The 55855-nt window shown below is 67.0% G+C and carries 51 protein-coding genes and 3 tRNA genes (2 of these 54 running past the window's edge); 34 read left to right on the top strand and 20 right to left on the bottom strand.

From position 1 onward, the window contains the following. The 8 genes from ACTAQI_RS18930 to ACTAQI_RS18965 all read left to right on the top strand — a co-directional run. Nucleotides 1-534 carry the 3' portion of a glycosyltransferase gene (locus tag ACTAQI_RS18930; protein ID WP_457947933.1) on the top strand. Its footprint begins 501 nt before the window's first position, so the window shows 534 of its 1035 coding nt (coding positions 502-1035); its start codon lies off the left edge, out of view; its stop codon occupies nt 532-534. Further along, nucleotides 531-1796 carry a glycosyltransferase gene (locus ACTAQI_RS18935; RefSeq protein ID WP_457947934.1) on the top strand — a complete coding sequence of 422 codons (1266 nt, stop codon included), beginning with the start codon at nt 531-533 and terminating at the stop codon, nt 1794-1796. Before ACTAQI_RS18930 ends, ACTAQI_RS18935 begins: the two co-directional genes overlap by 4 nt. Then, a complete protein-coding gene (locus ACTAQI_RS18940) occupies nt 1793-2518 on the top strand; it encodes a D-sedoheptulose-7-phosphate isomerase (protein WP_457947936.1) in 726 nt (241 codons plus the stop codon). The genes ACTAQI_RS18935 and ACTAQI_RS18940 overlap by 4 nt, the downstream gene beginning before the upstream one ends. Continuing rightward, nucleotides 2515-3912, top strand: a complete 1398-nt coding sequence (locus tag ACTAQI_RS18945) for a PfkB family carbohydrate kinase (RefSeq protein ID WP_457947938.1) — start codon at nt 2515-2517, stop codon at nt 3910-3912. The genes ACTAQI_RS18940 and ACTAQI_RS18945 overlap by 4 nt, the downstream gene beginning before the upstream one ends. Before the next feature lie 44 nt (nt 3913-3956). Next, complete coding sequence (locus tag ACTAQI_RS18950) at nt 3957-4673, top strand: SDR family oxidoreductase (RefSeq protein WP_457947940.1); 717 nt, start codon at nt 3957-3959, stop codon at nt 4671-4673. A gap of 109 nt (nt 4674-4782) precedes the next feature. After that, a complete protein-coding gene (locus ACTAQI_RS18955; RefSeq protein WP_457947942.1) occupies nt 4783-6234 on the top strand; it encodes an aldehyde dehydrogenase family protein in 1452 nt (483 codons plus the stop codon). Next, nucleotides 6231-7763, top strand: a complete 1533-nt coding sequence (gene rfaE2 / locus ACTAQI_RS18960) for a D-glycero-beta-D-manno-heptose 1-phosphate adenylyltransferase (RefSeq protein WP_457947943.1) — start codon at nt 6231-6233, stop codon at nt 7761-7763. The genes ACTAQI_RS18955 and rfaE2 overlap by 4 nt, the downstream gene beginning before the upstream one ends. A 32-nt stretch (nt 7764-7795) precedes the next feature. After that, a complete protein-coding gene (locus ACTAQI_RS18965; protein WP_457947944.1) occupies nt 7796-8728 on the top strand; it encodes a spermidine synthase in 933 nt (310 codons plus the stop codon). Between the two features lie 49 nt (nt 8729-8777). Here ACTAQI_RS18965 and ACTAQI_RS18970 read toward each other — a convergent pair whose 3' ends face one another. After that, a complete protein-coding gene (locus ACTAQI_RS18970; RefSeq protein ID WP_457947945.1) occupies nt 8778-9674 on the bottom strand; it encodes a LysR family transcriptional regulator in 897 nt (298 codons plus the stop codon). Nucleotides 9675-9801: 127 nt separating this feature from the next. Between ACTAQI_RS18970 and ACTAQI_RS18975 the strand changes: the two genes are divergently transcribed. Together ACTAQI_RS18975 and ACTAQI_RS18980 are read left to right on the top strand one after the other, a co-directional pair. Beyond that, the gene (locus ACTAQI_RS18975) at nt 9802-11181 is read left to right on the top strand and encodes an MFS transporter (protein ID WP_457947947.1); all 1380 of its coding nucleotides are present in this window, start codon (nt 9802-9804) and stop codon (nt 11179-11181) included. A gap of 58 nt (nt 11182-11239) precedes the next feature. Continuing rightward, the gene (locus tag ACTAQI_RS18980; protein ID WP_457947949.1) at nt 11240-11989 is read left to right on the top strand and encodes a 3-hydroxybutyrate dehydrogenase; all 750 of its coding nucleotides are present in this window, start codon (nt 11240-11242) and stop codon (nt 11987-11989) included. A gap of 6 nt (nt 11990-11995) precedes the next feature. On the opposite strand, the gene ACTAQI_RS18985 is transcribed toward ACTAQI_RS18980, so the two are convergent. After that, the gene (locus tag ACTAQI_RS18985; RefSeq protein ID WP_457947951.1) at nt 11996-12259 is read right to left on the bottom strand and encodes a hypothetical protein; all 264 of its coding nucleotides are present in this window, start codon (nt 12257-12259) and stop codon (nt 11996-11998) included. Nucleotides 12260-12426: 167 nt separating this feature from the next. Beyond that, nucleotides 12427-12801, bottom strand: coding sequence for a winged helix-turn-helix transcriptional regulator (locus ACTAQI_RS18990; RefSeq protein ID WP_457947953.1), 375 nt, complete (start codon nt 12799-12801; stop codon nt 12427-12429). A 120-nt stretch (nt 12802-12921) separates the two neighbouring features. On the opposite strand from ACTAQI_RS18990, the gene ACTAQI_RS18995 reads away from it, so the two are divergent. Next, nucleotides 12922-13785: an SDR family oxidoreductase gene (locus tag ACTAQI_RS18995; RefSeq protein ID WP_457947955.1), complete on the top strand. Its 864-nt coding sequence runs from the start codon at nt 12922-12924 to the stop codon at nt 13783-13785. A 122-nt stretch (nt 13786-13907) separates the two neighbouring features. Here the strand turns inward: ACTAQI_RS18995 and ACTAQI_RS19000 are convergent, their stop codons facing one another. The 3 genes from ACTAQI_RS19000 to ACTAQI_RS19010 form a co-directional block, all read right to left on the bottom strand. Further along, a complete protein-coding gene (locus ACTAQI_RS19000; protein ID WP_457947956.1) occupies nt 13908-14984 on the bottom strand; it encodes an ABC transporter substrate-binding protein in 1077 nt (358 codons plus the stop codon). 65 nt (nt 14985-15049) lie between these two features. Further along, the gene (locus ACTAQI_RS19005; protein ID WP_457947957.1) at nt 15050-15916 is read right to left on the bottom strand and encodes an ABC transporter permease; all 867 of its coding nucleotides are present in this window, start codon (nt 15914-15916) and stop codon (nt 15050-15052) included. Next, nucleotides 15913-16752, bottom strand: a complete 840-nt coding sequence (locus tag ACTAQI_RS19010; RefSeq protein ID WP_457947958.1) for an ABC transporter ATP-binding protein — start codon at nt 16750-16752, stop codon at nt 15913-15915. Before ACTAQI_RS19010 ends, ACTAQI_RS19005 begins: the two co-directional genes overlap by 4 nt. Before the next feature lie 231 nt (nt 16753-16983). Here ACTAQI_RS19010 and ACTAQI_RS19015 point away from each other — a divergent pair, with 231 nt between their 5' ends. The 3 genes from ACTAQI_RS19015 (at nt 16984) to ACTAQI_RS19025 (ending at nt 20156) form a co-directional block, all read left to right on the top strand. Continuing rightward, entirely contained in the window at nt 16984-17757 is a 774-nt protein-coding gene (locus tag ACTAQI_RS19015; RefSeq protein WP_457947960.1) for an IclR family transcriptional regulator, read from the top strand. Between the two features lie 141 nt (nt 17758-17898). Next, complete coding sequence (locus ACTAQI_RS19020; protein WP_457947961.1) at nt 17899-19227, top strand: CaiB/BaiF CoA transferase family protein; 1329 nt, start codon at nt 17899-17901, stop codon at nt 19225-19227. Continuing rightward, complete coding sequence (locus tag ACTAQI_RS19025; protein ID WP_457947963.1) at nt 19227-20156, top strand: hydroxymethylglutaryl-CoA lyase; 930 nt, start codon at nt 19227-19229, stop codon at nt 20154-20156. The genes ACTAQI_RS19020 and ACTAQI_RS19025 overlap by 1 nt, the downstream gene beginning before the upstream one ends. A gap of 55 nt (nt 20157-20211) precedes the next feature. Here ACTAQI_RS19025 and ACTAQI_RS19030 read toward each other — a convergent pair whose 3' ends face one another. Then, on the bottom strand, nt 20212-21723 hold the full coding sequence (locus tag ACTAQI_RS19030; protein ID WP_457947964.1) for an amino acid permease: 1512 nt from the start codon (nt 21721-21723) through the stop codon (nt 20212-20214). Between the two features lie 241 nt (nt 21724-21964). Between ACTAQI_RS19030 and ACTAQI_RS19035 the strand changes: the two genes are divergently transcribed. The 5 genes from ACTAQI_RS19035 to ACTAQI_RS19055 all read left to right on the top strand — a co-directional run bounded on the left by ACTAQI_RS19035 (nt 21965) and on the right by ACTAQI_RS19055 (nt 27892). Next, on the top strand, nt 21965-22936 hold the full coding sequence (locus ACTAQI_RS19035; RefSeq protein ID WP_457947966.1) for an NAD(P)-dependent alcohol dehydrogenase: 972 nt from the start codon (nt 21965-21967) through the stop codon (nt 22934-22936). A 160-nt stretch (nt 22937-23096) separates the two neighbouring features. Further along, the gene (locus ACTAQI_RS19040; RefSeq protein ID WP_457947968.1) at nt 23097-23939 is read left to right on the top strand and encodes an IclR family transcriptional regulator; all 843 of its coding nucleotides are present in this window, start codon (nt 23097-23099) and stop codon (nt 23937-23939) included. Nucleotides 23940-24079: 140 nt separating this feature from the next. Beyond that, nucleotides 24080-25789: a urocanate hydratase gene (hutU, locus tag ACTAQI_RS19045; protein WP_457947969.1), complete on the top strand. Its 1710-nt coding sequence runs from the start codon at nt 24080-24082 to the stop codon at nt 25787-25789. A 102-nt stretch (nt 25790-25891) separates the two neighbouring features. Continuing rightward, on the top strand, nt 25892-27484 hold the full coding sequence (hutH, locus tag ACTAQI_RS19050) for a histidine ammonia-lyase (protein WP_457947970.1): 1593 nt from the start codon (nt 25892-25894) through the stop codon (nt 27482-27484). Between the two features lie 162 nt (nt 27485-27646). Continuing rightward, entirely contained in the window at nt 27647-27892 is a 246-nt protein-coding gene (locus ACTAQI_RS19055) for a hypothetical protein (RefSeq protein WP_457947971.1), read from the top strand. A gap of 90 nt (nt 27893-27982) precedes the next feature. On the opposite strand, the gene ACTAQI_RS19060 is transcribed toward ACTAQI_RS19055, so the two are convergent. Continuing rightward, nucleotides 27983-28243 carry a hypothetical protein gene (locus ACTAQI_RS19060; RefSeq protein ID WP_457947972.1) on the bottom strand — a complete coding sequence of 87 codons (261 nt, stop codon included), beginning with the start codon at nt 28241-28243 and terminating at the stop codon, nt 27983-27985. A 205-nt stretch (nt 28244-28448) separates the two neighbouring features. Here ACTAQI_RS19060 and ACTAQI_RS19065 point away from each other — a divergent pair, with 205 nt between their 5' ends. Beyond that, nucleotides 28449-29339: a fumarylacetoacetate hydrolase family protein gene (locus tag ACTAQI_RS19065; protein ID WP_457947974.1), complete on the top strand. Its 891-nt coding sequence runs from the start codon at nt 28449-28451 to the stop codon at nt 29337-29339. On the opposite strand, the gene ACTAQI_RS19070 is transcribed toward ACTAQI_RS19065, so the two are convergent. Genes ACTAQI_RS19070 through ACTAQI_RS19085 form a run of 4 tightly spaced genes read right to left on the bottom strand, consistent with a single transcriptional unit; the run spans nt 29336 to nt 32834 of the window. Further along, nucleotides 29336-29728 (bottom strand): universal stress protein, encoded by a 393-nt coding sequence (locus ACTAQI_RS19070; protein WP_457947975.1) that lies wholly within the window; start codon nt 29726-29728, stop codon nt 29336-29338. The genes ACTAQI_RS19065 and ACTAQI_RS19070 overlap by 4 nt on opposite strands. A gap of 56 nt (nt 29729-29784) precedes the next feature. Continuing rightward, nucleotides 29785-31323 carry a tripartite tricarboxylate transporter permease gene (locus tag ACTAQI_RS19075; protein ID WP_457947977.1) on the bottom strand — a complete coding sequence of 513 codons (1539 nt, stop codon included), beginning with the start codon at nt 31321-31323 and terminating at the stop codon, nt 29785-29787. Continuing rightward, entirely contained in the window at nt 31324-31827 is a 504-nt protein-coding gene (locus tag ACTAQI_RS19080; protein WP_457947979.1) for a tripartite tricarboxylate transporter TctB family protein, read from the bottom strand. It abuts the gene before it with no gap. Continuing rightward, nucleotides 31824-32834 carry a Bug family tripartite tricarboxylate transporter substrate binding protein gene (locus ACTAQI_RS19085; RefSeq protein ID WP_457947981.1) on the bottom strand — a complete coding sequence of 337 codons (1011 nt, stop codon included), beginning with the start codon at nt 32832-32834 and terminating at the stop codon, nt 31824-31826. The genes ACTAQI_RS19080 and ACTAQI_RS19085 overlap by 4 nt, the downstream gene beginning before the upstream one ends. A gap of 309 nt (nt 32835-33143) precedes the next feature. On the opposite strand from ACTAQI_RS19085, the gene ACTAQI_RS19090 reads away from it, so the two are divergent. Both ACTAQI_RS19090 and ACTAQI_RS19095 read left to right on the top strand, forming a co-directional pair. Then, nucleotides 33144-34724, top strand: coding sequence for a sensor histidine kinase (locus ACTAQI_RS19090; protein ID WP_457951110.1), 1581 nt, complete (start codon nt 33144-33146; stop codon nt 34722-34724). Continuing rightward, nucleotides 34721-35386: a response regulator gene (locus tag ACTAQI_RS19095; RefSeq protein ID WP_457947983.1), complete on the top strand. Its 666-nt coding sequence runs from the start codon at nt 34721-34723 to the stop codon at nt 35384-35386. Before ACTAQI_RS19090 ends, ACTAQI_RS19095 begins: the two co-directional genes overlap by 4 nt. Before the next feature lie 41 nt (nt 35387-35427). Here the strand turns inward: ACTAQI_RS19095 and hutG are convergent, their stop codons facing one another. Further along, on the bottom strand, nt 35428-36408 hold the full coding sequence (gene hutG, locus ACTAQI_RS19100) for a formimidoylglutamase (protein ID WP_457947985.1): 981 nt from the start codon (nt 36406-36408) through the stop codon (nt 35428-35430). A 197-nt stretch (nt 36409-36605) separates the two neighbouring features. On the opposite strand from hutG, the gene ACTAQI_RS19105 reads away from it, so the two are divergent. Beyond that, complete coding sequence (locus ACTAQI_RS19105; RefSeq protein ID WP_457947986.1) at nt 36606-37910, top strand: cation:proton antiporter; 1305 nt, start codon at nt 36606-36608, stop codon at nt 37908-37910. An 82-nt stretch (nt 37911-37992) separates the two neighbouring features. Here the strand turns inward: ACTAQI_RS19105 and ACTAQI_RS19110 are convergent, their stop codons facing one another. Then, nucleotides 37993-39432, bottom strand: a complete 1440-nt coding sequence (locus ACTAQI_RS19110; protein ID WP_457947987.1) for an NCS2 family permease — start codon at nt 39430-39432, stop codon at nt 37993-37995. A 111-nt stretch (nt 39433-39543) separates the two neighbouring features. Between ACTAQI_RS19110 and ACTAQI_RS19115 the strand changes: the two genes are divergently transcribed. Further along, on the top strand, nt 39544-40179 hold the full coding sequence (locus ACTAQI_RS19115; RefSeq protein ID WP_457947988.1) for a copper resistance CopC family protein: 636 nt from the start codon (nt 39544-39546) through the stop codon (nt 40177-40179). A gap of 54 nt (nt 40180-40233) precedes the next feature. Here the strand turns inward: ACTAQI_RS19115 and ACTAQI_RS19120 are convergent, their stop codons facing one another. Further along, nucleotides 40234-40872: an NAD(P)-binding protein gene (locus ACTAQI_RS19120; protein WP_457951111.1), complete on the bottom strand. Its 639-nt coding sequence runs from the start codon at nt 40870-40872 to the stop codon at nt 40234-40236. 425 nt (nt 40873-41297) lie between these two features. Here ACTAQI_RS19120 and ACTAQI_RS19125 point away from each other — a divergent pair, with 425 nt between their 5' ends. The 5 genes from ACTAQI_RS19125 to ACTAQI_RS19145 are packed head-to-tail and all read left to right on the top strand — an operon-like array spanning nt 41298 to nt 48357. Further along, the gene (locus ACTAQI_RS19125; RefSeq protein ID WP_457947989.1) at nt 41298-42338 is read left to right on the top strand and encodes a universal stress protein; all 1041 of its coding nucleotides are present in this window, start codon (nt 41298-41300) and stop codon (nt 42336-42338) included. A 36-nt stretch (nt 42339-42374) separates the two neighbouring features. Further along, nucleotides 42375-45212, top strand: a complete 2838-nt coding sequence (locus ACTAQI_RS19130) for a PEP/pyruvate-binding domain-containing protein (RefSeq protein WP_457947990.1) — start codon at nt 42375-42377, stop codon at nt 45210-45212. 9 nt (nt 45213-45221) lie between these two features. Then, the gene (locus tag ACTAQI_RS19135; protein ID WP_457947991.1) at nt 45222-46406 is read left to right on the top strand and encodes a LolA family protein; all 1185 of its coding nucleotides are present in this window, start codon (nt 45222-45224) and stop codon (nt 46404-46406) included. Between the two features lie 45 nt (nt 46407-46451). Further along, entirely contained in the window at nt 46452-47483 is a 1032-nt protein-coding gene (locus ACTAQI_RS19140; RefSeq protein WP_457947992.1) for an ABC transporter ATP-binding protein, read from the top strand. Then, nucleotides 47473-48357, top strand: coding sequence for an ABC transporter permease (locus ACTAQI_RS19145; RefSeq protein ID WP_457947993.1), 885 nt, complete (start codon nt 47473-47475; stop codon nt 48355-48357). The genes ACTAQI_RS19140 and ACTAQI_RS19145 overlap by 11 nt, the downstream gene beginning before the upstream one ends. A gap of 44 nt (nt 48358-48401) precedes the next feature. On the opposite strand, the gene ACTAQI_RS19150 is transcribed toward ACTAQI_RS19145, so the two are convergent. From ACTAQI_RS19150 to ACTAQI_RS19165, 4 genes are all read right to left on the bottom strand, one after another. Next, nucleotides 48402-49931, bottom strand: coding sequence for a C40 family peptidase (locus ACTAQI_RS19150; RefSeq protein ID WP_457947994.1), 1530 nt, complete (start codon nt 49929-49931; stop codon nt 48402-48404). 184 nt (nt 49932-50115) lie between these two features. Further along, a complete protein-coding gene (locus ACTAQI_RS19155; RefSeq protein ID WP_457947995.1) occupies nt 50116-51036 on the bottom strand; it encodes a cation diffusion facilitator family transporter in 921 nt (306 codons plus the stop codon). Between the two features lie 10 nt (nt 51037-51046). Next, nucleotides 51047-51475, bottom strand: a complete 429-nt coding sequence (locus ACTAQI_RS19160; protein WP_457947996.1) for a metallopeptidase family protein — start codon at nt 51473-51475, stop codon at nt 51047-51049. A 9-nt stretch (nt 51476-51484) separates the two neighbouring features. Beyond that, nucleotides 51485-52465: a DMT family transporter gene (locus ACTAQI_RS19165; protein WP_457947997.1), complete on the bottom strand. Its 981-nt coding sequence runs from the start codon at nt 52463-52465 to the stop codon at nt 51485-51487. Between the two features lie 78 nt (nt 52466-52543). Between ACTAQI_RS19165 and ACTAQI_RS19170 the strand changes: the two genes are divergently transcribed. Continuing rightward, nucleotides 52544-53227, top strand: coding sequence for a DsbA family protein (locus tag ACTAQI_RS19170; protein WP_457947998.1), 684 nt, complete (start codon nt 52544-52546; stop codon nt 53225-53227). 43 nt (nt 53228-53270) lie between these two features. Here ACTAQI_RS19170 and ACTAQI_RS19175 read toward each other — a convergent pair whose 3' ends face one another. Then, entirely contained in the window at nt 53271-54287 is a 1017-nt protein-coding gene (locus ACTAQI_RS19175; protein WP_457947999.1) for a PHP domain-containing protein, read from the bottom strand. Between the two features lie 164 nt (nt 54288-54451). Between ACTAQI_RS19175 and ACTAQI_RS19180 the strand changes: the two genes are divergently transcribed. The 4 genes from ACTAQI_RS19180 to ACTAQI_RS19195 all read left to right on the top strand — a co-directional run. Next, nucleotides 54452-54524: transfer RNA gene (locus ACTAQI_RS19180), tRNA-Glu, on the top strand. Nucleotides 54525-54614: 90 nt separating this feature from the next. Then, nucleotides 54615-54688: transfer RNA gene (locus tag ACTAQI_RS19185), tRNA-Asp, on the top strand. 48 nt (nt 54689-54736) lie between these two features. Beyond that, nucleotides 54737-54812, top strand: a tRNA-Phe gene (locus tag ACTAQI_RS19190). A 538-nt stretch (nt 54813-55350) separates the two neighbouring features. Further along, nucleotides 55351-55855, top strand: the 5' portion of a protein-coding gene (locus ACTAQI_RS19195; RefSeq protein WP_457948000.1) for a glycoside hydrolase family 68 protein. The gene runs 1085 nt beyond the window's last position; the window shows 505 of its 1590 coding nt (coding positions 1-505); it begins with the start codon at nt 55351-55353; its stop codon lies beyond the right edge, outside the window.

The raw sequence follows: 55855 nt of genomic DNA on the forward strand, positions 1-55855 counted from the left end.
ACGGGAACCGACCTCCTGCCCGCTTTCGCCTCCGTGGCGCCGCTGCATGTTTTCGGCATGAAGACGGACGGCCTCGCAGCAGCCACTGGCATCGAGGATTCGCGGCTGACGTCCCGCGGCGACCTGAAAACGCGGGAGCTGCACCGGGAGCTTGCCCGCTGCCGGGTCTACGTCCACCCAATGCGATGGACCTCACTGGGGCTGTCCCTTCTGGAGGCCATGCACCTGGGGATGCCCGTGGTGGTGCTTGCTGCCACGGAGGCCCCCCGGGCGGTGCCGCCGGAGGCCGGCGCTGTTTCCGCCGATGTGGATGAACTGCTCCGCTGTGCTGAACGGCTGGTTGCCAATCCGGATGAGGCCCGACGGCGGGGACTGGCCGCCCGGGAGGCGGCGCTGGAGCGTTACGGCCTGGGTAAGTTCCAGGACCACTGGGATGAGCTCCTGGCGGACCTGCGGAACCGCCCCCGGCATTCCGTCAACGAACGGCCGGACGAGCGGATCCTCGTTCCGGCGCGGGAGAGGAAGACCCCATGAAGATCGCCATGATTTCCGAACACGCCAGTCCGCTGGCGGCCCTGGGTGGGGTGGACGCCGGCGGCCAGAACGTTCACGTTGCGGCCCTGTCCGAGGCCCTGGCCAAGCGGGGCCACCACGTCACCGTCTATACCCGCAGGGACGCAACGGAGCTCCCGGAACGGGTCCGGGTGGGACGCCGCCTCGAGGTGGTCCACGTGGACGCAGGCCCGGCCCGGCACGTGCCCAAGGACGAGCTGCTGCCCTACATGGGCGAACTCGCGGACGGCGTGGCCAGGGACTGGGGGCAGCGGCCGCCGGACGTGGTGCACGGCCACTTCTGGATGTCCGGCCTGGCGGCATTGGACGCTGCCAGGCGGCCGGATGCCGGATACCGGGTGCCGATGCTGCAGACGTTCCACGCGCTGGGTACCGTCAAGCGGAGGCATCAGGGTGCCGGGGACACCAGCCCGGAGGAGCGCCGCTGGCTGGAACCGGGCGTGGGGCGCTCTGCGGACCGGATCATTGCCACGTGTTCCGATGAAGTCTTCGAGCTCAAGGCCATGGGCATTGCCACCGGAAAGATTTCGATTGCGCCCTGCGGCGTGGACCTCAGCTTCTTTTCGCCTGAGGGTCCGGTGGCCGCGAGGAAGCGCCGCTACCGCATCCTGTCCGTGGGCCGCCTGGTGCCGCGCAAGGGCGTTGACCTGGTGATCCGTGCGCTCCCTTACCTCAAGGCGGCGGGTTTTGACGACGTCGAACTCCTGATCGTGGGTGGTGCAGGCGACTCGACCGTCATGCATGCCGACCCGGAAATCCGCCGCCTGCTGGACCTTGCCGCCGAACTCGGAGTGTCCGAACAGGTAACGCTGCAGGGCCAGGTGTCCCGGGCTGAAATGCCAGGCATCTTCCGCAGCGCCGACGCCGTGGTGTGTGCACCCTGGTATGAGCCCTTCGGCATCGTGCCGCTCGAGGCCATGGCCTGCGGCGTTCCCGTGGTGGCGGCAGCGGTGGGCGGGCTCCGGGACACGGTGGTGGACCACACCACCGGCCTGCACGTCCCGCCGCGGGACCCGGAGGCCATTGCCTCGGCCCTGTCGCTGCTGCTGGAAAACCCGGCCCTCAGGACAAAACTCGGCCAGGCCGGAGAGCGGCGCGCCCGCACCCGGTACTCCTGGGACCGGGTGGCGGCGGAAACCGAAAAGGCTTACCAACTGGCCATGGCCGGTGCCCGGGCCGGCGCCCAGGCTGGCGCTGTACCGATGGAAGGAGCCGCACTGTGACTGCCGAATCATCCCTGCGCGAATCATCCCTGCGCGAAACTGACCTGCGCACCCTGACCGCAGCGCCGGCGTTGCCCGCGGTGCTCCCGGGCGCCACGTTCGTGGATCCGGCCAGTGCCGACGCCGTCCGCGAGCATCTGGACAACGTCATTCCGGCGCTGGATTCCTTGCGCAGCCAGTCCGGCAGGCTCGCCGCCTGGGGTGTTGAGTTGGCCCAGCGGCTGCTCCGCGGCCAGCGGCTCCTGGCTGCAGGAAACGGTGGCTCGGCAGCGGAGGCACAGCACCTGACGGCCGAACTCGTGGGCCGCTTCGACAGCGAGCGGGTCCCTTTCTCGGCGATCTCCCTGCACGCCGAGTCGTCCGCCGTCACCGCGATTGCCAATGACTACGGCTACGACGACGTCTTTGCCCGGCAGGTGCGCGCGCACGGCCGCTCCGGCGACGTGCTGGTACTGCTGTCCACCAGCGGCAAGAGCCCCAACCTGCTGCGGGCCGCGGAAGTTGCCTCCCGGCTCAACGTGACCACCTGGGCTCTCACCGGGTGCGGGCCCAATCCGCTGGCAGAGGCCTGCGATGAGGCCGTCATGATCGACGCCCTGAACGCCAACGCCCAGGAAGGGCACCTGATCGCCCTGCACGCCGTCTGCCGCGCCTTCGACCTGGAGGTTGCCCGGCACACTCCGTCCCTTGTCCCCGGGCTGCCGAAAGGGGGCAGGCCATGAGGATCGTGGTCGTAGGAGACGTGATGCTCGACGTCGACCTCTCGGGTGAAGCGACCCGGCTCAGCCCCGACGCCCCCGTGCCGGTGGTGGACATTTCAGGTGTCCGCCGGCGTGCCGGCGGCGCGGGCCTGGTGGCGCGCATGCTGGCCCAGGACGGCTGGCCCGTCACCCTGGTGACGGTCCTGGGGGATGACGACGCCGGGAGCCAGTTGCGTACGCACCTCGCCGGGGTGCGGCTCGTGGCGGGGACCAGCGGCTACCCCTCGCCGGTCAAGACCCGGGTCCGGGCGGGTTCCCACCCGGTGGTCCGCTTTGACCAGGGCTGCGAAAAGACGCCGGTCCCGGACGTCAGCCCGGCCATGCTGCGCGCCGTGGAAAAAGCCGGCGTGGTCATCGTTGCCGATTACGGCAGGGGACTGGCAGCCAACCCCCAACTGCGCGAGCTGCTGGGCCGGCTCGCGGGTGACGTTCCCATCGTGTGGGACCCGCACCCATCAGGTGCGGAGCCGGTGCCCGGCGTGGCCGTGGTGACACCGAACATTTCCGAAGCAACCAAAGCGGTGCAGGCTGCCGTGGGGAACGTCCCCGCATCCGCGGAGAATATTGCCCAGATCCTGCTGGAGCGTTGGCGCAGCCAGGCCGTCCTGGTGACCAAGGGTGAGGAGGGGGCTGTCCTGCTCCGGCAGGGAGATGCCTCTTCCCATGCCGTTCCCGCGCCACGGGTGGAAGCCGGCGACCCCTGCGGGGCCGGAGACCGCCTGGCAGCCAGCCTGGCAGTGCACCTCCTGGCCGGCCGCAACCTTCCGGAGGCGGCGGCCTTGGCAGTGCATGACGCCGCTGATTTCCTGGCCGCCGGCGGGGTTTCGGCGCTGCCTGATACGGCCGGGAAAGATCCTGCCCCCGGAAACCCCGGGGCTGCCCCCACACGGGGCCGGCGGACTACCGAACCGCTGCTGCTGGCCCGTTCCGTGCGGGAAAGCGGCGGAAAGGTGGTGGCAACCGGTGGCTGCTTCGACCTGATCCACGCCGGCCACATTCGTTCCCTCGCCGCCGCCAGGGAACTGGGGGACTGCCTCATCGTGTGCCTGAACTCCGACGACTCGGTGCGGCGTCTCAAGGGCCCGCAGCGTCCCATTATCGGCCAGCACGACAGGGCGGAACTGCTCCTTGCCATGGAATGCGTGGACGCGGTGATGGTCTTCGACGAGGACACCCCCGAAGCCGCGCTGGACCGGCTCCGCCCCGATATCTGGGTCAAGGGCGGCGACTACAAGGGAGCCCGCCTGCCCGAGACGGAGCTGGTGGAAAGCTGGGGCGGCCGCTGCCTCACCGTCCCGTTCCACCCCGCCCGCTCCACCACCGGCCTGGCGGACGCACTCGCCAAGGTCAGCTGAACTTCTTTCCGCATCGTCTTGTTTTCCCCATTGAAAGGAACACCATGACCGCAGAATCAACTGCAACTGCCGCCACGACGCCCGGACGCGTCCTTGTTACCGGAGGTGCCTCCGGACTGGGGGCCGCCGTCGTCGACGCCGTGCTCCGCGCAGGCGGGACGCCAGTGGTCCTGGACCGCGACATCAGCAGCGTCTCCGGTGTGAAGGCCTTCGAAGTGGACGTTGCGGACCGCGCGGCCGTGGAGCACGCAGTCCGGGAAGCCGCGGAGACCCTGGGCGGCCTGGACGCCGTGGTCACTGCGGCCGGGATCGACCGCTGCGGCAAGCTCGCCGACGTCGAAGCCACCGAGTGGGAAAAGGTCATCGGGGTCAACCTGATGGGCACCGTTTCCACGGTGCGCGCCGCCTTGCCCTACCTCAAGGAAACCCACGGCCGCGTGGTGACCGTGGCCTCCACCCTGGGCAAGCGCGCCGTGGCCGATGCCACCGCGTACTGCGCCTCCAAGTTCGGCGTGGTGGGCTTCAGCCATGCGCTGGCCGCGGAGACCGGTGGGGAAATTGGCGTGACCACCATGATCCCGGGTGGCATGAAGACCCGGTTCTTCGATGACCGCACCGAGCAGTACAAGCCGCAGGACGATTCCCGGCTCAACGATCCCGCCAACACCGCGCAGGCCATCCTGTTCGCCTTGAACCAGCCCACCGGCTGCGAGGTCAGGGAAATGCTGATCTGCCACGAGGAAGAGGGCTCCTGGCCGTAAGCCGGAACCGGCATCAGACCGTGGCTGCCGCGCCGTGGTGGCCACAGTCTTCAGCCACAGCAGGACCACCAGCACCGACAAACCAGCACCGAAAGGCGGGAGGAACACCATGCCCACCACAGCCACCGAAACAACCGCAGGCAACGAAACAGTCGAGGGCGCCGGCATCACCATCCAGGACCCGCGAACCGGTGAAGTGCTCTGGACGGTCCCCGAAGCGGGGCCCGAGGCAGTCAATAATGCCGTGGACGTGGCCCGCAGGGCTGCCCCGGGCTGGGCGGCCACCGCTCCAGCCGAGCGGGGCGCCGCACTCCGCGCCGCCGCCAAGGCGCTTGATGCTGCCGCCCAGGAGCTCGCCGGGCTTAACGCCAGTGAAACCGGGCGGCCGGAAGCGGAGGCGCTGGCTGGCATTGCCGCAGCCGTGTCCACGCTGGAGCAGTACGCCGAGCTGGGCCCGGTGCACCGCGGCCACAGCCTCCGCGGCGGCCGGTTAGCCTCCGATTACACTGTTGCCGAACCGCGCGGCGTAGCCGTCCTGTTGACCCCGTGGAATGACCCGGTAGCGGTGGCCTGCGGCTTGATCGGCGCCGCACTGGCGACGGGGAACGCGGTCATCCACAAACCCAGCGAGCGCTGTCCGCGCTTGGGCGAGGCGTTGGGCGAGGTCCTGGCGCCGGCCTTCCCCGCCGGGGTCTTCCTGACCATCTCCGGTGGCGCTGAGGTGGGAGCAGCCCTGTCGCATGCGGAGGTGGACGTGATCGCCCACGTGGGTTCCAGCACCTCCGGCGCCCGGATCGCCCGGGGCGGAGCCCTCACCGGCGCGCATGTCATCCGGGAAAACGGCGGCAACGACCCCCTGCTGGTGGACTGCGACGTGGACCCCGGGTGGGCCGCGCAGCAGGCAGCCATCGGCGCTTTCAGCAACAGCGGCCAGATCTGCACCGCCGTGGAGCGGATCTACGTCCATAGGGACATCGCCGCCGAGTTCTGCAAAGCCCTGGAGGCGGAAGCCGCACTCCGGAACGGCAACGGCACCGTGGCGCCGCTGGTGGACCTCCGGATGCGCGACGCCGTTCACGCCCACGTCGCCGACGCCCTGGCCCAGGGGGCACGGGCAGTTGAGGGTGGTGCGCTTCCGGACGGGCCGGGCTCGTTCTACCCGGCCACCGTGCTCCTCGACTGCACCGACGAAATGCAGGTGATGACGGAGGAGACGTTTGGCCCGGTTGCCCCCGTCCAGGTGGTGGACACGTTCGACGACGGCCTCCGCGTGGCGTGCAGCGGCAAGTACGGCCTCGCGGCCACCGTCCTGAGCAGCAACATTGCGCACATCCAGCAGGCCGTGGCCGCGCTGCCGGTGGGAACCGTGAAGGTCAATGCCGTCTTTGGCGGCGCTCCCGGAGGGGCCGCCCAGCCCCGCGGCGCAAGCGGCGCCGGTTTCGGGTACGGACCCGAACTCCTGGATGAATTCACCCAGGTCAAGGTGGTGCACATCGCCGCCCCGCCGGCGCCCGGCAACGGCGTGGAACTGGCCGGCAGCGATGAACGGGACATGCCATGAGCACGTCCCCGGAATCCATCGACCTCTCTACCCAGCGGGCATTGTCCGACTGGCTGCCCGGGCGGCTGGCCGCGGAACAGCCGTCCATCCTGGTGATCGGCGACGTCATGCTGGACGGGTGGTGGAGCGGCAGCATCGAGCGGCTGTGTCGGGAAGCCCCTGCGCCGGTGGTGGATATCCAGTCCCGCGAATCGGTCCCCGGCGGGGCTGCGAACACGGCCATGAACCTGGCCGCCCTGGGCGCAAAGGTGTCGGTGGCCGGAATCATCGGCACCGACGATGCCGGTGAGGACCTGCGTGGGCAGCTTGCCGCGGCCGGCATCGATGTCCAGCACCTGCAGCCGCATCCGGCCATGGTCACCACCACCAAGATCCGGATCAGCAGCGGCGGCCAGGTGATGCTGCGCCTCGATGACTCGGCCAGGGCTGTCCCGGCCGACGCCCTTGACGCGCTCGCCGCCTCGGTGCGTGCCGCCGTCGAACGCCAGGATGCTGTCCTGGTGTGCGACTACGGCACCGGCGTGGTGGCGGACCCGGTCCGCGCTGCATTGGCCGACGTCCTCGGAAGTGGCACTGCCGGAGAACACCGGCCACTGGTGGTGGTTGACGCCCACGACCCCAGGGCGTGGGCCGCCCTTCAGCCTGACCTGGTGACGCCGAATGCGCAGGAAACCGCGCGGCTGCTGGACCGGAAGCTGCCGGAGGGCCAGGAGCGGGTGGAAGCCGTGGCCGCGGAGGCGGAGTCGCTGCTGCAGGGCACCGGCGCACGGGCCGTGGTGGTCACCCTGGACCGGGACGGAACCGTGCTGCTGACGCCCGACGGCGTGCGGCACCGCACGTGGGCCAGGCCTGCCGCGGAGAAACAGGCGTCCGGGGCAGGAGACACGTTCGTCGCCGCCCTGACATTGGCCCGCGCCGCCGGCCTGCCGTTGACCGCCAGCCTGGACCTGGCGCAGTCGGCCGCCGACGTGGTGGTCCACCAGCCCGGTACCTCCGTCTGCAGCACCGCCCAGCTCAGCCGGTACCTGGAAGCCTTCGCCGACACTGCCCTGGGCGAGGACGAACTGGAGCGGCAGATGGAGCTGCACCGGGCCCAGGGGCAGCGGATCGTGCTGACCAACGGCTGCTTCGACGTGCTGCACAGCGGCCACACCAGGTACCTCAATCAGGCCAAGCAGCTGGGCGACATCCTGGTGGTGGCGCTCAACAGCGACGATTCGGTACGCCGGCTCAAGGGCCCCGGCAGGCCCATCAACAACATGGCGGACCGCGCGGCGGTGGTGGCAGCACTGAGCTGCGTTGACTACGTGACGGTGTTTGACACGCCCACGGCCACCCCGCTGATCCGCCGGCTCCGGCCCGAGGTGTACGCCAAGGGCGGGGACTACACGCCCGAAATGCTGGCAGAAACCCCCGCCGTGGAGGAATACGGCGGCCGCGTAGCCATCCTGGACTACGTGGCTGAACGGTCCACCACCGCAGTAGTGAACCGGATCCGGGACGGCGAAGGGGCAGTGCCAACCAACTAAGGTTGAAGCATGACTGAGGCGTGGCACGGGTAATGGCAAAGCGCGGAAAGTCAGGCGGCCGCGGACGGGAGGCGGCCGGCGTGGTGGAGATGTCCAAGGGGGCTGTGATGAACGGCCCGGTGGAGGGTGTCTACTACGTCGATACCGGTGACTGCGAGCTGATCGCGGACCAGGACAACTCCACCGGCTGGCTTTTGAAGATCAACGGCGTCATGAGCTCGCACATCGACCTCGCCGACCCGCTGTTTTTGGACTTCGAGTACATGCGGTGGATGGCGGCGCTCATCGAGTCCCGCTGGCCGCCGTCGGCTGCAGCGGGCCCGCCGGCTGGAGCCGCGGGGCACAAGCTTCGCGGGCTGCACCTGGGCGGCGGCGCCTGCTCCCTGGCCCGATACTTCTCCGCTGCCTACCCGGACGCGCGGCAGGTGGTGGTGGAGCTGGACGGAAAGCTCGCCGGATATGTGCGGGGCTGGTTCGACCTTCCCAAGGCGCCCCTGCTGCGGATCCGCGTGGGGGAGGCCCGTGCCGTCACCGAAACCCTGACTGAACAGACCCGGGACTTCATCATCCGCGACGTCTTCGCCGGCGCCCACACCCCCCGCCCGCTGACCACCGCAGAATTCAATCAGCACGTAAAGCGGGTCCTCGCGCCCGGCGGACTGTATGTGGCCAATTCCGGTGATGCCCCGGACCTGAAAAATGCCCGGGAGGATGCCGCCACCATCGCGGCTGCCTTCAAGCACACGGTGATCATCGCCGATCCCGCCATGCTGAAAGGCCGGCGGTACGGAAACATGGTGATGGCCGGCAGCAACTCACCCATCGTTGACGACCCCCAGCTGCGGCGAAGACTTCTGGGCGGGGCCGTCCCGGCACACCTTTGGGACGACGCCCAGGTCCGGGCCTTCGCGGCCGGAGCGCCGGTCCGCCACGACCCCGCGCCACCCCCACCGACTGCTGAGTAACTGCCGTTTTGGCGGTCCAGAGCGACACCTGTTCAGCAATCGATAAGGCTTACCCCTTTCCCAGGAGCGCATCGCGGTGCTCGGCCATCCGTTCCCGGAGGGCCTGCACGACGGCGGCCACCGCGGGGCGGCGCAGTGAGTCGGGGCGCAGGACCATCCAGTAGGGGAGCAGTTCGCCGATCTTGTCGGGCAGCAACCGGACCAGGTCATTGTGGAGGTCGGCCATGAAGCACGGCAGGAACCCCACTCCGGCACCTGCCCGGGTGGCCTCCACATGGACGAACACGTTGGTGGAGGTCAGGCCGTCGCGCATGGCAGGAACCAGCCGGCGCGGCGCATCAAGGTCGTCCACCTGCAACATCGAGTCCACGAAGTAGACCAGCGGATGCCCGTTGAGTTCGGCCACCGTAGCCGGCGTCCCGTGCTCGGCAAGGTAAGCCCGGGAGGCGTACATGCCCAGGCGGTATTCGCCCAACCGGATCGCCTCTGCGCGGTGCACCTGCGGCTCGCCCACCACCACCTCGATATCCAGCCCGGACCGCTGCTGCAGGGCCCGGCGGGTCATGGTCACCACTTCCACGCTCAGGCCGGGATGGTCCCGGCGCAGCCGCGCCACCGCCGGCGCGGCAATATAGGCGCTGAAGCCGTCCGTCGCGGTCATGCGTACGACGCCGGCAATGGGGTCGGGTGCCTGGCCCGCCGGTCCCAGCGTGCCCAGCACCGCCTCCACCTGTTCCGCCGCCCGCACGGCACGTTCGCCCAGCTCCGTGAGCTCCCAGGCGCCCGCGGCGCGGGACAGGACCCGGCCGCCGAGTGACTTCTCAAGCGCGGCGATCCTGCGCGAGACCGTGGTGTGGTTCAAGCCCAGGGCCTGGGCCGCCGTCGTAAATTTGGCAGAGCGGGACACCGCGAGGAGCACCAGCAGGTCATCGGGGTTCGCTTTCATATCTGCAATTGTGCACACATCGGCTGCCTCTTTGGTCATTGATGTGCCGCAAGTGTGCAGCAATACTCATCTGAGTCACTTGTGCTGGAGATCACAGCACGTGTCAATGTGGACACTGAGGAGAACCATGAGCATTGAGCAAAGCCGGGCAAACGACGCCGGGCATGCACCCAAGGAATCGGGACTGAAGAAGATTGTTGCCGCCTCCATGGTGGGCACGGTGGTGGAATGGTACGAGTTCTTCCTGTACGCCACAGCCGCCACCCTGGTCTTCGGCAAGTACTTCTTCCCCGCCACAGGCAATGACCTGGACGGGATCATCCAGGCCTTCCTGACCTATGCCGTGGGCTTCATCGCCAGGCCGCTGGGCGGCATCGTCTTTGGCCAGATCGGCGACAAGCTGGGCCGCAAGCCCACGCTGCAGCTCACCATCGTGATCATCGGCATTTCCACGTTCCTGATGGGTTGCCTCCCCGGCTTCGCCGACATCGGATACCTGGCGCCGGCACTGCTGGTAGCCCTGCGGTTCATCCAGGGCTTCGCGCTGGGCGGCGAATGGGGCGGCGCTGTGCTCCTCGTTGCCGAACACAGCCCGAATAAGACGCGCGCCTTCTGGTCAAGCTGGCCGCAGGCCGCCGTCCCGGTGGGCAACCTCCTGGCAACCCTGGTGCTCTACATCATGTCCACCACCCTCAGCAGCGAGGCCTTCCTGGGCTGGGGCTGGCGCGTGGCCTTCTGGCTCTCCGCCGTGATCGTCTTCGTGGGCTACTACATCCGCACCAACGTCAGCGAGTCGCCCATCTTCCTCGAGGCCAAGGAGCTGGTCGAAAAGGAACAGGCCGTCAGCTACGGCGTGTTCGAGGTGCTCCGGAAGTACCCCAAGGGCATCTTCCAGGCCATGGGCCTGCGGTTCGCGGAAAACATCATGTACTACCTGGTGGTCAGCTTTGCGATTGTCTACCTCAAGAGCGTGCACAAGTACGACACCTCATCGCTCCTGCTGGCGCTGCTGATCGCGCACGTCATCCACTTCGCCATCATTCCGCAGTACGGCCGTCTCGCGGACAGGATCGGCCGCAAGCCCGTCTACCTGGCCGGCGCCGTCCTGGGCGCCACCTGGCCGTTCTTCGCCTTCCCCATGTTCGATACCCGCAACGCAGTGGTCATCGTCCTTGCCGTAACCATCGGCCTGTGCCTGCATGGCCTCATGTACGCAGGGCAGCCGGCCATCATGGCCGAGATGTTCCCCACCCGCATGCGCTATTCCGGTGCGTCCCTCGGCTCGCAGGTCACGTCCATCTTCGCCGGGTCCCTGGCACCCCTGCTGGCCACCCAGTGGTTGAAGGACACCGGATCGTGGGTTCCCACCGCCATCTACCTGCTGGTTGCCTGTGCCATCACCGTGGTGGCCGTGCTAAGCCTGAAGGAAACCAAGGGCATAGCACTGGAGGATGTGGACAAGGAAGACGCGGCCCGTGAGGGGCTGCTGACCGCCGGGCGGCGTTGACCTGGCTGTGGGGCTGAATCAGCCGTAGGACCGATCGGGCGCATGAAGGAGAACTGCAATGGACAACACACTGAACGGACGCAAGGCGCTGGTCACCGGCGGTGCCAGCGGAATCGGGGCCGCGTGCGTACGCGCACTTGCGGCGCGGGGAGCGAAAGTGGTGGTGGCCGACGTCGACTCCGCCGCCGCTGCGGCCCTCGCCGATGAGGTGGGCGGAAGCGCCTGGGAGGTGGACCTGCTGGACGTTGACGCCCTGGCCACCCTGAGCCTGGACTGCGACATCCTGGTCAACAACGCAGGGATCCAGCGCATCAGCCCCATTGAGGAGTTCGATCCCGCAGACTTCCGCCGGCTCATCACCCTGATGCTGGAGGCCCCGTTCCTGCTCATCCGGGCCGCCCTGCCGCACATGTATGCCAACAAGTTCGGCCGCATCATCAACCTGTCCTCGGTGCATGGACTTCGCGCCTCCCCGTTCAAGAGCGCGTACGTCTCCGCCAAGCACGGGCTGGAAGGGCTGAGTAAGGTGACGGCGCTTGAGGGCGGGGAGCACGGCGTCACCTCCAACTGCGTGAACCCGGGTTATGTCCGCACGGCGCTGGTGGAGAAACAGATCGCTGACCAGGCTAAGGTGCACGGCATCCCCGAGTCCGAGGTCCTTGCCAAGGTGATGCTCACCGAATCGGCCATCAAACGGCTGGTGGAACCGGACGAAGTGGCGTCCCTGGTGGCCTGGCTTGCGTCCACGGATGCCGGCATGGTGACCGGCGCCAGCTACACCATGGACGGCGGCTGGTCTGCCCGTTAGGGCAAGCTAGTCCAGGGGCTTGACCAGCCGGTGGTCGAAAAAGAAGACGCCATACGGGGTCTTCACACCCACTGACCGGCGGTCCTGCCAGACGACGACCCCTTCGCGCCTGCCGCTGAAGGGGTCGTCGCCTATGACCGTGTCCCCCACCCGGTAAGGGCAGCGGGGGCTGAACGCCGTCAGCGTCCGGCCCCACGCGCCGGCCAGGGCAGTGCCGAGGCTGACGGGCCGGCCCATGCCGGAAAGATCCTGTACGTAGTCCTTGGCCATGTGACCAACTCCTCCAGGCGGCAGCCTGCCGCCCGCTAACGGTGCTGGTTGGCGGAACGCTCCCAGCAGAGGATGGTCCTCCCATTCCGGCCGCCACCGTACGCCCACGCTATGCGCTAATCACACCAGCAACATCAGTAACAGGTACTCATGTTTTGGCAGGGGTGCTACTTGCCCTGGTAAACCCCGTTGATGATGTCCTCGGCGTTTTCGAAGGCCCAGGCCACCAGCGGCACCAGGAGTGCGCTCAATTCGTAGCCCCGCTCAGTGAGGCTGTAATCCACCCGGGGCGGGATGACCGGCTGGGCGTTCCTGCTGACCAGGCCGTCGCGCTCCAGTGTCTTGAGCGTTTGTGCCAGCATCTTCTCGCTGATGCCCTCGGCCCGCCGTCGCAGGTCACTCCACCGCTGTTCGCCCTCGGACAGGGCAATCAGGATCAGGACGCCCCATTTGCTGGTGATGTGGTCCAGCAGGGTCCGGCTGGGGCATCCGGCCGGGAATACGCCGTCGGCAAAGGTGAGGGGGAGTGGGGCTGCTTCCATGCCTCCAGCTTACCCAAGGGTCAGTACCTTACTTTGAAGTGCGTACTCCCTCTTGGGAAGTTCCGGGAAGAAGCGGTGGTTGTGTCCTCTGACAGAGTAAAACTCCCGAAAGGAACCATCGTGAGCATTGTTGTTACAGGCGCCACCGGACAGTTGGGCCGCCACGTCATTGAAGCCCTCCTGGAGCGTGGAGTGGCCGCCGGGGACATCGTGGCTGCCGGCCGGTCGGTGGACAAGCTCGCAGACTTCGCTGCGCGCGGGGTTCACGTGCAGCGCATGGACTATGCCGACGTCGGGTCAGTTGCCGCTGCCCTCAAGGGAGCCACGCGGGTGCTGCTGGTCTCCGGCAGCGAAGTGGGACGGCGGGTGCAGCAGCACCGCACTGTGATCGAAGCCGCCAAGGCTGAGGGCGTGGAGCTGCTGGCCTACACCAGCATCGCCAACGCTGACACCACGGGAATGAAACTGGCCGACGAACATAAGGCCACCGAGGCGCTGCTGCGCGAATCCGGGGTTCCGTTCGTGCTGCTGCGCAATGGCTGGTACCTGGAAAACTACACAGAGCAGTTGCCCGGAACCATGGCCCAGGGCGCCGTCGCGGGCAGTGCCGGAGATGGCAAGGTCAGTGCTGCCTCAAGGGCCGACTACGCCCATGCGGCCGCCGCGGTCCTGGTGGCCGGCGGCCAGGCCGGAAAGGTCTACGAACTGGGCGGCGATGAGGCCTTCAGCATGGCGGACCTCGCCTCGGAGATCAGCGCGGCCACCGGCAGGACCATCACCTACAACGACCTTCCCGCCGAGGATTACGCAGGCCTGCTCACGTCCGTGGGGGTGCCCGGGGCCTTCGCGGAAATCCTTGCGGACTCCGACTTGGGCATTGCCCGCGGCGATCTCCTGGTCAGCACCGGCGACCTCCGCCGGCTGATCGGGCGCCCGACGACGTCCCTCGGCCAGGCGGTTCGGGCCGCCGCTGCTGCGGCGTAGGACGGCGGAACGCCAAAGGTGCCCGGCCCCATGAGGGGCCGGGCACCTTTCGCTTTTCAACCACTTAGCCGGGACGGGGCGCTATTCGCTTCGCCGCCGGCGGCGGTTGTGCTTCGTGGGCACTACTTAACGAGGTCGTTGGTGTAGGTCTCGGAAAGCTTGATCTCCTTGTTTCCCACGTCGGGGTTGGCTACCTGCTGGGTCTTCAGGACTGCCTGGACCCCGTCGTCGGTAAACGTGCCGTCCTTGCTCAAAGTTTTCTTGAGGTCATCGATGACTTTGGCGTAGAGATCCTTGTCGCCGCCGGCAAAGTTTTCCGGCATTTTGGCCGCGATTTCTGCCCCCGAATGCCCGTTGATGTACTCCAGGGTCCGCTTGATGGCCTTGGCCAGCTTGGCGGCGGTGTCCTTGTTCTGGTTGAGCCAGTCAGTCTTGGCGTACAGGCAGGCGGAAGGCCAGGAATCGGTGGCGAACACTTCCTTCAGGCCCTCGGAACTACGGACATCCTCCAGGACCACCGGATTGTGGCCGATGCGCTTGGTGAGCACCGAGACGTCCGGTTCGAGCATCACGGCGGCGTCAACCTGGCCCTGCTCAACAGCGGCAACAGCGGATGATCCGGCACCGATGGCGGAAACAGCTGCATCAGACTGCTGCATGTTGTTCTTCGCCAGCAGGAACTTCACGAACATGTCGGTGGAAGAACCCGGAGCTGTGACGCCCACGTTCTTGCCCTTCAGGTCCGCAATGGATTTGATCTGGCCTTCATTCTTCGGGGACACCAGCAGTGCCAGTCCGGATGACTGGCCCATGTCCACGAAAGCCTTGATCTGCTGGTTCTTGGCCTGCATCTGGATGGTGTGCTCGTAATACCCGCTGGTCACGTTGGTGCTGCCGCCGATCATGGCGGTCAGGGCCTTGGAGCCGCCTTGGAGGTCCTGAAGCTCAACGTCCACGCCCTCATCCTTGTAGTACCCAAGTTGCTGGGCCAGGGTGGTCGGGAGATATGTCAGGAGGGTCTGTCCGCCGACGCCAATGACCACCTTGCCGCCCCCGCCGCCGGCAGCGGCCGACCCGCTTTGGCCGGGAGGTGTTGCCGCGGGTGCGCCACAGGCGGAGAGCGCCAGGGCAACCGACGCAATCAGGGTCAGTGGCCGGAGGAGGACCCGGCCACGGCGCCGGGTTGCTTTCTGTGTCATGAGTGTCCCTTTCAGGCGGGTTGTTGAGTTTCTGCGCCGGTAAAGCAGCTCTTGGCCGGGCGTGGTCAGGAAGACCGGACCGGGCGCCACCTGAGCAGGTGCCGCTCCAGGCGGTTGACGAGGAGGTCGATGATCAGGACGACGATCATGAGGATGAACATCCCCGCAAACACGCCCTTGGTATCGAACACGCCCTGGGCTTGGGCGATGGCATATCCAACTCCGCCCGAAGCGCCCAGGTACTCACCCACCACTGCGCCGGTGATGGCGAAGCCGACGCTGATATGCAGGCTGGAGAAGATCCAGGTCAGGGCGCTGGGGATGAAGACGTGGCGCAGGAGCTGCTTTTCGCTGGCCCCCAGCATCCTGGCGTTGTCCACCAGGACCCGGTCCACGCTCTTGACGCCTTCCAGTGTGTTGAAGAAGACGATGAAGAACACCAGGGTGAAGCCGAAGGCGACCTTGGACCAGATGCCAAGGCCAAACCACAGCAGGAAGATCGGGGCCAGGACCACGCGCGGGAGCGCATTGAACATCTGCAGGAAAGGGTCCAGCAGCCGCTCAAGGAATCGGACGCGGGCAAGGATAAAGCCCAGGAGAAGTCCGACGGCGGCTCCCACCAGGAAGGCGAGGATGGCTTCCTGCATGGTCACCCAAAGGTGGGGGAACACGAACCCTGAGGACACCCAGAGCCATACGGTCTGGAAGATGTCCGAGGGAAGGGGGAAGAAGAATTCGTCGATCACCCCGGCCCGTCCCAGGACCTCCCACGCTCCCAGGACCAGAACCGTGAGGAGGAGCTGGATGCTCCGCATGGCCAAGGGTGACATTTCTCCCCGGCGGCCCGACCGGCTGACGGGGCTGCGGTCCTGGGTGCCGCCGGGAGAGCCGTTCCCGCGGGAACCCGGCCTCCGTGAACCGAGGATGGTCACGCTGCCTCACCTTCCTCCGCCATGGCACTTTCGTAGGTCTTTGAGACTTCGACTTTCAGGCGCCCCCAGATTTCGCGGTGCAGCGCCACAAACCGCGGGTCGTCACGGATATCCAGCAGGTCGCGCGGGCGGGGAATGTCGATTTGGTAACTTCCCACCACCGTGCTCCCGGGGCCCGCTCCCAGAATTACCACTTCATCGGACAGTGCGATCGCTTCGTCGAGGTCGTGGGTAATGAAGACCACTGCCTTGCCGGATTCCTGCCATAGCTGCAGGAGTTCGTTTTCCATGATCTGGCGGGTCTGGACGTCGAGGGCTGAAAACGGCTCGTCCATGAGGAGGATGTCCGGGTTCACGATCCAGGCCTGTGCGATGGCCGTGCGCTTGCGCATGCCGCCGCTGAGTTGGTGCGGATAGCGGTCCGCAAAGTTCTTGAGGCCTACCTTTTCGAGCCAGCGGCGCGATTCCGAGTGGGCCTCGGCCTTGGAGACGCCGGCCATGGTCAGGCCCAGGCTGACGTTGTCGATGACGGTCTTCCACGGCAGCAGGGCGTCCTGCTGGAACATGTAGGACGCCCGGCGGTTCACTCCCGTCACCGGCTCTCCGAAGCTCTTGACCTCTCCGAAGCTTGGAGTTAGAAGCCCTGCTGCCATGTTCAGGATGGTGGACTTGCCTGATCCCGTTGGGCCAACGATCGAGACGAAGCGGCCGGGTTCAACCTTCAGGTCAATGTCGCGGACTGCGAAGTAGGTCTCGCCCCCGGATGTTGGAAATTGTTTGGTGCACCCGGTGAGCTCCACGGCATATCCGGACGTGGTTGGCTGTGCAGCTGGCATCTTTGCCTCTTCCCGGCCAACTCCGGCCGCTTGTTTCCCCCTGTTGGTCCACGCTGTCGGAACGAAAGTGGTGCATCGGTCCGCGTCCGGAGACCTGCGTGCGGCCTCTGGTGGTGTTACTCGTCAGCAGGTCTTACCTGCCACATCGTGGGTTCTCCATCATGATGTGGACCTGATGCTAACAGTTACTTCGGTCACACTCAACGCCCCCGCGGCTCATACACTTTCCCCATGAGCTCCAGCGAAACGTCGGCCACGCCCCTGTTGGTCCTTCGGAAGATCACTGCCATCCTCGATGCTTTCTCCCTCGCGCAGCCCGAGCTGTCGCTGGCCGAGATCCGTTCCAGCACCGGTGTGCCGCACTCCACGGTCCAGCGCCTGGTGGCGAACATGGTGCAGGAAGGGATTCTGGACAGGCACGGGGACCGGTACCGGGTTGGGGTGCGGATGGCCCACTGGGCGGCACCGGCAACCCAGGGATTGGATTTCCTGGAGCTGCTGACGCCCGTGCTGCGAAGGCTTCGTGACGAGCTGGGCGAGACCGCCTGCATCTTTCGCGAATCCCAGGGGAAACGGGTTTGCATCGCCCTGGCCGAGACCCGCCGCATGCTCCGCCGGGTTGTGAGTGTCGGTGAAATCATGCCGCTGCACGTGGGTGCGGCGGGGCGGGTCCTGCTGGCCTGGAATCCGGAAGTTGCCGAGCGGGTGTACCGGTCGGGCCTGGCATCCCTGACCGACCAGACCATCACCGATGCCGCGAGCCTGGAAGGATCGGTCGCCAAAGCCCGCGCAGATGGTTTCGCCATCACCACCGGTGAGCGCGTGTCAGGCGCCAGCGGCATCTCGGCGCCGATTTTCGGCCCGCAGGGCGAACTCTTCGGCGCTCTTACGGTGATGGGGCCGGCCCTGCGGATGCCTTTCGACGTCTGCGCGTCCTGGGTGGAACAGGTGCTGGCGGCCGCAGAAGAGGGCACCAGGGTCATCGGCGGCACCATCCCGCAGTAACTCCGATTTCAACTCCCTCTATCCACATTGTGAATTTAGGTCCACAATATGAGTTGTCGTGCCAACGATGCTTCGCGATCCCACGGCAGGCCGGGCAACGCGGCCGGGGTACCGGTTGCCGGCAGAACAGGAGTCCCAAAGATGGTGGAAACTTCACAGACCTCGCGCCCTGGCGGTGTGCGCCCCGGGCAGAACGCAGACTCCGGAATTGGCGGACGGCCGTGGACCGGGCCCGGCGCTGCACCTGCCCCTGGCGCAGCCATGGAAACGGCCGGCGGGCCGTTGACCGGCGTGCGTGTCCTGGAGCTCGGATCACTTATCGCAGGCCCGTTTGCAGGACGGCAGCTCGCAGACTTCGGTGCGGAGGTGATCAAGATCGAGTCTCCGGACCGTCCCGACCCCATGCGGGAGTGGGGCCGGGCCCGGGTGCATGGCCACACGCTGTGGTGGTCGGTCCAGTCAAGGGGGAAGAAATGCGTGACGCTGGACCTCAAGTCGCCCCGCGGGCGTGGGCTCTTCCTGGAGCTCTGCAGGGAAGCCGACGTCATCCTGGAGAATTTCCGCCCTGGAACACTCGAGAAACTCGGGCTTTCCCCCGAGGTGCTTTGGCAAAGCAACCCAGGGCTGATCATCGCCAGGGTTTCCGGCTACGGCCAGACTGGACCGGATGCCAACAAGCCGGGCTACGCTTCCGTGGCCGAGGCCCGCGGCGGCCTGCGCCACCTCAACGGCTACCCGGACCAGGCACCGCCACGGACAGGCATCTCGCTGGGCGACAGCCTGGCGTCGCTCTATGCGCTGCAGGGAATCCTGCTGGCCTTGTACTGGCGGGATGCCAAGGGAGGGACGGGGCAGGTTGTGGACGTGTCCCTCGTAGAGGCTTGCTTCTCCCTTTTGGAAAGTGCCGTGCCCGATTTCGCGGCTGCGGGCGTTGTGCCGGGCCCCAGCGGTTCCGGGCTGAAGGGGATAGCGCCGTCGAATATTTTCCGCTCCAGCGACGGAAAGTGGGTGGTGATCGCTGCCAACCAGGACTCGGTGTTCGTGCGGCTGGCTGCCGCAATGGGCACCCCGGAGCTGGCTTCTGACCCCCTCTACAGCAACCACGCATCCCGAGGTGTCAACCAGGAGGCGTTGGAACAACTGATCGCCGAATGGGCCGCAGGTTTCAACCACTCGGAACTGGTGGCGTGCCTTGACCGGCACGCTGTTCCCAACAGCACTGTGAGTACCATCGAGGACATCTTCGAAGACCCCCAGCTTCGGGCGCGCGGGATGCTGGTGGAAGTTCCCGATGAACAGTTGGGGGCGGTGGTCCAGCCGGGCGTCATTCCCAAGCTGTCCCGGACCAGCGGCGGCATCGCGTGGAATGGGCCACTGGCGCCTGGCTCCCACAACAATGACGTCTACGGGGGGCTGCTCAAACTGAATGTCGAAGAACTGCAGCATGCCAAGGATGAAGGTGCCATCTGATGAACGGAATTGCGGGAACCGGCACTCGCGGAGGTTCAGTCTCCATCGTGGACGTCAGTCCCCGTGACGGGCTGCAGAATGAAAGGGTCCCGGTCAGCACCCACGACAAGCTGCGCCTTATCAACGACCTGATTGCCCTGGGTGCCAGACGGATTGAGGCTGTGAGCTTCGTAAACCCCAAAAAGGTTCCGCAAATGGCCGATGCCGATGCCGTCATGGCCGGGGTGCCGCGGGACGCCGGTGCCAGCTACATCGGCCTGGTGCTGAACACCCGCGGTGCGCACAGAGCCGTGGACGCGGGGGTGGACGAGATCAACTATGTCCTGCCCGTGACCGATGCCTTTGCCGCGGCCAACCAGAACACGACGGTCGCCGCCGCCCTGGACGCCTTGGAAGAGGTATCCGGAATCGCTGCCACTGCCGGCGTCCCGGTCACGGTCACCGCCGCCGTAGCCTTCGGTTGTCCGTACCAGGGTGACGTCCCTGGAGAGCAGGCTCTTTCGGTGGTCCGCAGCGCACTGCAACGAGGCCCGCTGGCCGAGGTTGCCTTGGCGGATACTATCGGCTGCGCCGTCCCATGGCAGGTCAACGAGGTCTTTGCCGCCCTGGCATCTGAAACGGATGTGCCGCTGCGGGCCCACCTGCACGAAACGCGACACACTGCACTGGCAAACACCTACGCGGCCATGGCAGCGGGAGTCAGGGTCTTCGACAGTGCCGTGGGAGGCCTGGGCGGTTGCCCGTTCGCTCCAGGCGCGGCCGGCAATGTTTCCACGGAGGACCTGGCGTGGATGCTGGAGCGGGCGGGGTTTGCCACCTCGATTGATCCGCTGGCTGCCACCGAGCTGGGCCGCTGGATCTGCGCCAAGGTAGAGACTGCGCCGCGCTCGGGGCTGGCCGGTGCAGGAGTGTTCCCCAAGGCCGCGTAGGCCCTGGGGTCACTCCGCTCCAGTTCCCAGCCGGCTGCGTCTGAGCGTCCCGCCTTTAGGTCCGCCTGCTCCCGGCAGGAGACGTTATCGGGGCGGAGGAGACCGCCGACAGCGGCGAGGTTTCGTCCTCAAGGTGGGCCCGGCGTCGTCCGTCACCCTTGATCCACAGCCGATACGCCATGACCAGCAGTCCCAGCCACACCGCGCCGACGTACAGCGCGATCCGGGTGTCCTCGAAGGCGCCCAGGATGGCGATCACCAGCGCCATGAACGCGATGGTGAGGACGGAGGCAGCGGGCCACCACGGTGACGGGAATTCCGATGCCGGCAGGGCATTGCGCGCAATTTCCCGCTTCATTGCCACGTGCGAGGCCAGGATCATCACCCACACCCAGACGGTGGCGAAGGTGGCGATCGAGGCAATCACCAGGAACACGTCCTCCGGAATGACCGCGTTGAGGACCACGCCCACCAGCAGGATTCCTGCCATCATGACCACGGTCATCCAGGGGACGCCGTGCCGGGAAACCTTGCCGAAAGCAGCCGGTGCGTGGCCCTGGTTGGAGAGCCCGAAGAGGATGCGCCCGGCGCCGAAGATGTCGCTGTTGATGGCGGAGAGTGCGGCGGTGATCACCACGGCGTTCAGGATGTGGGGTGCTGCCGGGATGCCCAGGCCGCTGAAAATCTGCACGAACGGGCTGCCGCCGGTGCCCACCTGGTCCCACGGGAAGAGGCTCATCAGGACTCCCAAGGTCAGGACGTAGAACAGCAGCACGCGCACGGGGACGGTGTTGACGGCCTTGGGAATGACCTTCTTGGGGTCGGCGGCCTCGCCGGCCGTGATGCCCAGGGTCTCGATGCCGCCGAACGCGAACATCACCACGGCGAACGATGCCAGCAGGCCTTCGAAGCCGTTCGGAAAAAGGCCGCCGTGCTCCACCAGGTTGCCCAGTCCCGGGGTCACGCCGGAGCCGCCGCCCTGGAAACCGAACACGATGATGGCGGCGCCGCCGGCAATCATGGCAATAATGGCTGCCACCTTGATCAGCGAGAACCAGAACTCCAGTTCGCCGAAGACCTTGACGCTGAGCAGATTCAGCGCCGCCAGGAAGCAGATGACGGCAAGGATCCAGATCCAGCGGTCCACCTGTGGGAACCAGAACCCCATATAGATGCTGAATGCGGTGACATCGGCGATGGCCACGATCGCCATCTCGAACACGTACGTCCAGCCGGTCACGAAGCCGGCCAGGGGTCCAAGGTAGCGGCCTGCATACTGGCTGAAGGAGCCCGACACCGGGTGCCGCACCGCCATCTCGCCCAGGGCCCGCATCACCATGAACACGGCGGCGCCGCCGATGATGTAGGCCAGCAGGACGGCCGGTCCGGCTTTCTGGATGGCGGAGGCGGAGCCATAAAAGAGGCCGGTGCCGATCGCCGATCCGAGGGCCATGAAGCGGATGTGCCGCACATTGAGTCCCCTGTTGAGGACATGTCCGACGCCGTTGGACGGCTTCTGCTGTTCCGCCGGACTCTCGATCCGGGTTGGGGTTGGAGCTGGTTGCATGCAAATACCTTCTCGTCATTGGGAGGGGAACCGCTAACCAGCAGACCATCTTCGGAGTCGCCGTGATGAGGCTCACGGAGGGTTGGTGTCTTCGGTTCCAGACTGGGCAGCGGGTGCCTGCCTGTCCGCTTCAGAGGCCGGCCCCTTGACTCGATGCCGGCTTTTCCTTACCTTGAGGGGCCGCCGTGGAACTGGGCGGATGAGGTTACGCCCGGTACCAGCAGCCCGAAGGAGACCGACGATGAAAGCAATCGTGCAGGACACTTATGGATCAGCAGACGTGCTCGAGTTGCGGGACATCGCCCGCCCCGAGCCCGGGGACGGCCAGGTACTGGTCAAGGTGCGGGCGGCCGGTGTCGATCAGGGCGTGTGGCACCTGATGGCCGGGCTGCCGTACCTCGTCCGGCTTTTCGGCTACGGCCTGAAGAAGCCGAAAGTTCCCGTGCGAGGCCGGGAAGTGGCCGGCGTAGTGGAAGCGGTAGGGCCTGGAGTGACGCGCTTTGCTGCGGGGGACGAGGTGTTCGGGACCTGCGACGGATCCTTTGCTGAATACGTTTGCGCCAGGGAGGACAAGGTGGCCCGTAAGCCCCTGAGCCTCTCCTTCGAAGAAGCGGCGGCCTCGCCGATCTCCGGAGTCACCGCCCTGCAGGCCGTCCGCGACGCCGCCCAGGTTACCGTCGGCCAAAAGGTGCTGATCCTTGGCGCCGGAGGGGGAGTGGGATCCTTCGCGGTCCAACTGGCCAAAGCCTTTGGAGCTGAGGTGACAGGGGTGTGCAGCACCGCCAAGGTTGATCTGGTGCGCTCCCTTGGGGCGGATGCCGTCATTGACTACAGGACGTCCAATATTTCGGGCACCGGGAAACTGTACGACGTCATCCTGGACACGGCCGGCAACCGGCGGTTGTCCCTCCTGCGCCGGCTGATCGTACCCAAGGGCACGCTGGTGATCATCGGCGGCGAAGGGGGCGGCAAGCTGACCGGCGGATTTCAGCGGTCCCTTGGTGCCCCGCTGGTCTCCCTGATTTCCGGCCGGAAGTTAAAAGGGCTTGTCGCCAAGGAAACGCACCTGGATCTCGAGGCCCTTGCTTCGCTGATCGAGGCCGGCAGCGTCAAGCCCGCGGTGGACAGGGTCTTCCCCCTCGCCGAAGCACCGGCGGCCATCCAGTACCTCCACGAGGGACGGGCACGCGGCAAAGTTGTGGTCAGCATCTGAGCGGGACCAGGGTTTTTACATAGGCACGAAGGTGGGACGACGACAACCGTCTGGTATCCCAGACAGCGGGCGCGTTTGCATGAACTTGGAAGGCCGGCGGAGGGCGCAAGCTTAAGTACGGGATACCGGACATAGCTAGCCAGAAAGAACCTTCCAGGCCATGAGCACTGCAATAAGCACCGAAACAAGAGGCACCGAAACCCAGGCGCCCCGGGCTGCGGCCAAAGTGTCTTCGAAGGTTCCTGCCGCGGAGAACACCCTGCGCATCCTTAAGCTGCTGGCTTCGCGCCGCGGACCCATGGCGGCCTCGCAGATTGCCTCCAGCCTGGACCTGCCCCGCTCCAGTGTCTATCACCTGCTGGGGGTGATGGAGGCTAACGGCTTCGTCCTCCACCTGCACGAGGAGCAACGCTACGGATTGGGCATCAGCGCCTTCGAACTGAGCTCCGCGTACTCCCGGCAGGAGCCGCTGTCCCGGCTGGGGCGCCCACTGTTAGCGAGTTTGGTGGACGCCATCGGCGAGAGTGCTCACCTTGCCGTGCTGCATGGCCGGGATGTCCTGTACATCGTGGAGGAGCGGGCCAAGAACCGTCCATCCTTGGTGACTGACGTCGGCGTCCGCCTTCCCAGCCACCTCACCGCCAGCGGCCGTGCCATCCTTGCCGCGCTCCCCAAATCGCAGGTTCGGGCGCTGTACCCGAACGCCGCAGCCTTCAGCGCCCGGCACGAGGTGGAAGGGGCCATCATGAAGTATTCATCGCTGTCCTCCCACCTGGACCAGGTCCGCCAGCGGGGGTATGCCACCGAACACGGCGAAGTGACGCCCGGCTTTGGCTCCATCGCCGCCGCGGTCACCGACCACTTGGGCTGGCCCACCGCTGCCGTCGCCGTCACCTTCCTGGAGGACAAACTGCCAGCGGACGAGTGGCCCGTATTGGCTGCCCGCGTCCAGAAAGTGGCCGATGAACTCTCCGTCCGGATCCACGGGCGCCCGGTCAAATAATCACCCGTCGAGAAACCGTGTGCGCTTGTCTGGCATGCCGGACAGTAGGCCTGCGAAAGCCCTGTGAAGCCAGCCCGCGAGGGGCTTTAGTGGATACAGAACTTCTTTCTTCCAACAGACACCACCAGAAGGAGCCCATCATGGCACCCGCCGATTTCACCACCGGTGCCCGCCCGGTCAAAGCAGCCCGCGGCACCGAGCTCACCGCCAGGTCCTGGCAGACCGAAGCACCGCTGCGCATGCTGATGAACAATCTGGACCCTGAGGTCGCCGAACGCCCGGATGACCTGGTGGTTTACGGCGGCACCGGCCGCGCCGTCCGCTCATGGGCGGCATTCGACGCCATCACCCGCACGCTGGAAACCATGGAAAAGGACGAGACCCTCCTGGTCCAGTCCGGCAAGCCGGTGGGCGTGTTCCGCACCAACGAATGGGCGCCCCGCGTGCTGCTGGCCAACTCCAACCTGGTTGGCGACTGGGCCACCTGGCCCGAATTCCGCCGGCTCGAGGCCGAGGGCCTGATGATGTACGGCCAGATGACCGCGGGGTCCTGGATCTACATCGGCACGCAGGGCATCCTGCAGGGCACCTTCGAGACTTTCGCGGCGATCGCCCGCAAGCTGACCGGGGATGAGAATGGCACGCTCGCCGGCACGCTGACGCTGACCGGCGGCTGCGGCGGCATGGGTGGCGCCCAGCCGCTCGCCGTCACCCTGAACGAGGGCGCCTGCCTGATTGTCGACGTCGACGAGTCCCGCCTGCGCCGCCGTGCCGGCAAGCGCTACCTGGACGAGGTGGAAACAGACCTCGACGCCGCCATCGCCAAGGTGCTCAAGGCCAAGGAAGAGCGCCGCGGCTGGTCCGTGGGTTACGTGGGCAACGCCGCCGAAGTCTTCCCCGAGATCCTGCGCCGCCACAAAGCCGGCGAACTCACCGTGGACATCGTCACCGACCAGACCTCGGCCCACGATCCGCTCAGCTACCTCCCCGAGGGCATCTCGGTGGACGAGTGGCACCGCGAAGCTGAGGCTGACCCCGAAGGTTTCACCAAGAAGGCCCAGGCCTCCATGGCACGGCACGTGCAGGCCATGGTGGAATTCCAGGACGCCGGCGCAGAGGTGTTCGACTACGGCAACTCCATCCGCGATGAGGCCCGCAAGGGCGGCTACACCCGAGCCTTCGAATTCCCCGGCTTCGTTCCCGCTTACATCCGGCCGCTCTTCTGCGAAGGCCTTGGCCCGTTCCGCTGGGTTGCCCTGTCCGGTGACCCCGAAGACATCCGCGTCACGGACGAAGCGATCAAGGAGCTCTTCCCCGAGAACAAGCACCTGCACCGCTGGATCGACGCCGCCCAGGAACGTGTCGAGTTCGAAGGCCTGCCGGCCCGCATCTGCTGGCTGGGCTACGGCGAACGCGCCAAGGCCGGCCTGCTGTTCAACCAGTTGGTCAAGGACGGCAAGGTCAAGGCCCCCATCGTCATCGGCCGCGACCACCTGGACTCCGGCTCCGTAGCCTCCCCGTACCGCGAAACCGAAGCCATGAAGGACGGCTCGGACGCCATCGCCGACTGGCCCATGCTCAACGCCCTGCTGAACACCGCCTCCGGCGCCACCTGGGTCTCCCTTCATCACGGCGGCGGTGTTGGCATTGGCCGCTCCATCCACGCCGGCCAGGTCTCCGTCGCCGACGGCACCGACCTCGCCGCCCAAAAGCTCGAACGCCTGCTGACCAACGACCCCGGCATGGGCGTTATCCGCCACGCGGACGCCGGCTACGAGCGTGCCCTCGACGTCGCCAAGGAACGCGGCGTCCGCATCCCCATGCAAGAGAGCCCCGCCGAAACCCGCTGACCCGGCCCAACCCCTCATCGATTGCTCCGTAGGTGTCGTTTAGAGCCCACAAAACGACAAGTACGGAGCAGTCGATGGGAACCCCACCACAAGGAACTTAAATTGACTGCTATTACCCACGAACCGCTGACCGTCACCCTCGGGTCCGCGGGCGTCACGCCCCAGGATGTGCTCGCCGTCGCGCGCCACGGCGCCACGTTGACCATCTCCCCGGAAGCCCTGGAAACCGTCGCCAAGGTGCGCGCCCACATCGATGACCTCGCCGCCAGCGACGTCCCCGCCTACGGCATCTCCACCGGCTTCGGCGCGCTGGCCAACCGCCACATTCCCAACGAACTGCGGACCCAGCTGCAGAAGTCACTGATCCGGAGCCACGCCGCGGGCATGGGGCCGGCTGTGGAGCGCGAAGTGGTCCGCGGCATCATGTTCCTGCGCGCCAAGACCCTCGCGTCCGGCCGCACGGGAGTCCGCCCCGTGGTCCTACAGACCATGGTGGACGTCCTCAATGCCGGCATCACGCCAGTGGTCCGCGAATTCGGGTCGCTGGGCTGCTCCGGCGACCTCGCGCCGCTGTCGCACTGCGCCCTGGTGCTGATGGGCGAAGGCGAGGCGGAAGGGCCCGACGGCGTTAGGTACGGCGGGCGGGGAGAGCGGCCCGTCACTGAACTGCTGGCGGAGCACGGCATCAAGCCGGTCACCCTTGCGGAAAAGGAAGGGCTGGCGCTGGTCAACGGCACCGAGGGCATGCTGGGCATGCTCCTCATGGCCATCGCTGACCTTCGCCAGTTGCTGGCGACGGCGGACATCACCGCGGCCCTCAGCGTCGAGGCGCTGCTGGGAACCGACCAGGTGTTCCTGCCCGAACTGCACGCTGCGCTCCGGCCGCACCCGGGCCAGGCTGCCAGCGCGGACAACATGCTGCGCGTACTCTCGGATTCACCGATCGTGGCGTCCCACAAGGTGGGGGACTCCCGGGTGCAGGACGCATACTCCCTGCGCTGTGCCCCGCAGGTGGCCGGCGCCGTCCGCGACACCGTGGACCACGCCGAGCTGGTGGCGTCCCGCGAGCTGGCCGCAGCGATCGACAACCCCGTGGTCCTGCCCGACGGGCGGGTGAGCTCCAACGGCAACTTCCACGGCGCGCCGGTGGCGTACGTCCTGGATTACCTGGCCATCGCCGTCGCGGACCTCAGTTCCATCGCCGAACGCCGGACGGACCGGATGCTGGATCCCGCCCGCTCGCACGGCCTCCCCGCGTTCCTCGCTGCTGATCCCGGCGTGGACTCGGGGCTGATGATCGCCCAGTACACCCAGGCCGGGCTGGTGTCGGACAACAAGCGGCTGGCCGTTCCGGCGTCCGTGGACTCGATCCCGAGCTCGGCCATGCAGGAGGACCACGTGTCCATGGGCTGGCACGCCGCGCGGAAGCTGCGCAAGGCGGTGGAGAACCTGCGCCGCGTCCTGGCCATCGAGCTGGTCACCGCTGCGCGGGCCCTGGACATCCGGACGCAGCTCTCGGGTGGCGTCCTGACACCCGGCCCGGCGGGCGCGGCCGTGGTGGCTGCCCTCCGCACTGTGGTGGAGGGGCCGGGAACGGACCGTTTCCTGTCTCCGGAACTGGAAGCGGCTGACCGCCTGGTCGCCTCAGGGGACGTGCTGCGGGCGGCCGAATCCGCCGTCGGGCCGCTCGCCTGACACCGAACAATCTTCAGTAGCTGCTTCGTGTCCGTCCGAGGGGCGGAATTTCCGGCGCCACGGCCCACCGTGGCGCCGGGAGTGTAGTAGAACTGAAGGTGTAGTGAAAGTCACATCAAAGAGGCTGTGGCAGTAGAACGATACAAAGGGGTAGAAGTTCAAATGAAAGCACGTGGGGCAGTCTTATCGAGGCGCAATGCCCATTCCGCCGCGGTGTCCAACTGGAAATCCCTCCAGGCGGGGGACCGGGTCGAGATCATCAAGCATGCGCATGTGGTGGCAGCCGGGGAAGTTGAAGAGGTGTCGCAAAGCGGCAACGTCCTTTGGCTGGTGCCGGCCGGCCCGTCAGGCCCTGCAGAGAAGGAGCTTTTCCTGAAGTCCGACGGCGTGCAGGTCCGCCGCAGCTAGCAGCCCCGCAGGCAGCAATCAGCTGAAACCACCAGCAGCCAAAAAATCCCCGCACTCCAAACCGGCGTGCGGGGATTTTTTGTGGGTGGGTCAGGCGGCGAAGGACTCGTACGTTTCGCCAAACGGTACTGATTCGTCCAGGGCTACCGTGTAGCGTCCCGGGTGCAGCCGGGTGACCAGGATGCCGCAGGCGGCGTCCTGCGCTGCGACCTCGATCAGGTCGGCCACGGCCTCTTCCAGGCCGGCGTGGACCTCACTGGCGCTGGAGAACTCCAGGCTGATGGACCGCGGGGCGGGTCCTTCGGTGGGCTGGGCAGCGGGGGGGACGCGCTCCAAGGTGGCTGTAGTCATGTACTGAACTTTCTGTGTCTCATGCCAGGATGGCTCCAACATTCTACCGACTGCTTCTGTTATATGTCAGATGTCTGCCCTTTGGAAGGTCTTTGATGCGGTCACAAAGCGTCTGTTCGCGGCGCCGCAGCGAAATCAAGGACCATGGAAGCGGGTGCCCACAGGCCCCGGAACCACTATCGATACTGCTTGAGGAGAAACCGGTATGAAGATCATGCGCCTGGGCGAAAGCGGCAGCGAGCAGCCTGCCGTCCTGGTCACCTCGGACGGCGCCGACCGGTACTTCAGCCTGCTGCCCCTGACCGCTGACGTGGACGGCGCATTCCTTGCTGCCGGCGGGCTGGACCAGGTCCGGAGGGCACTGGAGGCGGGGGAGTTGCCGGTCCTGGAGGGGGCCGCTGCGTTCCGGGTTGGTTCCCCCGTGGCCCGGCCCGGCTCCGTGGTGGGCATCGGGATGAACTACGCCGCCCACGCCGCGGAATCGGGGGCGGAGCCGCCCAGCATTCCCGTGGTCTTCCTCAAGCCCAGCAACACGGTCACCGGCCCCTTCGACCCCGCCCCGCTTCCGCCCCGCTCCACGCAATATGACTGGGAGGTGGAACTGGGCATTGTCATCGGCAGGGAAGCCAGCTACCTCGGTTCCGTCGAGGAAGCAGCCGCCTGCATTGCCGGGTACGTCACGGCCAATGACCTCTCCGAGCGTGAGTACCAGCTGCCGGGCGCTGCGGGCCAATGGACCAAGGGCAAATCGCTGCCCGGGTCAACACCCCTGGGCCCGTGGCTGGTTCCGGCCGAAGAGATCGACGGCGGCAACCTCCGGCTGCGCAGCTGGGTGAACGGTGAGCCGCGGCAGGATTCCACGTCCGAGGAACTCATCTTTGATGCGGCCACGCTGGTCCACCACTGCAGCCAGTACATGCGGCTGGAACCGGGCGACGTGATCCTCACCGGAACCCCGCAGGGCGTGGCCCTGAGCGGCCGTTTCCCCTACCTCCAGCCGGGCGACGTGGTGGAGGTAGAGGTGGAGGGCCTGGGCCGCCAGCGCCAGGAGCTGTTCCGGGCGGGGCGGCCGCTACGGCCTAGACCAACGGCTTAGCCCGCCTTTACGGCCAGGACCGGGCAGTCCGCTTCAAGCAGGATGCGCTGGGACGTGCTGCCCATGATCAGCTTGCCCACCGGGGTACGGCGGCGCAGGCCAATCACAATCAGGTCGGCCTTGTGCTCCTCGGCGGCATCCAGCACTTCAGCCGCCGCGTCATGGCCGCGGACGGGCCGCTTGATCAGGTACTGGATGCCTTGGCCGGCCAGCCGCTGCTCGATGTCCTGGATGTCGCCGTCCTGGGCGAAACGGGTGTCCACAACGGCCTCGCCCTTGGAGGAGTTGATCAGCACCAGGGTGGTGTTGCTCTTCCGGGCTTCGGTGATGGCCTGGGTGAGGGCAGCTTCGCCCTCAGGTGTCGGGACGTATCCCACAACGACTGTCATGGTGTCTCCTTAGTTTCTGCTCGATGCGGGTAGGTGGGCTTTTACGCGGCGCCTGCTCAGTCGCTGTAGTCCGCGGCACCCGAATTGGCGGGAACCAGCGGCCTGCGCTCCGGACGGTTGCGGCGGAACAGCTTGTAGGCAAACGGCCAGAGCAGGATGAGGCCAATGATGACATAGATGCCGACGGCGATCGGCTCACCCAGGAGCCCTGCCGGGTCGCCTGCGCTCAGCTGCAGGGTCTTGCGGAGCTGCCCTTCGATCCGCGGGCCCAAAATCACGCCAAGGATCAGCGGCAGCACGGGAAGCCCGAAGCGCCGCATCATGAACCCGAGTGCGCCCAGGACCAGCAGGATCACCAGGTCGAACGCCTGCAGGTTCACCGAGTAGGCGCCCAGCGTGGCGAAGAACAGGATGCCGGCGTACAGGTACGGGCGGGGGAGCTGCAGCAGCTTGGCCCACATCGGTGCCAGCGGCAGGTTGATGATCAGCAGCAGGAAGTTGCCGATGAAGAGGCTGGCGATCAGCGCCCACACCAAGGGACCCTGGCTGGTGAAGAGCTGCGGTCCCGGCTGGATGCCGTAGGACGTAAAGGCGGCGAGCATCACGGCGGCCGTGGCGTTCGTGGGCAGGCCCAGGGCCAGCATCGGGGTCAGGGTGCCTGCGGCGGCAGCGTTGTTGGCTGCTTCCGGGCCCGCAACACCCTCAATGGCACCCTTGCCGAACTCTTCAGGGTGCTTGCTGAGGCGTTTCTCCGTGACATAGGACAGGAATGTGGGGATCTCGGCACCACCGGCCGGCAGGGCCCCGAAGGGGAAGCCGAATGCGGTACCGCGCAGCCACGGCTTCCATGAGCGCTTCCAGTCGGACTTGCCCATCCAGGGCTGCCCCACGGGGATCGCATGCAGCGGGGTGCGGCGGAGGTGCGCGGCGACCCAGAGGGCCTCGCCCACGGCGAAGATGGCTACTGCCACCACCACGATGTCCAGGCCGTCCGCCAGGAGCGGCTGGCCGAACGTCAGGCGGCGTTGGCCGGTGACGGAGTCCATTCCCACCAGCCCGATGGCCAGGCCGAGGCCCAGGGAGGCGAAACCGCGCAGCCGCGACGAGCCGAGCACGGCCGTGACGGCCAGCAGGGCCAAAACCATGATGGCGAAGTAACTGGGCGCGCCAAGGCTGACGGCGAACTTCACCACGATCGGTGCACAGACGGCCAGCAGCGCCGTGCCAATGGTGCCGGCGACGAACGAGCCGATGGCCGCCGTCGCAAGCGCCTGCGCCGCCCGGCCCGCCTTGGCCATCTTGTTGCCTTCGATGGCGGTGACTACGGACGACGATTCGCCGGGGGTGTTGAGGAGGATCGAGGTGGTGGAGCCGCCGTACATGCCGCCGTAGTAGATGCCGGCGAACATGATGAACGCGCTGGTGGGTTCCAGGGCGTACGTGACGGGGAGCAGCAGGGCGACGGTCATAGCCGGACCCAGTCCCGGGAGGACGCCGACGGCGGTGCCCAGGATGACGCCGATCACGGCATACATAAAATTCATGGGGGTCAGGGCGGTGGCAAAGCCGTCCATGAGGGAGGACCAGACGTCCATTTAGAGGATTCCTTCCAGGAGGCCGGCCGGCAGTGCGATGCCCAGGCCGAGGTAGAAGCCGTAGAAGGTCAGCAGGGACAGCGCCACGGAGATCAGCCCGTCCCGGACGTAATGGCGGCTGCCGAGGGCCAGGACGCTGCCCCAGAACAGGACGGTGCCGGAAATGACCCAGCCGGCCCAGTCGATGAGCAGGATGTTCAGGATGAAGGCCCCAGCCAGGGGGAGGATGGTCTTCCAGTCGGCGGGGTGCGCCAGGTCGACGTCCTCGCCGCCCTCAGCTTCACCCTTGCCGCCGCGCAGGACGTTGATGGCCAGCAGTACGGCGCAGACCACCAGCATTCCGGCCACGATGAACGGAACGGTTTTGGGCCCTACCGGGTCAGACTTCGAATACGGGGTCACCAGGCCGTTGGCGTCCAGGAAGACCATGACGCCGGCCGCCCCGAGCAGGAGTGCGACTCCCAGCTCGGAGCGGCCTTTGAGACCTGTGGTCAGGGATGTCACGCCAACCCAAGCTTGGTGAGGACGTCCGCCACCCGCTTGTCCTGCTCGGTGAGGAAGGTCTTGAACTTGTCGCCGGTGATGAAGGCGTCGGTCCAGCTGTGGGTCTTCAGCGCTTCCTTCCAGCCCTCAGTGCTGTGCATCTTTTCCAGGGCTGCGATCAGGGCCGCCTTGTCCTTGTCGCTGATCCCCGGAGGGGCCACGACGCCGCGCCAGTTGGTGAACACCAGGTCGATGTTGGATTCCTTGAGGGTGGGTGCGTCCACGCCGTCGAGGCGCTTTTCGCCGCTGGTGGCCAGGACGCGGACCTCGCCGGACTCGATCTGCTTCAGGTACTCGCCGGCACCGGAGGCGGCGAAGCCGAGCTTGTTGCCGAGGATCGCGGGCAGGAGGTCGCCGCCGCCGTCGTAGGAGACGAAGTTGACCTTGGTGGCGTCGATCCCCACGGCACCCGCCAGCTGCATGGGCAGCAGGTGGTCCGGGCCGCCGGGGGAGGAGCCGCCGCCCACGGAGATGGAGCCGGGATCGGCCTTCCAGGCCTTCACCAGGTCATCGATGGTCTTGTACGGGGAGTCCTTGCTGACCATGATGGCACCGGGCTCTTCGATGAGGCGGGCCAGCGGAGTGGTGTCGGTCAGCTTGGACTCGGACTTGTTGGTGTAGCTGGCACCCACAACGCCCAGGCCCATGAGCATGGCAAGGTCGCCGTTGCCTTTTTCGTTGACGATCCGGGCAAGGCCCACGGTGCCGCCGGCACCGGCCAGGTTGAAGACCTCGGTGTTGGTGGAAATCTTCTCGTCGTCGAGGACCTTCGCAGCGGCGCGGGCGGTGGTGTCGTAGCCGCCGCCCGGCGTGTTGGGAACCATGATCTGGAGGCCGGTGATGGGTCCGGCGGCGGCGCCGGAGCTTTCCGAACCGGTGGAGCTCTTGCTGGTGGCACCGCAGCCGGTGGCCATCAGGGCGATGCCGGCAGCAACGGCGGCAATTCGCAATGCGCGGATCTGGCGCATGTGTTCCTCTTCTCTCAAAACAAATCTGACCAGCATCGGCTGACTTGTGGTTCCGATGCCTTGTGGTTCCGATGCTAGGGGTGCCCGTGACGCTGATCACTCTTGTGTACGCAGAGAAAGTTGTGTTCATTGCGTTCACGTTTCCGAAACCCCACAGCGGCCCTGCTGCGGGCTTTGGGATATAGTTCCCGGTACTACCGCGGCTCCGCGCCCCATACTTTTGCGCGCACCGGAGGCCAGCCAAATACTGCCGGACAACCCGGTCCAACCAGCAACATCAGGAAGACCATTGTGACTCGACGACGAGGAATGTCCCTCGCGGGGCAGTACCTTCTGCTGCAGTTGCTCATTGTCCTCGCGGTCCTGGTGGGCGTGGTGGCCATCTCCCTGGCCCAGTCAGCGGCGGCGTTCGAGCGGATTGAAGGCCGGCGCGCCCTGTCGGCCGCGGAGGCCCTGGGCGGCAACCCCGTGGTGCGTGAGCTCCTCCCCGAGACGGAACCGCGCGGCGGGGCAGTGTTGCCAGCGGTGGCGGAGTCCGTCCGGATCGTCTCGGGCTCGTCCCGGGTGGCGCTGGCGAAACTGGACCGGACCGTGGTGGCGTCCTCGGACCCCAGCCTGCTGGGCCTGCCGCTGGAGCTCGGCGCAAGCAGGGTGATGGAAGGCCGCGCCTGGACGGGGGTAGTGGGCGGAACCCCTGCCCCGCTCCTGTCGGCGCATGTTCCGGTCCTGGACGACACCGGGCGCATGATCGGGATCGCTTCCATCAGCCGCAACTATCCCACTGTGCTTGAGCGGCTGGGCGACGCCGTGCCCAACCTGCTGACCTACCTGGGGGTGGCGAGCGTACTGGGCATCGCCGGCTCCCTCCTGCTGTCCCGCCGGGTCAAGCGGCAAACCCTTGGCATGGAGCCCAGCGAAATCACCAGCCTGGTGGAAAACCGTGAGGCCATGCTGCACGGGCTCAAGGAGGGCGTCGTGGCGCTGGACCTGCACGAGCGGATCACGGTGGCCAACCACAGTGCGCGTGCCCTGCTGGGACTGCCGCGTGACTGTGTGGGCAAACGGGTGGCGGCCCTCGCCGTCGAACCCGCCCTCAAGGAGGTCCTCACCCGCGAGCAGCCCGGGCCGGACCAGTTGGTGCTCGTGGGGGACCGGCTGGTGGTGATGAACCGCGTGCCCTTCCAGTCCCGCGGCAAGGTGATCGGCTCGGTGACCACCCTTCGCGACCGCACGGAGCTCTCGGAACTGGAGCACGAGCTGGGGACCACCCGCACCGCCACGGACACCCTCCGGGCCCAGGCGCACGAGTTCGCCAACCAGCTCCATGTCATTTCCGGCCTGATCCAGATCGGCGAGTACGATTCCGTTGTCCAGTTCGTCAACGGCGCCACCGTGGACCGGACCCGGCTCAATGACGAAGTGACAGCCCGCATCAAGGACCCCGCGCTCGCCGCCCTGCTGATCGCCAAGTCGAGCCTCGCCACCGAACGCGGCGCGGCCCTGCAACTGGACCCGGATTCCGTGCTGGACAGGGTCGATGACGGGCTGTCCCGGGACCTCGCCACAGTGGTGGGGAACCTGGTGGACAACGCGTTCGACGCCGTCACCGGGCTTCCCCGGGCAGCCGTCAAGGTGTTGGTGGAGGGCGGCGGCGGGGGAGACGTTGTGGTGACGGTGCGGGACAACGGCCCCGGTGTCCCCGGCGGTGCCACCGACCGGATTTTCCGCCAGGGCTTCACCACCAAGGACCCGGGGCCTGCCGGCAGCCGCGGCTTCGGGCTGGCACTGTCGCGGGCAGTGTGCCGCCGGAGCGGGGGGAACCTGACCGTGGCCAACGATAATGGGGCTGTCTTTACCGCCGTGCTGAAACGAGGGAGTGTCCAGCCATGATCAAGGTCCTGATCGTCGACGACGATTTCATGGTGGCCAAGGTGCATGCCGGCTTCATCCAGCGCACGCCCGGATTCACTGTGGTGGGTGCTGCCCATACCGGAGCGCAGGCCGTCGCGGAAACGGAACGGCTCCAGCCGGACCTGGTCCTGCTGGACATCCACCTGCCGGACATCAATGGCCTGGACCTGATGGGGCGCCTGCGTGCGGTGGCCCCCGAGCTGGACGTGCTGGTGATCAGCGCCGCCCGTGAGGTGGAGACCGTGCGGAAGGCACTGCGCGGCGGCATTGTCCATTACCTGATCAAGCCCTTTTCCCAGACGGACCTCCAGGAGCGACTGGAGCATTACCGCAACGCCTACCAAAGCCTTGATGCGTCCAAGGACGTCGCAGAACAGTCGGACGTCAACCGGGTGTTCGGCCTGGACCGGGCCGAGCGTCCGCTGCCCAAGGGCTGCAGCATCGAAACGCTGAAGCTGGTGGAGGCCGCGCTCAACGCTGCTCCCGGTGACGTGTCAGCCGCCGAGGTGGCGCAGGAACTGGGCACCTCCAGGGTCAGTGCCCGCCGCTACCTGGAATACCTGCATGACGAAGGAACCCTGGACGTGCGGCTCAAGTACGGTGTGGGACGTCCGGAGCGGCGGTACGTGCTGAAGGCCTGACCAGGCCTGGCTGGCAACAGCTCCCCGCTGGGACCAGGCCGTCAGCGCAGCAGCGTTTCCACCAGCCGGGCAGCAGTCCTGGCTGTCCGGCTGTCGATGTCGAACGCCGGATTCAGCTCCGCCACATCCAGGTGCAGCAGCTTCCCGCTCCTGGCCACCTGCCGGCACACCGCGGAAATGACGGGAAGCGGCACGCCGTAGGCGGCCGGCGCGCTGACCCCGGGCGCCACCGCGGCGGGCAGCACATCCAGGTCGATGGTCAGGTACAGGACGTCGATGTCCGCCAGGAAAGCAGCCACGAAGTCCCGGACCCGGTCCGCTTCGCAGTCCTCGTCCAGCAGATACCGGACGCCCAGCTTCCCGGCGGTATCAAACAGGACCTGCGTGTTGTTCGGCTCCGAGATGCCGACGACGGCGTAACGGAATTCGCGTCCGGCGTCCGCTTCGGCACGGGCCATCTGCAGGAACGGGGTTCCCGAACTGGGCACCGGCTCGTCGCGGAGGTCGAAGTGTGCATCGAGGTTCAGGACGCCAAGGCGCAGCCCGCTTTGAATGGCGGACGATCCGCTGACGCCCAGGTAGCTGGCATAGGCGGTTTCGTGCCCGCCGCCCAGCACCACAGTCTGGTGACCGGCGTCGAGCAGGGCTGCCAGCACCCGGCCAAGCCGTTCCTGGCCGGCCTCCAGGTCATCCCCGGAGACCACCACGTCACCAGCATCAGCCACCGGGCGGTCCAGGTGGAAAGCCAGTGGACCCAGGGCCTTCCGCAGGGCTGCGGGTGCGGCGGACGCTCCGGTCCGGCCCTTGTTCCGGCGCACCCCCTCGTCGCTGGCAAATCCCAGCAGGGCAGCCGGCTTGCGGCCCGCCACGCCAGGAGCATTCGCTCCGGCCGCCGCGCCGGCGGTGGTGTTCTCGAAAGCGTTCACAGCCTGCCACCAGCGGCGATGGCCGGGGCCGTCGCCGTCGAACCTTCCTTTCCAGGGCTGGGGCGGGACGTCGACGGCGGGCAGCTGGAGGGACATGCCTCAAGCTCACCGCAAGCCGGGCACGAAAACCAGCATCGGCGCCGCGGTCCTGTCCGGAATCCAAGAACCGGACGGCAGGGTGGGAACGGCACCGATGCCTGGTGCAGGGGATATGGTGAGAGCAGTCCGCCCGGTCGAAGCGTGGCGTACCCGCGCCGGACCCACGCACCCCTTGAAGGCTGGAGAGCCGCTCCATGTTTGAAGCCCCAGATATTCTCTTTGCCGCGGCCGGCCTGGCCGTCTTCGTCGCCGCGGTGCTGCCCAAGCTGCTGCGCGACATGCCCCTGTCCATGCCCATGGTCTTCCTGGGGGCAGGGATGGGCGCCTTCGCGCTGATTCCCTCGCTGCCCAACCCGAATCCGGTGGAGCACAGCAACTTTGTCATGCACCTGGCGGAAATCTGCGTGATCATCTCGCTGATGGGCGCCGGGCTGGCTTTGGACCGGCCGGTGGGACGCAAACGCTGGTCCACCACGTGGCGGCTCCTGGGCATCGCCATGCCGCTGTGCATCCTGGGACTGACCCTGCTGGGCATGTGGTTCCTGGGCCTGGGGCTGGGCGCAGCCCTGCTGGTGGCCTCCAGCCTTGCCCCCACGGATCCCGTCCTGGCCTCCGAGGTCCAGGTGGGCGAACCTGCGGACCAGGACGAGCACGCGGACAAGGAGGACGAGGTCCGGTTCGGCCTTACCTCGGAAGCCGGGCTCAATGACGGGCTGGCTTTCCCGTTCGTGTACCTGGCCATTGCCATCAGCGTCGCCGGGGCAAACCCGTCCGCATGGTTCGGCGAGTGGTTCGGGTTGGACGTGCTGTGGCGGCTGGCCGTCGGGCTTCTGGTGGGCTTCCTCACCGGCAAGGTGCTCGCCAGGCTGTTTTTCTCCGCCCGTGCCGACAGCCTCAGGCTGTCCAACCATTCCGAGGGCTTCGTGGCCCTGGCGGCGACATTCCTGGCGTACGGGCTGACTGACATGGTGGAGGGCTACGGGTTCATTGCGGTGTTTGTCTGCGCCGTGACCATCCGTGCCGCTGAGCGAACCCACGGCTACCACCGGGTGCTGCACTCCTATGTGGAGCAGTTGGAACGGCTCCTGACGGTGGTGATCCTGGTCCTGCTCGGCGGTGCCATTGCCCGCGGGCTGCTCGCCGGCGTGGGGCCGGCGGAAGTCCTGGTGGCCCTGGCCTTCCTGCTGGTGGTCCGCCCGCTGGCGGGCTGGCTGGGGCTGCTGGGCGGCAAGACAGGACCCCGGGAACGGGTGGCACTGTCCTTCTTTGGCATCCGCGGAATCGGGTCGCTGTACTACCTGGCCTTTGCGCTGGGCGAAGGCCACTTCACGGACCAGGCCCACTGGCTCTGGTCCTTCATCGGGCTGGTGGTGGCACTGTCCATCGTGATCCACGGTGCCACCACCTCGCCCCTGATGAACCGGCTGGACCGGTTGCGCCAGAAAAAGGCGCTGGCGGTATCCGGCGACGAGGGGCTCGCCCCGAACACTCCGGTGTGACCAAACTCCGGTGTAAACAAAAGGGCTGGTGCGGCATCTGCCGCACCAGCCCTGTGTCTGTACCGGGGTGTGTCCAGGGGAGTTACATCCCCAGGGCAGCCTCGATGGGGCCGATGGCGAAGAACAGCGCGAACGCCGCGGCCACGGCCCACATCAGCGGGTGGATGTCCTTGACCCTGCCCTGGACCGTGCGGATCAGGACGTACGCGATGAAGCCGGCACCCAGGCCGTTGGCGATGGAGTAGGTGAAGGGCATCAGGGTGAAGGTGAGGAACGCGGGGATGGCGATGCCCCAGTCCTGCCAGTCGATCTTGCCCACCTGCGAGACCATCATGAAGCCCACCACCACCAGTGCCGGGGCCACGGCTTCGAACGGCACGAGGTTGATCAGCGGGGTGAAGAACATGGCCACCAGGAACAGGAAGCCGGTAACGAGGGAGGCGACGCCGGTGCGGGCGCCTTCGCCGATGCCGGCGCCGGCTTCGACGTAGATCTGGTTGGAGGAGACGGACGCGCCGCCGCCGATGATGGCGCCGAGTGCGTCCACCTGGAGCACGCGGTCGACGTCGGGAATGTTGCCGTCTTCATCCACCGTGCCGGCCTCGTTGGCAAGGCCCACCATGGTGCCCATGGCGTCGAAGAAGATGCTGAGGAGGATGACGAAGGCCAGCAGCGTGGCGGCAACGAAGCCGAGGTGCTCGAAGGCGCCGAAGGGGTTGGCCTTGCCGATCAGGGAGAGGTCCGGGGCGGCCCAGCCGGAGAACGCGGGGGCCACCAGGGACCAGCCCTGCGGGTTGAAGTTCTTGCCGTCGAAGCTGGGGCCGATGTGCAGCGTCATTTCGAGGATGACGGACAGCACGGTAGAGGTGATGATGCCGATCAGGATGGCACCCTTGACCTTTCGCACCACCAGGGCGATGGTCAGGATCAGGCCGAAGACGAAAACGGCAGTGGGCCAGCCCAGCAGCTTGCCTTCGAAACCAAGGCCGACGGGCACTGTGGTGCCTGCAACGTCGGGGATGCGGCGCACGAACCCGGCGTTGACCAGGCCAATCAGGGCGATGAACAGGCCGATGCCCACCACGATGGCCGTCTTGAGCCCGTCCGGCACGGCCTTGAAGACGGCGGTGCGGAAGCCGGTGAGGACCAGGATCAGCATGGTGACGCCGGAGAGGACCACCAGGCCCATCATGTCCGGCCAGGTCAGGCCCGGGTTGGTGGCCACGGTGACGGCCACGAAGGCGTTGACGCCCAGGCCGGTGGCCAGGGCGAAGGGGTGCCGTCCCCATGCCCCCATGAGGATGGTGAGGATGCCTGCCACCAGCGCTGTCACGGCGGCCACCGCGGTGAAGCCCAGCGTGGTGCCGCTGGAGTCCGGACCTGACAGGATCAGTGGGTTCAGCACCACGATGTAGCTCATGGCGAAGAACGTGGCGAACCCGCCGCGGATCTCGCGGGAGAGGTTGGAGCCGCGCTCCGTAACCCTGAAATACCGGTCCAGGGCAGAGCCTTGCTTAAGCATTAGTCCTCCGGGGAAGTGTGTGGGGATACCTGCATCCTAAGGGAGCGGCAGGGAGTGGGCGGCCAAATTCGCCTAGTCTGTAAGGAACCCAACACAAGGAGCAGCCCAAATATGCGCCAAGTCCGCCGCCAGTTGCTGAGCCTTGTGCTCGGTTCCGTTATTTTTGCAGCCGCTGCGCTGGGCCTGGCGGGCCCGGCCGCCGCCCATGACGCTGCGGAATCCACCAGCCCGGCCCAGGGGGCTGCGCTCGCTTCCCCGCCGGCAGAGGTCTCCGTGACGTTCAGCAACAAGCCGCTGGGCATCGGCTCGTCCTTCTCGGTCAAGGATGCCGGCGGTACCGAATGGGCTGACGGGTCTGTCCAGATCGTTGACAACGTGGCCACCCAGAAGCTCCGGTCCGGTGGCCCGGCGGGGGCGTACACAGTGGCGTGGCGCGTGGTCAGCTCCGATTCGCATCCCATCGAGGGCACCTTCACTTTCACGGTGGCCGCAGCCGCCGCCGGTGCTGTCCCGTCCGGAACATCCACAGCGGGAAGTCCGACGACGGCCGGTGCCGTCCCGGGGATGGGGACCGCACAGCCGGGGGTGACGGAAGAGCCGTCAGAGCCTGCCAAAGCGGGTGAGCCCTTCCAGTGGAGCATCGTGATCTTTGCTGTGGTCGCCGTGGGGCTGCTGGTGGCCCTGGGCGTCCTGGCCCGGCGCCGGCTCACGGGTGACGGGGACGCCGGAGACAACGACGCGGAGTAGCCCCACCCGCCCCGGCCGGAGGAATCCGGCCTGGCCGCGGGCAGCTGGTGGGCGTCAGCAGGTCAGCACCGCAAAGCTTGCCGTTGCCGGGAAGGCGCCGCCGGATGGACTGGTGTTGTCCGGATTGACTTTGGCGGAGATCGCCTGGCCCACGGTCTTGGCCTGGCGCAGTACTTCCTTGGGTGACGGCGTAATCAGTTCGCCCACTCCCACCAGGTAGATGCCGATGGCACGCATTGCCGCTGCCACGTTCCGGCCGACGGCGATGCCGAAGTCGTTGAGCATGCGGCGCAGCTGGCTGTGGGCGCACCGGGTCAGGACAATATGGTCGGCTACCAGGATGCCGGTGGGGGTGTGCACCTGCCACTGCGGGGCGGCGTTTTGATCGGGCCCTTCGAGCATGGTCAGCTGCACCGCCCGCGTGGTGTTCCGGACGTCGACGCTGTGGCTTGCCGCGTAATTGCGGAGGTGGCGCAGGATCTCATTGCGCTCCCGGAGGGTGGCGCTGTCCGCTGCATCGCAGCGCTGCAGTGACGTCGTGTTTGCGGGTTGGTTGGCGCCAAGGATGTCCAGCCCGTCCACCACGATGGAGTCCACCCCATGGCGGCGCAGTTCAGCGGCCACGGCCAACCCGGACAGGCCCGTGCCAATGATGACGGTGGTGGTCTGTTCGGTCCCGGCGTCTCCAGGCATGGTTGACACTACAGTTTCCCTCCTTCGAAGTTTCGGCAGGCGCCGGCATCCTCGCCGGCCCGCGTTCCGTTACCCCCAAGTACGGCCGCAGTGCGTGGCCGGGACCGTCCAGACAGGAAGCAGCAGCCGGGGTCCCGGACCAACAATGTCCTGAAGACTACAGAACAAATGCGGCCGTGGATAGCCCAGTGAAGAAAACAATTCGTTCCTGTGAAGGCGCTTTCCCGAAACCGGTTGAAAGCCTGTGGATAACCTCGTCGATGCGCCCCTGAGCAGGCTTGCTAAGCCGTGGGGGACGGAGAATAGTGGGGATCGGGAGCGGTCCTTTTCCTGCCGGTGCCGCTGGTGGCCCGGGTGCGCAGGGAGCGGCCCGTTTTCTGGCAGAATAGCCGCAACATCAGGCGTATCGCGAGGAGGCGGCCCCCATGGGCTCACGAGAGTTGCATCCGGACCCGGCCCGGGACGGTGGCGGTGCGTCTGCCACTCCCCAAGGCATCGTGGTGGGCGTGGACGGTTCGGACCACGGGCAGTGCGCCCTGGTGTGGGCCGCGCGGGAAGCCCAGCGCCGCCGTCGTCCCCTTCATATCGTCACCGCCTATTCCGTACCGATCTTCGCCGCTTCGGGCCTGGACGGAGGCTACGCCACGGTGGACGATTCCGTGATCCGCGAAGGTGCCGAGGCCATTGCCAGGCAGGCCATGGAGAAGGTTGCCGCGTACGACATCGACGTCAGTTCCGCCGTGGAGAACGGCGACGCAGCAGGAGTGCTCCTGGACATCTCCGAAACCGCCGAACTCCTGGTGGTGGGCACCCGCGGCCGCGGCGGCTTCGTGGGGCGGCTCCTGGGATCCGTCAGCAGTGCCCTGCCCGCCCACGCAAAGTGCCCCACGGTCACGGTCCCGTTGTTCTGCTCTGACCGGCTTGGCGAGTCCACGGAGGACCGCCGCGTCAAGGCGGAGCAGGCAAAATCCGGGCACCGGCCGGTGGAAAACGTGGTGGTGGTTGGCGTGGACGGCTCCGAGCAGGCCCGCGTTGCCGTCCTTGAGGCAGCCGACCAGGCCCAACGCCTTGGCGCCTCCCTCCGGGTGGTCTGTGCCGTGCCCCAGTACAGCGGTTCCCTTGCCTGGGTCCCCGCCCCCATGGACCGGAAGGCCCTGTTCGATGACATCCGGGTCACCCTGGAGGCCGGCATGGCATGGCTCCGCAGCCATTACCCAAGGCTGCAGGCCGACTACGAGCTCAAGGACGGCTCGCCGGTGGACGTGCTCGTTGAGGAAAGCCGGCACGTGGAACTGGTGGTAGTGGGCACCCGCGGCCGCGGGGGCTTCACCGGGATGCTCCTGGGCTCAACGTCAGACGGCGTGCTCCACCACGCCAAGGGCCCCGTCATGGTGGTCCCGGACCGGGAGGACCAGCGCCTGGCCGACCGTGGACGGTTCGGCCCGATTTTGGGTGACGCCGCCTAACCCGCACTGTTCGGCAGCCAGCGAGGGACCGGGGAGATGAATCAGCGCAGGACACCCGGCGATGAGCCTGACGGGCTGGTGCTCCACCTGGGGCACCTCCACGGCGGGATGCTGGCGCTGGTGGGCGGCAAGGCGGCCAACCTGGGGGAGCTGCTGTCCGCCGGGCTGCCGGTCCCGGCGGGTTTCTGCCTCACCACTGCCGCGTATCGGCAGGCAATCGGCGCCCCGGATGCTCTGCTCCCCGCGCTGGCCGGGGTTTACGCCGGCCTGTCGGGTACGGCACGGGCCGCCGATGGGGAACGGGTGGACGTGGCGGGCCTGGCCGGAACGGCGCGGGCTGCAATCCTGGCGGCTCCGCTGCCGGCCGCCGTTGCCCAGGCGGTGGAACAGGCCTATACAGCGCTGGGTACCGACGTTCCGGTGGCAGTCAGGTCTTCGGCCACCGCTGAGGACCTGCCCTTCGCGAGCTTCGCCGGCCAGCAGGACACCTACCTCAATGTCATCGGAGTACCCGCGGTGCTTGACGCCGTCCGGCGGTGCTGGGCGTCGCTGTGGACCGACCGGGCAACCGCCTACCGGGCGAGCCTTGGGATTGACCCCGCAGCCGTGGCGCTCGCAGTGGTGGTCCAGCGGATGGTTGACGCAGAGGCCGCAGGCGTGATGTTCACGGCGAATCCCCTCACCGGCAGCCGGCGGCAGGTGGTGATCGACGCCAGCCCCGGCCTCGGCGAGGCTGTCGTCTCCGGCGCCGTCAATCCGGACCACTTCGTGGTGGACGCACTGAGCGGCAGGGTACTGGAATGGAAACCAGGCGATAAGGGCGTGGAGATACGGCCGCTTGCGGGTGGTGGGACGCAGATCCGGGAGTTGCGGGACGCCCCGGGCGCTGCCTGCCTTACGGACAGCCAGGTGGCTGGCCTGATGCGGCTGGGGCTGCAGGCTGAGGAGCATTTCGGTGCCCCGCAGGACACTGAATGGGCCATCGACGGCGCAGGTGCCCTGTGGCTCACGCAGTCCAGGCCCATCACCACGCTCTACCCGGTTCCGAAGAGCAACGGCGCTGCCGGCAGGGTCCCGCAGGGCAGGTCCGGCGCTGGCGGCACCAGGGCATACCTCTGCTTCAGCCTGGCCCAGGGACTTACCCGGCCGCTCACGCCCATGGGGCTCGCCGCTGTCCGACTCATAGCCTCGTCCGTGGCCACCGCTGCCGGCTTCCCCGTTCCTGATCCCCTGGGCGGGCCGTCCCCGTACGCCGAAGCGGGGCAGCGGATCTACATCGACTTCACCACTCCCATCCGCAGCACCGTGGGCCGACGCCTGGTTCCCAGGGTGTTCGACATCATGGAGGCGCGGACGGCAACCGTCATGCGGCAACTGTTCGCAGACCCCGCCTTTTCTGTGACCACGAGGACGCCTTTCGGGCTGCTGCGCCACGTGGGGCCCGCGGCAATCCGTGCAGAGGTTCCCGCCACCTTCCTCCGTGCACTGGTCAGGCCCGGGGCTGCCCTCCGCCGGCTGGACCGTTTCACCAGGGAATTCGAGGCGTCGTTGACCCCCGACGACGGCGCCGGCGCCCTGGCCCGCCTTGACCATGCCGAGCGGCTGGTGGGGTCACGCCTGTTCCCGATTGTTCCGGCCATCCTTCCCCTTCCCGCCCTGGGGTTCGCGATGCTGGGCCTTGCCGGAAAGCTGCTGGGCGGAAATGCATGGGACGAGCTGCAGCCGGTGATCCGCGGCCTGCCCAACAACATCACCACGGAAATGGACCTGGAGTTGTGGCACCTCGCAAAAGCAATCCAGGAGGACGCTGAATCACGCACCGCACTCATGACACAGGATCCCGCCTCGCTGGCGGCCGCTTTCCAGGCCGGGCAGCTGCCCGCCCGCCTGCATGCCGGCCTGGCCAGGTTCCTGGACCGGTACGGCCAACGGGCAGTGGGCGAAATCGACGTCGGCCTGCCGCGATGGTCGGAGGAACCGGCACACATCCTGGGCATCCTGGCCAACTACCTCCGGCTGGACGACCCCGCCCTGGCGCCTGACGCCCAGTTCAGCAAGGCCGCCGAGGACGCGGAAGCGCAGGTTGACCGGCTCGTTGCCCGCGCCGCCGCCCGCGGCAGGATCCGGGGAAGACTGGTGCGTGCCGCCCTCCAGCGGGCACGGCTGTTCGCCGGCCTGCGGGAGCTGCCAAAGTACCAGCTGGTTGTTGGCCTCGGGGAGGTCCGACGGCAGCTGCTCCTGGTGGGCACCGAACTGGCGCAGGCGGGCGCCATCGAACGGCAGGACGACGTGTTCTTCCTGGACTTCGCCGAGGTGCGCCAGGCATTGACCGGAAAAGATGGGGGCAACGGAGCCGCTGTCCAGGACCTTCGGGAACTCGTTGCGGCCCGGCGCCAGGATTACGCCCTGGAGCTCAGGCGCCGGCACATCCCCAGGGTGCTTTTATCGGATGGCACCGAACCCGAAGCGGTGCGGACCGCCGTCGGAATTTCCGGAAACGGAACCCTGGCCGGCAGTCCTGCCTCGGCCGGAATGGTGACCGCTGCTGCGCGTGTCATCCTGGATCCCGTCGGAGCCCGCCTGGAGCCGGGTGAGATCCTGGTGGCCCCGTCCACGGACCCCGGCTGGACTCCGCTGTTCCTGACGGCAGGAGGGCTGGTGATGGAGATGGGCGGCGCAAACTCCCATGGCGCCGTTGTGGCCAGGGAGTACGGTATTCCCGCCGTTGTTGGAGTGGCGGACGCTACCGGCTTGATCAGCACGGGCCAAAAGATAACGGTCGACGGCGGCGCAGGAACCGTAGTGCCGGAACGCCCCGGTACGCCGCTGAACGGAAAGGTCCCCAGGGGCACGGACCTACCTCCACGGGCGTAGTCTTTACCTATGGGCTCCAACAGGCTGGATTCCAGCGGACGGTTCCAACGAAACAGCGCAACAGGCCGCAGGGCGTGGCTGCGGTGGCTGCCCGCTGTCGCGGCTCCGGTGGCCATCGCCTCCGGTGCCCTGATCGGGTCCCTGCCGGCGGGGGCCAGCAACCCGCTGCCGGCCAAAACGCCGGCCCAGGTCCTGGAATTGGCGGCGAGCCACCAGATGAATACGTTCTCGGGGACGGTGGAACAGTCCGCGGAACTGGGACTTCCGGAGCTTCCGGCCACCGGGAAACCGTCCGGGCCTGCGTCCCCCGGCAGCGTAGCTTCGGTTATTGAGCTGCTCTCAGGCACGCACACCGCGCGCATCTACGTGGATGGCAAGGACAATGCCCGGGTGCAGGTGATGGACCAATTGGCCGAACGGGACGTGGTCCGCCACGGCAGCGACGTCTGGTTCTACTCCTCAAAGGACAACACGGCAGCGCACCTGACCCTGCCGGCCCACGCCCAGGACCCGGCACACGCGAAGGACCCTGCAGTTCCGAACGAAATGCAGGGTACGCCCGGCATGCACACTCCCGCTGAGCTGGCCCAGCAGTTCCTGTCCAAGGTCGACCCCAGCACCGCCGTTTCCGTGGGCCCGGACGTATCCGTCGCAGGCCGCGCCGCCTACAACCTGCTGATCGAACCCCGCACGGACGCAACGTTGGTGGGCAAGGTGGCTATCGCCGTCGACGGCGAGAACGGCATGCCGTTGTCCGTCCAGGTGACCGCGCGCGGAGCCGATAGGCCTGCCTTCGCTTCCGGGTTCACCAGCCTTTCCCTGGCCGCGCCGGATCCCTCAGTTTTCACCTTCACCCCGCCGCCGGGCGGAACAGTCAAGGAACTTCCGGTTCCGGACAAGTCACATGGGCCCGCTGGTGCCCATGACCCGGCCGCCCGGCACGCCGATGCCAAGGGAAACGTCGCTGTGACCGGTGCGGGCTGGGAGACAGTGGTGGGCACGGCGCGTGGATCCGCTGCGGCGGCTGAATCAATGCTGCAGGACCCGTTGCTGTCCCAGGCTGCCGTCGCCGTCCCAGGGGGCCGGCTGCTTTCCACGGCCCTGCTCAACGTCCTGATCACCGACGACGGCCGGATCTTCGCGGGAATGGTGCCGCCGGAGAGGCTCCAGGCCGCAGCAGCAACGGCCCGGTAAGCATTGGACGGACGGGGGAGTGACGGCCGGGCCGGAGCCGGCCCGGTGACTGCCGGCCTGGCCATTGAGACCCGCGGCCTCAGCAAGCACTTTGGCCGGCAGGCCGCCGTCGACCACGTGGACCTGGCCGTCCCGCACGGGACGGTCTTCGGTTTCCTGGGGCCCAACGGGTCCGGCAAGACCACCACCATCCGCATGCTGCTGGGACTGGCAGCCGCGTCCGCGGGGACGGTAAAGCTGCTGGGCCAGGAGATGCCGGACAAACTCCACCAGGTCCTGCCGCGCGTAGGTGCCCTGGTGGAAGGCCCGGCCTTCTACCCCTTTCTCTCCGGTGCCGCCAACCTCCACCGGCTCGACTCCGCCAGCCCGCACACCGTTCCGGCCACGCGCAGGGCGCGTGTGCAGCAGGCTCTGGAGCGCGTGGGCCTGGAACACGCCGCAGGGAAACGGGTGCATGCTTACTCCCTGGGAATGAAGCAGCGGTTGGGCATAGCCAATGCACTGCTCTCGCCACGGGACCTGCTGGTACTGGACGAACCCACCAACGGGCTGGATCCGCAGGGCACCCGTGAAGTCCGCAACCTGGTGCGGTCTTTGGCGCACCAGGGCACCACGGTCTTTGTCTCCAGCCACCTGCTGGCCGAGGTGGACCAGATGTGCACCCACGCGGCCGTCATGAGCGCCGGAAAGCTTGTGGCCCAGGGGCCCCTGGCGGAACTGCGGCAGGCCGGAAGCACGCGCCTCCGGCTGGTAACGCCCGACGGCGGAAGGGCCCGGCAGGTCCTGTCACGGCTGGGGCTGGCGCCCGGGCCGGTGGACCCTGGAGCTGCGCAGCCTGAACGTCCCGGCCTTCCCGGCCAGCCGGGGGTGCCGGAACCCGAGCCCGCACGGCCGGGCGGGGAGATCATCGTGGCGGCGCTGGAACCCGGCGCCGGGCAGCCCGTGGTGCTTCCCGAGGACGTCGTGGCGCACCTGGTCCAGGCCGGCGTCCGCGTCCGGGGCTTCGCCGTCGAGCGTGAAAGTCTCGAAGACCGCTTCGTTGCCCTCACCGGGGAAGGATTCGACGTTGCCCAGTAGCGTTCCCGCGGACATACCGGAAGCCGCCAAAACTGGCCGCCCCGCCGCAGCGCCGCGCAGTTCCGGGCTGTCCCTCTTGGGGTCCGAGCTCAAGGTGCTGTTCGGACGCCGGCGGACCTGGGCGCTGCTCCTGGCGCTCGCCGCCATCCCGGTACTCATCGCCGTCGCGGTGAAGGTTTCCTCCGCCGTCCCGCCGGGGCGGGGTCCTGCCTTCCTTGACCGGATCACGCAGAACGGGTTGTTTGTGGCCTTCACCGCCATGCTGGTCTCCGTCCCGCTGTTCATGCCGCTGGCGGTGGGTGTGGTGGCGGGGGACACGATCGCCGGGGAGGCGAACCTGGGAACCCTCCGGTATCTCCTGGTGGCGCCGGCCGGGCGGGTGCGGCTCCTCCTGGTCAAGTACGCGGGCGCGCTGGCCTTCTGCATTGCCGCTCCGTTGACCGTTGGCCTGGCGGGGGCGGCCATTGGAGCGGCGCTTTTCCCGGTGGGCCCAGTGACGCTGCTTTCCGGAGGGGTGGTCCAGCCCGCTGAAGCTGCCCTGCGGATCGTGCTGATCGCCGCCTACCTGGCCGTATCGCTGGCCGGGCTCTCGGCAATCGGCCTGTTCCTGTCCACGCTGACCGTGGTTCCCGTGGGGGCGATGGCCGCAACCGTGGTGGTCTCGGTGGTGTCGCAGGTCGCGGACCAGCTTCCGCAGCTGGAGTGGCTGCACCCGTGGCTCTTCAGCCATTACTGGCTGGGATTCGGCGACATGCTGCGCCAGCCCCTGGTATGGGATTCCTTCGCCAGCAACGCCCTGCTTCAGGCCGGCTACGTGGCAGTGTTCGGGGCGCTCGCCTACGGCCGCTTCGTCACCAAGGACATCCTGAGCTGACGACGGCGGCGGGAGCCTTCAGTTCCCGCCGCCCAGGCTCCTGATCAGTAGCGGGCCGCGTACGGGTAAAGGTCCATGCCCACCATTGAGCTGATAGTGGAAACGGTAATGCCTTCCCGCGGGTTGAGCGCCTGTACTACCTGGCCGTTACCCAGGTAGATGGCCACATGGTAGAAGTTTGGAGCCGAACCCCAGACCAGCAGGTCGCCGCGGCGGGCCTGCGAAATGGGAACGTGGACGGGGGCGGCGGCATACTGCTGGGAAGCGGTGCGGGGAAGGTATGTACCCGCTGCGGCGAAGGCGTTCTGCACCAGGCCCGAGCAGTCGAAACCGTACACCCCGGTACCGCCCCACTGGTAGAAGTACGGTGCCCCCACCTTGCCCAAAGCGACGGAGATGGCTGCCTCGTAGCCGCCTGAGCCGGTGGGAGGTGCAGGTGCAGGGGCCGGGGCTGGTGCAGGTGCTGGTGCAGGTGCTGGGGCTGGTGCGGGCGCAGGAGCCGGTGCTGGGGCTGGTGCGGGCGCAGGGGCAGGATCAGCGGGCGCCGGTGCAGGGGCAACCGGCGCCGGCGCTGGGGCCGGGGCGGGCGCAACGGGCGCCGGCGCGGCAGGTGCAGCCGGCGCGGGCACTGCAGGAGCGGGAGCCGCAGGGGCTGCATCCTGCCCGCGCCTGTTCTGCCCGGCGGACTGACCCTGTGCTGATCCGTTTTGTGCAGGCTGGTTCTGCGCGGCCTTGTCCTGCGCCGCCTTATCCTGGGCTGCCTTGTCGGCGGCGGCGGACAGGGCAGCCAGACGTGCCTCTTCGCGCTGCCGGTCAAGGGCATCCACCCTGGCCGATTCGAGCGCCACGGTAGTGTTTCGGAGCTGCGCCAGCTGGTCCACCAGTACGGTCCGCTGTGCCTTCGCGTCCGCCACGGCCTTGGCCTGCGCGGCGTTGGCCTGCTCCGCCTGGGACTTCCGTTGCTCGGCAGTCTTCGCTGCCTCATCAGCAGCCTTTGTGGCATCGTCGGCGGCTGCCGTCAGGGAGCGGTAGGCGGTGGCCGCGGCGTCCGCAGCCTCAAAGGCCCGGCTGCGGCTGGCAGAGAGGGCCTCAAGCGTGGCGGCCTGCTGCAGGCTGTCGCCGCCGCTGGCCAGGCTTCCAAGGGTGGGATTCAGTCCGCCGTTGCGGTACAGGTCCCCGGCGAGCTGCCCCACCTGTTTCCGGGTTTTGTCCTGCTGCTCCCGGGCGGAGGATGCCTTGGCGGCGGCAACCGATGCCGCTTCTGTCCTCTGCTGCAGCTCCACCAGCGCCTCGCTGTAGGAGTTGTTGGCCTGCATGGCCACAGCGAACGCCGCCTGCTGGGCCGTCGACGCGTCCGCCAGGATGCGCTCAATCGCGCTGACCTGGTCCGCCGTCGCGGCCTCACTCGCTTTCGCGGCGGCGATGTCCTCCGGCGATGGAATCTCCGGCGTCGCCGGAACGGTCAGCGGAGCGGAAGGCGCGGGTACTGCGAGTGCTGGGGTCGCCACTGATGCAAAAAGTACGACGGCGGCGCACAGCACGGCTGTCCTGCGGCCGGATCCGGGTAATGCCATCTGCAGAGACCTCGCAACGGTAAGGCTGGGAGTGAGGTTCTGGATGCGGCACGACTGTGCCCCTCAGCTGCTCGCCAGCAGTCCGAGGCTACGTGACGTTTTGCACATTAGCAACAGCAGTCACATCAATAACATAAACCACAATAGTGTCATTTGCGATGGAATCCGCGGGGGCGTGTCGGGCTCAGGCGTGTTGATGTTCCTCATGCTCGGAGTGGCTGGCGGGCTCCAGTTGGAAGGTGCAGTGGTTGGTATCAAAATGCGAGCCCAGGCAGGTGATGAGCTTGTCCAGCAACTGGTCGGCGCCACGTGCGTTGAGCACGCCGTCCTCCACCACAACGTGGGCCGAGAAGACGGGGACACCGGACGTGATGGTCCAGATGTGGATGTCATGGACGTCTGTCACACCGTCTACCGAAAGGATGTGCTCGCGGATCATCTGCACCTGCACTCCCTTGGGGCTGGCCTCCAGCAGGACATCCACCACATCGCGCAGTAGGCTCCAGGCGCGCGGCAGGATCATCAGCGCGATCAGGACAGAGGCGATGGTGTCTGCTGCCTGGAAGCCGGTGAGCATGATGACCACGGCGGCAATGATGACGGCAACCGAGCCCAGGAGGTCGCCCAGGACTTCCAGGTAGGCGCCGCGGAGGTTCAGGCTCTCCTCCTGGGCCGTACGCAGGATCAGCAGCGACACCAGGTTGGCCACGGCGCCGAGAACGGCGGCGAACAGCATGATGTCCGTCTGCACTTCCGGCGGTGCGCCGAACCTGCGGATCGCTTCGGTGAAGATCACCACGGAAATCACGATCAGGATCAGCGCATTGGCCAGGGCCGCGAGCACCTCGGCGCGCTGGTAGCCGTAGGTCCGCTGGTCGCTCGCAGGGCGGCCGGCGATCCAGGCGGCCAGCAGGGCAATCGTGACACCGGCCGCGTCGGATACCATATGTCCCGCGTCTGCGAGCAGGGAGAGCGAGCCGGACAGTGCGGCTCCGATGATCTGGATGACCACCACCCCGAGCGTGACCCCCAGGACGGCCACAAGGCGGTTCCGGTGCCGCCCGGTGGCAGTGATCCAGTGGCTGTGGCTGTGGTCGTGTCCCATGCCTACAAGGCTAGCCCCAGCCCAGCTCATGCAGCCGGTCATCGGAGATGCCGAAATGGTGGGCGATTTCGTGGACCACGGTGACGGCCACCTCGTGGATCACGTCCTCCCGGGAGGCGCAGATCTCCAGGATGGGTTCGCGGAAGATCGTGATCCGGTCGGGGAGGGAACCGGCGTCCCACCATGAGTCGCGTTCCGTCAGCGGGACCCCTTCGTACAGCCCCAGCAGAACCGTTCCGGGGTCTTCCCCCGGCCCCGGCACGTAATCGTCATCGATGAAAACCGCCACGTTGTCCATGGCACGGGCCAGGCGGTCCGGGATGCTGTCCAGGGCATCCTGGACAGCCACTTCGAACTCGTCAGGGGACATGGTGAACCCGGAAGGCTCGTGCGGGCCGTCCGGAATGATGGGCAGTCCCGGCGGGAGGCTGGCTGGCATACCCCGACTCTAACGCCGAAGCCGTACCTGCCGGCTGCGTGGTGCCCGCGTCCTGCGCCGCGTCAGTCCCACTCCCGCAAGGCACACCAGCCCGCCCACCAGTCCCCAGGCTGTGGGGATCTCGCCTAGCAGCAGCCAGGAGATGAGGACCGTGGTCCCGGGGACCAGGTAGGTGGTGGCGGCCAGCTTCCCGGCGTCCACCAACGACAGTGCGTAAGCCCAGGTAGTGAAGGCGATGGCCGTGGGAAACACGCCCAGGTACGCCAGCGCCCAGGTGGCCTGCGGAGGGGCGGCCTGCACTTCGGACGCCAGTTGCCCGGCGAACGGCAGGCAGCACAGCGCCCCCACCACGATGCCGAACCAGGTTGCCTGTGCCGCCGGGAACTTCCGCACCACCGGCTTCTGGATGATGACGCTGACTGCGGCGAGCACCGCCGCAAGGAGGCAAAGCGCCACGCCTGCCAGGTCCGCCGTCGAACTTTCCCCCGGCGAGCGCGGCTGTCCCGATCCCAGGGCGATCAATGCGACGCCCGCAAACGCCACGGTGCTGCCGATGAGCAGCCAGCGCGGGAAGCCCTCCTTGAGGAAAATACCCGCCATGATGGCCACCAGGATGGGGTTGACGTTGATCAGCAGGGCGCTGGTGCCCGCGTCCAGGATGTGCTCGGCGGCGTTAAGGGCCACGTTGTACCCGCCGAACCACATCACGCCATAGGCAATGATGGGCAGCCATTCCCGCCCCTTGGGCAGTACCCGGCTCCTCAACAACTGCGGCACCACCAGGAAGGCCAGGACGACGGCGGCAACCGCCAACCTGCCAAGCGTCAGGGAGCCGGGGGAGAAGTGCGGGCCGATGGCCCGGATGCCTACGAAGGCGGAGGCCCACAGCACCACGGTAACCACCATGGCCACCACGCCCAGAGCCTTCACGGGAGCACCTGCCGCAGCCGGGGGAGTCAGTGGTTCGCGCGCGGGACTGGTCGAAGGCATGAGACAAATGTACGGCGGCAAGGGACCCCGGGCTGGCGGAAAACGGTCGCGTCGGTGCCCTCGGCTAGGATGCGGATTATGCTCTCTCCCCAGGCTCCCGCCCGTGATACCCCACGCCTTGTCAGGAAAATCATCTGGATCGCACTGGCCGTCATCGTGGTGGGCGGCCTTGCCTGGTACGCCATCTTCACCGCCACCAAACCCCCGCAGGCGGCACCTCCAGCCGCCGGCGCGGAACAACTGGTCCGGGCTGACAGCCACCGGCTGACTGCACCTGGCGAGGAGAAGGCCCAGCTGGTGGAATTCCTTGACTTCGAGTGCCCCTCCTGCGGGGCTGTACATCCCTTCGTGGAGGAGCTCAAGGCGGAATTCGGTGACAGGGTCACCTTCGTCAACAGGTACTTTCCGTTGTCGGCACACCCCAACTCCGGCCAGGCTGCGCTGGCGGCGGAAGCGGCGGCGCAGCAGGGGCAGTACCAGCAGATGGCGGCCAAACTGTTTGAAAACCAATCCCAGTGGGCCGGCAGCCAGCAGTCCCAGGCGCCCCTGTTCCGCACCTACGCGGAGCAGTTGGGGCTGAACGTGGCAGAGTTCGATGCCGCCGTCGCGGACCAGAAAACCGAGGAGCGCATCCTGGCCGACATTGCCGATGGCAATGCCCTTGGGGTCAGCGGCACGCCCACCTTCTTCCTCAACGGCGAGAAGCTGACGCTGTCCACCAAGGCGGATTTCCGCCAGAAGCTGTCAGACGCCGTCAAGTAGCAGCGCTGCATCCGGCCCGCGCCGCTCTGGGCCGGAGGGCGTCCTACTTTTTGCCCGCCCAGGCAAGCAACTTGTCCACGGGCCAGGTGGTGATGATCCGCTCGGACGGCACGTTGTTGCGGGCTGCCCGTTCGGCGCCGTACTGAAGGAAATCCAGTTGCCCGGGTGCGTGGGCGTCGCTGTCGATCGAGAACAGGCAGCCCGCCTCCAGTGCCAGCTGGATCAGGGCATCGGGCGGGTCCTGCCGCTCCGGGCGGGAATTGATCTCTACGGCGACGTCGTGCTCCGCGCACGCCGCGAACACTTCCTTGGCGTCGAATTCCGATGGCGGCCGGGTCCCGCGCGATCCTTCAACCAGCCGCCCGGTGCAGTGGCCAAGGACATTGGTCTGCGGAGCCCGGATGCCGCCGAGCATCCTGGCGGTCATGGTTTTTCGGTCCGCGCGAAGCTTCGAGTGCACGCTGGCCACCACGATGTCCAGCCGGTCAAGCAACTCCGGTTCCTGGTCCAGCCCGCCGGATTCCAGGATGTCCACTTCGATGCCGGTTAGGAGCCGGGTGCCTCCGCCATTGCTGTTGATGTCTTCCACCACGTCCAGCTGGTCCCGCAGACGCGCGGCGGACAGCCCGTTGGCGATGGTGAGGTTGGGGGAGTGGTCGGTCAGGGCCAGGTACTCCCTGCCCAGCACCTCAGCGGCCGCCACCATCAGCTCAATGGGGGAGCCGCCGTCGGACCACTCGCTGTGGCTGTGCAGGTCACCCCGCAAAGCCCCGCCGATTTCCGCGCCGCCGGAGGCGAGCGGTTGGGCGCCCTTCTCCCGGAGGTCCGCCAGGTAATCGGGGACCTGGCCGTCCACCGCCTGCCGGATCACCGTATAGGTCCGGTCGCCGATGCCCTTCATCGACTTCAGCCGCCCCGTCCGGGCCCGGTTGGCCACCTCCTCAGGGCCGAGTGGGCTGATGGCGGCCGCCGCTTTGCGGAAGGCCTGGACCTTGAAGGTGGCAGCGCGTCCGCGCTCCAGCCAGAAAGCAATCTCATTGAGCGCTGCGACGGCATCCATCCGTCCATCTTTGCCTGTCCAGCGGCCAGACGGCGGGGTTTTTCGCCGATTTTGGATAATTCCTGCAGAGGCCCTATAGTTTTAGAGTCCAGTTCGGAGAAACGCAAAGGACAAAGACGGAAAGCCCCGCTTGACGCCTTTTATTTTGTTCCGAACGGGTTCTGGCCCCCATCGTCTAGCGGCCTAGGACACCGCCCTTTCACGGCGGCGGCACGGGTTCGAATCCCGTTGGGGGTACGCAAGGAACTGGTCAAGCAGGCTGAAAAAGTCTGGTAGGCTGGAAGCCTTGAAAAAAGCGGTAGAGATACTGCAAAGCAAGAAACGCAAGGCCCTGTAGCGCAGTTGGTTAGCGCGCCGCCCTGTCACGGCGGAGGTCGCGGGTTCAAGTCCCGTCAGGGTCGCTCTGATTGTTGGAAGAAATTCCGGCTGTCATGGTGACTAGTCACCTAGGCTCTGTAGCTCAGTTGGTAGAGCGTTCGACTGAAAATCGAAAGGTCACCGGATCGACGCCGGTCGGAGCCACCACTGGGAAGCATCAGTTCTTCGGAACTGGTGCTTTTCTTCGTTTAACCCCCTTCATCGATTGCTCCATACGTGTCGTTTTCGAGGTCCTAAACGACACCTATGGAGCAATCGATGGGTTGTTGACCAGGGCTCACACCCCGTTCCCGCTGTGCGCCGGGGCGGCAGCTGTGACCACGGCAACAACCCGGCTTCCGATGAGGAAACCTGCGGGCCGTGGATGAAATATTTGACCGCTGCCGAAGCGATGTGGCACGCGCGCGCCTTGGCTTGCGTAAGCGCTTGCATCCTACCGGTCGGTAACTGGTTTGGGCTTCCGCAACAGGGTTTGAACTGCCCCTGCAACCCCGTCTACGGTGGAGCGCGGCCGGCGGACAGCATGCTTTCCATCGGCCAATCAGGTCCTACCCAGGCCTGTTCCCCACAACACAACGGCGTCCCCTATGACGCCTGAGGTGTTGCCGGGCCGCGGTTGGTTTCGGGGTCATGGGCACACGCCCGTCTTCCACGAACAGTTACAACTCCGCGAGAAGAGCAAGAAATGCACAAGCACCCCCAACACCGGCTGCGGTGGCGCACTGGCGCCGCAGCGCTGGCTGCAGCCCTGGCCGCCTCGGCCTTCCTGGCCGTCCCCGCGGCGCAGGCCAACGAGCCCTCCGACCCGCCTGCCGTCCAGCAGATGCCGGCCCCCGCGCCAGGCTTCCCCCTGCCCACGCAACACACGCAGCAGGCGTTCGACCCGGCGTCGGACTTCACGTCCAAGTGGACCCGCGCAGACGCCAAGCAGATCATGGCGCAGAGCGACTCCACGGTTTCCCCGGGCGCGAACTCCATGAGCCCGGACGTCACCATGCCGGAGATCCCCCAGGACTTCCCCGCCATGAACGACGACGTCTGGGTCTGGGACACCTGGTCCCTGACGGATGAGAATGCCAACCAGATCAGCTACAAGGGCTGGGACGTCATCTTCTCCCTGGTGGCTGACCGGCATGCCGGATACGGCTTCGACCAGCGCCACTGGAACGCCCGCATTGGCTACTTCTTCC

This window comes from Pseudarthrobacter sp. alpha12b (assembly GCF_054130495.1).

Excerpts from the sequence above, each read along its gene's own strand:
- ACTAQI_RS18935 (WP_457947934.1), top strand. The coding sequence starts at position 531 with ATGAAGATCGCCATGATTTCCGAACACGCCAGTCCGCTGGCGGCCCTG.
- ACTAQI_RS18945 (WP_457947938.1), top strand. The coding sequence starts at position 2,515 with ATGAGGATCGTGGTCGTAGGAGACGTGATGCTCGACGTCGACCTCTCG.
- ACTAQI_RS18950 (WP_457947940.1), top strand. The coding sequence starts at position 3,957 with ATGACCGCAGAATCAACTGCAACTGCCGCCACGACGCCCGGACGCGTC.
- ACTAQI_RS18955 (WP_457947942.1), top strand. The coding sequence starts at position 4,783 with ATGCCCACCACAGCCACCGAAACAACCGCAGGCAACGAAACAGTCGAG.
- rfaE2 (WP_457947943.1), top strand. The coding sequence starts at position 6,231 with ATGAGCACGTCCCCGGAATCCATCGACCTCTCTACCCAGCGGGCATTG.
- ACTAQI_RS18965 (WP_457947944.1), top strand. The coding sequence starts at position 7,796 with ATGGCAAAGCGCGGAAAGTCAGGCGGCCGCGGACGGGAGGCGGCCGGC.
- ACTAQI_RS18970 (WP_457947945.1), bottom strand. The coding sequence starts at position 9,674 with ATGAAAGCGAACCCCGATGACCTGCTGGTGCTCCTCGCGGTGTCCCGC.
- ACTAQI_RS18975 (WP_457947947.1), top strand. The coding sequence starts at position 9,802 with ATGAGCATTGAGCAAAGCCGGGCAAACGACGCCGGGCATGCACCCAAG.
- ACTAQI_RS18980 (WP_457947949.1), top strand. The coding sequence starts at position 11,240 with ATGGACAACACACTGAACGGACGCAAGGCGCTGGTCACCGGCGGTGCC.
- ACTAQI_RS18985 (WP_457947951.1), bottom strand. The coding sequence starts at position 12,259 with ATGGCCAAGGACTACGTACAGGATCTTTCCGGCATGGGCCGGCCCGTC.
- ACTAQI_RS18990 (WP_457947953.1), bottom strand. The coding sequence starts at position 12,801 with ATGGAAGCAGCCCCACTCCCCCTCACCTTTGCCGACGGCGTATTCCCG.
- ACTAQI_RS19000 (WP_457947956.1), bottom strand. The coding sequence starts at position 14,984 with ATGACACAGAAAGCAACCCGGCGCCGTGGCCGGGTCCTCCTCCGGCCA.
- ACTAQI_RS19010 (WP_457947958.1), bottom strand. The coding sequence starts at position 16,752 with ATGCCAGCTGCACAGCCAACCACGTCCGGATATGCCGTGGAGCTCACC.
- ACTAQI_RS19015 (WP_457947960.1), top strand. The coding sequence starts at position 16,984 with ATGAGCTCCAGCGAAACGTCGGCCACGCCCCTGTTGGTCCTTCGGAAG.
- ACTAQI_RS19020 (WP_457947961.1), top strand. The coding sequence starts at position 17,899 with ATGGTGGAAACTTCACAGACCTCGCGCCCTGGCGGTGTGCGCCCCGGG.
- ACTAQI_RS19025 (WP_457947963.1), top strand. The coding sequence starts at position 19,227 with ATGAACGGAATTGCGGGAACCGGCACTCGCGGAGGTTCAGTCTCCATC.
- ACTAQI_RS19030 (WP_457947964.1), bottom strand. The coding sequence starts at position 21,723 with ATGCAACCAGCTCCAACCCCAACCCGGATCGAGAGTCCGGCGGAACAG.
- ACTAQI_RS19035 (WP_457947966.1), top strand. The coding sequence starts at position 21,965 with ATGAAAGCAATCGTGCAGGACACTTATGGATCAGCAGACGTGCTCGAG.
- ACTAQI_RS19040 (WP_457947968.1), top strand. The coding sequence starts at position 23,097 with ATGAGCACTGCAATAAGCACCGAAACAAGAGGCACCGAAACCCAGGCG.
- hutU (WP_457947969.1), top strand. The coding sequence starts at position 24,080 with ATGGCACCCGCCGATTTCACCACCGGTGCCCGCCCGGTCAAAGCAGCC.
- ACTAQI_RS19055 (WP_457947971.1), top strand. The coding sequence starts at position 27,647 with ATGAAAGCACGTGGGGCAGTCTTATCGAGGCGCAATGCCCATTCCGCC.
- ACTAQI_RS19060 (WP_457947972.1), bottom strand. The coding sequence starts at position 28,243 with ATGACTACAGCCACCTTGGAGCGCGTCCCCCCCGCTGCCCAGCCCACC.
- ACTAQI_RS19065 (WP_457947974.1), top strand. The coding sequence starts at position 28,449 with ATGAAGATCATGCGCCTGGGCGAAAGCGGCAGCGAGCAGCCTGCCGTC.
- ACTAQI_RS19070 (WP_457947975.1), bottom strand. The coding sequence starts at position 29,728 with ATGACAGTCGTTGTGGGATACGTCCCGACACCTGAGGGCGAAGCTGCC.
- ACTAQI_RS19075 (WP_457947977.1), bottom strand. The coding sequence starts at position 31,323 with ATGGACGTCTGGTCCTCCCTCATGGACGGCTTTGCCACCGCCCTGACC.
- ACTAQI_RS19085 (WP_457947981.1), bottom strand. The coding sequence starts at position 32,834 with ATGCGCCAGATCCGCGCATTGCGAATTGCCGCCGTTGCTGCCGGCATC.
- ACTAQI_RS19090 (WP_457951110.1), top strand. The coding sequence starts at position 33,144 with ATGTCCCTCGCGGGGCAGTACCTTCTGCTGCAGTTGCTCATTGTCCTC.
- ACTAQI_RS19095 (WP_457947983.1), top strand. The coding sequence starts at position 34,721 with ATGATCAAGGTCCTGATCGTCGACGACGATTTCATGGTGGCCAAGGTG.
- hutG (WP_457947985.1), bottom strand. The coding sequence starts at position 36,408 with ATGTCCCTCCAGCTGCCCGCCGTCGACGTCCCGCCCCAGCCCTGGAAA.
- ACTAQI_RS19105 (WP_457947986.1), top strand. The coding sequence starts at position 36,606 with ATGTTTGAAGCCCCAGATATTCTCTTTGCCGCGGCCGGCCTGGCCGTC.
- ACTAQI_RS19110 (WP_457947987.1), bottom strand. The coding sequence starts at position 39,432 with ATGCTTAAGCAAGGCTCTGCCCTGGACCGGTATTTCAGGGTTACGGAG.
- ACTAQI_RS19115 (WP_457947988.1), top strand. The coding sequence starts at position 39,544 with ATGCGCCAAGTCCGCCGCCAGTTGCTGAGCCTTGTGCTCGGTTCCGTT.
- ACTAQI_RS19120 (WP_457951111.1), bottom strand. The coding sequence starts at position 40,872 with ATGCCTGGAGACGCCGGGACCGAACAGACCACCACCGTCATCATTGGC.
- ACTAQI_RS19125 (WP_457947989.1), top strand. The coding sequence starts at position 41,298 with ATGGGCTCACGAGAGTTGCATCCGGACCCGGCCCGGGACGGTGGCGGT.
- ACTAQI_RS19130 (WP_457947990.1), top strand. The coding sequence starts at position 42,375 with ATGAATCAGCGCAGGACACCCGGCGATGAGCCTGACGGGCTGGTGCTC.
- ACTAQI_RS19135 (WP_457947991.1), top strand. The coding sequence starts at position 45,222 with ATGGGCTCCAACAGGCTGGATTCCAGCGGACGGTTCCAACGAAACAGC.
- ACTAQI_RS19150 (WP_457947994.1), bottom strand. The coding sequence starts at position 49,931 with ATGGCATTACCCGGATCCGGCCGCAGGACAGCCGTGCTGTGCGCCGCC.
- ACTAQI_RS19155 (WP_457947995.1), bottom strand. The coding sequence starts at position 51,036 with ATGGGACACGACCACAGCCACAGCCACTGGATCACTGCCACCGGGCGG.
- ACTAQI_RS19160 (WP_457947996.1), bottom strand. The coding sequence starts at position 51,475 with ATGCCAGCCAGCCTCCCGCCGGGACTGCCCATCATTCCGGACGGCCCG.
- ACTAQI_RS19165 (WP_457947997.1), bottom strand. The coding sequence starts at position 52,465 with ATGCCTTCGACCAGTCCCGCGCGCGAACCACTGACTCCCCCGGCTGCG.
- ACTAQI_RS19170 (WP_457947998.1), top strand. The coding sequence starts at position 52,544 with ATGCTCTCTCCCCAGGCTCCCGCCCGTGATACCCCACGCCTTGTCAGG.
- ACTAQI_RS19175 (WP_457947999.1), bottom strand. The coding sequence starts at position 54,287 with ATGGATGCCGTCGCAGCGCTCAATGAGATTGCTTTCTGGCTGGAGCGC.